This is a genomic window from Microbulbifer sp. THAF38, assembly GCF_009363535.1.
Classification (GTDB): domain Bacteria; phylum Pseudomonadota; class Gammaproteobacteria; order Pseudomonadales; family Cellvibrionaceae; genus Microbulbifer.
The window spans coordinates 1-57,671 of sequence record NZ_CP045369.1; the positions used below are offsets into that span (position 1 = coordinate 1).

At 52.9% G+C, this 57,671-nt stretch carries 48 protein-coding genes (1 of these 48 running past the window's edge); 27 read left to right on the top strand and 21 right to left on the bottom strand.

Annotated elements, in window-relative coordinates:
- The first annotated feature begins 120 nt into the window (after nt 1–120).
- From dnaA to FIU95_RS00030, 6 genes are all read left to right on the top strand, one after another.
- Nucleotides 121–1,830, top strand: a complete 1,710-nt coding sequence (gene dnaA, locus FIU95_RS00005) for a chromosomal replication initiator protein DnaA (protein ID WP_152450263.1) — start codon at nt 121–123, stop codon at nt 1,828–1,830.
- Between the two features lie 32 nt (nt 1,831–1,862).
- Nucleotides 1,863–2,969, top strand: coding sequence for a DNA polymerase III subunit beta (gene dnaN, locus FIU95_RS00010; protein ID WP_152450265.1), 1,107 nt, complete (start codon nt 1,863–1,865; stop codon nt 2,967–2,969).
- A 136-nt stretch (nt 2,970–3,105) separates the two neighbouring features.
- Nucleotides 3,106–4,212: a DNA replication/repair protein RecF gene (gene recF, locus FIU95_RS00015; protein ID WP_152450267.1), complete on the top strand. Its 1,107-nt coding sequence runs from the start codon at nt 3,106–3,108 to the stop codon at nt 4,210–4,212.
- Nucleotides 4,213–4,230: 18 nt separating this feature from the next.
- Complete coding sequence (gene gyrB, locus FIU95_RS00020) at nt 4,231–6,651, top strand: DNA topoisomerase (ATP-hydrolyzing) subunit B (protein WP_152450269.1); 2,421 nt, start codon at nt 4,231–4,233, stop codon at nt 6,649–6,651.
- Between the two features lie 341 nt (nt 6,652–6,992).
- The gene (locus FIU95_RS00025) at nt 6,993–9,551 is read left to right on the top strand and encodes an AAA family ATPase (RefSeq protein ID WP_152450271.1); all 2,559 of its coding nucleotides are present in this window, start codon (nt 6,993–6,995) and stop codon (nt 9,549–9,551) included.
- A 261-nt stretch (nt 9,552–9,812) separates the two neighbouring features.
- A complete protein-coding gene (locus tag FIU95_RS00030) occupies nt 9,813–10,817 on the top strand; it encodes a hypothetical protein (protein WP_152450273.1) in 1,005 nt (334 codons plus the stop codon).
- Nucleotides 10,818–10,898: 81 nt separating this feature from the next.
- On the opposite strand, the gene FIU95_RS00035 is transcribed toward FIU95_RS00030, so the two are convergent.
- The gene (locus tag FIU95_RS00035; RefSeq protein ID WP_152450275.1) at nt 10,899–11,579 is read right to left on the bottom strand and encodes a phosphoadenosine phosphosulfate reductase family protein; all 681 of its coding nucleotides are present in this window, start codon (nt 11,577–11,579) and stop codon (nt 10,899–10,901) included.
- Nucleotides 11,580–11,715: 136 nt separating this feature from the next.
- The gene (locus FIU95_RS00040; RefSeq protein WP_172975285.1) at nt 11,716–12,159 is read right to left on the bottom strand and encodes a GNAT family N-acetyltransferase; all 444 of its coding nucleotides are present in this window, start codon (nt 12,157–12,159) and stop codon (nt 11,716–11,718) included.
- 229 nt (nt 12,160–12,388) lie between these two features.
- Here FIU95_RS00040 and FIU95_RS00045 point away from each other — a divergent pair, with 229 nt between their 5' ends.
- The gene (locus tag FIU95_RS00045) at nt 12,389–14,569 is read left to right on the top strand and encodes a TonB-dependent receptor domain-containing protein (RefSeq protein ID WP_152450278.1); all 2,181 of its coding nucleotides are present in this window, start codon (nt 12,389–12,391) and stop codon (nt 14,567–14,569) included.
- A gap of 76 nt (nt 14,570–14,645) precedes the next feature.
- On the opposite strand, the gene FIU95_RS00050 is transcribed toward FIU95_RS00045, so the two are convergent.
- A complete protein-coding gene (locus FIU95_RS00050) occupies nt 14,646–15,833 on the bottom strand; it encodes a class I SAM-dependent rRNA methyltransferase (protein WP_152450280.1) in 1,188 nt (395 codons plus the stop codon).
- A 379-nt stretch (nt 15,834–16,212) separates the two neighbouring features.
- Here FIU95_RS00050 and FIU95_RS00055 point away from each other — a divergent pair, with 379 nt between their 5' ends.
- Nucleotides 16,213–17,199 (top strand): GlxA family transcriptional regulator, encoded by a 987-nt coding sequence (locus FIU95_RS00055; RefSeq protein ID WP_152450282.1) that lies wholly within the window; start codon nt 16,213–16,215, stop codon nt 17,197–17,199.
- Between the two features lie 331 nt (nt 17,200–17,530).
- Complete coding sequence (locus FIU95_RS00060) at nt 17,531–18,805, top strand: serine hydrolase (protein WP_152450285.1); 1,275 nt, start codon at nt 17,531–17,533, stop codon at nt 18,803–18,805.
- Between the two features lie 77 nt (nt 18,806–18,882).
- On the opposite strand, the gene FIU95_RS00065 is transcribed toward FIU95_RS00060, so the two are convergent.
- From FIU95_RS00065 to glyQ, 4 genes are all read right to left on the bottom strand, one after another.
- The gene (locus FIU95_RS00065) at nt 18,883–21,864 is read right to left on the bottom strand and encodes a S8 family serine peptidase (protein WP_152450288.1); all 2,982 of its coding nucleotides are present in this window, start codon (nt 21,862–21,864) and stop codon (nt 18,883–18,885) included.
- A 356-nt stretch (nt 21,865–22,220) separates the two neighbouring features.
- Entirely contained in the window at nt 22,221–22,772 is a 552-nt protein-coding gene (gmhB, locus tag FIU95_RS00070) for a D-glycero-beta-D-manno-heptose 1,7-bisphosphate 7-phosphatase (RefSeq protein WP_152450290.1), read from the bottom strand.
- Nucleotides 22,773–22,826: 54 nt separating this feature from the next.
- Nucleotides 22,827–24,908 carry a glycine--tRNA ligase subunit beta gene (gene glyS, locus FIU95_RS00075; protein WP_152450299.1) on the bottom strand — a complete coding sequence of 694 codons (2,082 nt, stop codon included), beginning with the start codon at nt 24,906–24,908 and terminating at the stop codon, nt 22,827–22,829.
- Complete coding sequence (gene glyQ / locus FIU95_RS00080; protein ID WP_152450306.1) at nt 24,908–25,864, bottom strand: glycine--tRNA ligase subunit alpha; 957 nt, start codon at nt 25,862–25,864, stop codon at nt 24,908–24,910. Before glyQ ends, glyS begins: the two co-directional genes overlap by 1 nt.
- A 157-nt stretch (nt 25,865–26,021) precedes the next feature.
- On the opposite strand from glyQ, the gene FIU95_RS00085 reads away from it, so the two are divergent.
- Nucleotides 26,022–26,909: a lysophospholipid acyltransferase family protein gene (locus FIU95_RS00085; RefSeq protein ID WP_152450308.1), complete on the top strand. Its 888-nt coding sequence runs from the start codon at nt 26,022–26,024 to the stop codon at nt 26,907–26,909.
- A 55-nt stretch (nt 26,910–26,964) separates the two neighbouring features.
- Here the strand turns inward: FIU95_RS00085 and FIU95_RS00090 are convergent, their stop codons facing one another.
- The 9 genes from FIU95_RS00090 to def all read right to left on the bottom strand — a co-directional run bounded on the left by FIU95_RS00090 (nt 26,965) and on the right by def (nt 37,036).
- On the bottom strand, nt 26,965–28,152 hold the full coding sequence (locus FIU95_RS00090) for an FtsX-like permease family protein (protein ID WP_152450310.1): 1,188 nt from the start codon (nt 28,150–28,152) through the stop codon (nt 26,965–26,967).
- Between the two features lie 67 nt (nt 28,153–28,219).
- Nucleotides 28,220–29,380: an ABC transporter permease gene (locus FIU95_RS00095; protein ID WP_152450312.1), complete on the bottom strand. Its 1,161-nt coding sequence runs from the start codon at nt 29,378–29,380 to the stop codon at nt 28,220–28,222.
- The gene (locus FIU95_RS00100; RefSeq protein WP_152450314.1) at nt 29,377–30,072 is read right to left on the bottom strand and encodes an ABC transporter ATP-binding protein; all 696 of its coding nucleotides are present in this window, start codon (nt 30,070–30,072) and stop codon (nt 29,377–29,379) included. The genes FIU95_RS00095 and FIU95_RS00100 overlap by 4 nt, the downstream gene beginning before the upstream one ends.
- A 48-nt stretch (nt 30,073–30,120) precedes the next feature.
- A complete protein-coding gene (locus FIU95_RS00105; RefSeq protein ID WP_152450316.1) occupies nt 30,121–31,158 on the bottom strand; it encodes an efflux RND transporter periplasmic adaptor subunit in 1,038 nt (345 codons plus the stop codon).
- 96 nt (nt 31,159–31,254) lie between these two features.
- Entirely contained in the window at nt 31,255–32,706 is a 1,452-nt protein-coding gene (locus tag FIU95_RS00110; protein ID WP_152450318.1) for a TrkH family potassium uptake protein, read from the bottom strand.
- An 85-nt stretch (nt 32,707–32,791) separates the two neighbouring features.
- Nucleotides 32,792–34,177 carry a Trk system potassium transporter TrkA gene (gene trkA, locus FIU95_RS00115; RefSeq protein ID WP_152450320.1) on the bottom strand — a complete coding sequence of 462 codons (1,386 nt, stop codon included), beginning with the start codon at nt 34,175–34,177 and terminating at the stop codon, nt 32,792–32,794.
- 30 nt (nt 34,178–34,207) lie between these two features.
- Complete coding sequence (gene rsmB / locus FIU95_RS00120) at nt 34,208–35,515, bottom strand: 16S rRNA (cytosine(967)-C(5))-methyltransferase RsmB (RefSeq protein WP_152450322.1); 1,308 nt, start codon at nt 35,513–35,515, stop codon at nt 34,208–34,210.
- Complete coding sequence (gene fmt, locus FIU95_RS00125; RefSeq protein WP_152450324.1) at nt 35,512–36,465, bottom strand: methionyl-tRNA formyltransferase; 954 nt, start codon at nt 36,463–36,465, stop codon at nt 35,512–35,514. Before fmt ends, rsmB begins: the two co-directional genes overlap by 4 nt.
- A gap of 64 nt (nt 36,466–36,529) precedes the next feature.
- Nucleotides 36,530–37,036, bottom strand: a complete 507-nt coding sequence (gene def / locus FIU95_RS00130; RefSeq protein WP_152450326.1) for a peptide deformylase — start codon at nt 37,034–37,036, stop codon at nt 36,530–36,532.
- 182 nt (nt 37,037–37,218) lie between these two features.
- On the opposite strand from def, the gene FIU95_RS00135 reads away from it, so the two are divergent.
- The 9 genes from FIU95_RS00135 (at nt 37,219) to FIU95_RS00175 (ending at nt 44,590) form a co-directional block, all read left to right on the top strand.
- The gene (locus FIU95_RS00135) at nt 37,219–38,289 is read left to right on the top strand and encodes a LysM peptidoglycan-binding domain-containing protein (RefSeq protein ID WP_152450328.1); all 1,071 of its coding nucleotides are present in this window, start codon (nt 37,219–37,221) and stop codon (nt 38,287–38,289) included.
- 93 nt (nt 38,290–38,382) lie between these two features.
- Nucleotides 38,383–39,540, top strand: coding sequence for a DNA-processing protein DprA (dprA, locus tag FIU95_RS00140; RefSeq protein WP_152450330.1), 1,158 nt, complete (start codon nt 38,383–38,385; stop codon nt 39,538–39,540).
- An 88-nt stretch (nt 39,541–39,628) separates the two neighbouring features.
- Nucleotides 39,629–41,062, top strand: coding sequence for a catalase (locus FIU95_RS00145; protein ID WP_152450332.1), 1,434 nt, complete (start codon nt 39,629–39,631; stop codon nt 41,060–41,062).
- 153 nt (nt 41,063–41,215) lie between these two features.
- A complete protein-coding gene (locus tag FIU95_RS00150) occupies nt 41,216–41,329 on the top strand; it encodes an AIR carboxylase family protein (RefSeq protein ID WP_253868767.1) in 114 nt (37 codons plus the stop codon).
- 13 nt (nt 41,330–41,342) lie between these two features.
- Nucleotides 41,343–41,909 carry an L-threonylcarbamoyladenylate synthase gene (locus tag FIU95_RS00155; RefSeq protein WP_152450334.1) on the top strand — a complete coding sequence of 189 codons (567 nt, stop codon included), beginning with the start codon at nt 41,343–41,345 and terminating at the stop codon, nt 41,907–41,909.
- A gap of 27 nt (nt 41,910–41,936) precedes the next feature.
- Complete coding sequence (gene hemF / locus FIU95_RS00160) at nt 41,937–42,842, top strand: oxygen-dependent coproporphyrinogen oxidase (RefSeq protein ID WP_152450336.1); 906 nt, start codon at nt 41,937–41,939, stop codon at nt 42,840–42,842.
- Between the two features lie 28 nt (nt 42,843–42,870).
- A complete protein-coding gene (locus FIU95_RS00165) occupies nt 42,871–43,323 on the top strand; it encodes a hypothetical protein (RefSeq protein WP_152450338.1) in 453 nt (150 codons plus the stop codon).
- Nucleotides 43,320–44,141, top strand: a complete 822-nt coding sequence (gene aroE, locus FIU95_RS00170; RefSeq protein WP_152450340.1) for a shikimate dehydrogenase — start codon at nt 43,320–43,322, stop codon at nt 44,139–44,141. Before FIU95_RS00165 ends, aroE begins: the two co-directional genes overlap by 4 nt.
- Nucleotides 44,142–44,188: 47 nt before the next feature.
- Nucleotides 44,189–44,590 carry a hypothetical protein gene (locus FIU95_RS00175; RefSeq protein WP_152450342.1) on the top strand — a complete coding sequence of 134 codons (402 nt, stop codon included), beginning with the start codon at nt 44,189–44,191 and terminating at the stop codon, nt 44,588–44,590.
- Nucleotides 44,591–44,643: 53 nt separating this feature from the next.
- On the opposite strand, the gene FIU95_RS00180 is transcribed toward FIU95_RS00175, so the two are convergent.
- The 3 genes from FIU95_RS00180 to FIU95_RS00190 form a co-directional block, all read right to left on the bottom strand.
- Nucleotides 44,644–45,162, bottom strand: a complete 519-nt coding sequence (locus FIU95_RS00180) for a hypothetical protein (protein ID WP_152450344.1) — start codon at nt 45,160–45,162, stop codon at nt 44,644–44,646.
- 86 nt (nt 45,163–45,248) lie between these two features.
- Nucleotides 45,249–46,196 carry a LysR family transcriptional regulator gene (locus tag FIU95_RS00185; protein ID WP_152450346.1) on the bottom strand — a complete coding sequence of 316 codons (948 nt, stop codon included), beginning with the start codon at nt 46,194–46,196 and terminating at the stop codon, nt 45,249–45,251.
- The gene (locus FIU95_RS00190; RefSeq protein ID WP_152450348.1) at nt 46,189–46,743 is read right to left on the bottom strand and encodes a gamma carbonic anhydrase family protein; all 555 of its coding nucleotides are present in this window, start codon (nt 46,741–46,743) and stop codon (nt 46,189–46,191) included. Before FIU95_RS00190 ends, FIU95_RS00185 begins: the two co-directional genes overlap by 8 nt.
- Before the next feature lie 65 nt (nt 46,744–46,808).
- Between FIU95_RS00190 and FIU95_RS00195 the strand changes: the two genes are divergently transcribed.
- From FIU95_RS00195 to FIU95_RS00205, 3 genes are read left to right on the top strand one after another with little or no spacing between them, the layout of a single operon-like run.
- Nucleotides 46,809–48,857, top strand: a complete 2,049-nt coding sequence (locus FIU95_RS00195; protein WP_152450350.1) for a M3 family metallopeptidase — start codon at nt 46,809–46,811, stop codon at nt 48,855–48,857.
- A gap of 35 nt (nt 48,858–48,892) precedes the next feature.
- Nucleotides 48,893–49,168, top strand: coding sequence for a YheV family putative zinc ribbon protein (locus FIU95_RS00200; RefSeq protein ID WP_152450352.1), 276 nt, complete (start codon nt 48,893–48,895; stop codon nt 49,166–49,168).
- On the top strand, nt 49,168–49,998 hold the full coding sequence (locus FIU95_RS00205; RefSeq protein ID WP_152450354.1) for a hypothetical protein: 831 nt from the start codon (nt 49,168–49,170) through the stop codon (nt 49,996–49,998). Before FIU95_RS00200 ends, FIU95_RS00205 begins: the two co-directional genes overlap by 1 nt.
- Before the next feature lie 334 nt (nt 49,999–50,332).
- Here FIU95_RS00205 and FIU95_RS00210 read toward each other — a convergent pair whose 3' ends face one another.
- Nucleotides 50,333–51,673: an MATE family efflux transporter gene (locus FIU95_RS00210; protein ID WP_253868769.1), complete on the bottom strand. Its 1,341-nt coding sequence runs from the start codon at nt 51,671–51,673 to the stop codon at nt 50,333–50,335.
- 787 nt (nt 51,674–52,460) lie between these two features.
- Between FIU95_RS00210 and coxB the strand changes: the two genes are divergently transcribed.
- From coxB to FIU95_RS00230, 4 genes are read left to right on the top strand one after another with little or no spacing between them, the layout of a single operon-like run.
- Nucleotides 52,461–53,606, top strand: coding sequence for a cytochrome c oxidase subunit II (gene coxB, locus FIU95_RS00215; RefSeq protein WP_152450356.1), 1,146 nt, complete (start codon nt 52,461–52,463; stop codon nt 53,604–53,606).
- Between the two features lie 18 nt (nt 53,607–53,624).
- Nucleotides 53,625–55,175: a cytochrome c oxidase subunit I gene (gene ctaD, locus FIU95_RS00220; protein WP_152450358.1), complete on the top strand. Its 1,551-nt coding sequence runs from the start codon at nt 53,625–53,627 to the stop codon at nt 55,173–55,175.
- Nucleotides 55,176–55,193: 18 nt separating this feature from the next.
- Nucleotides 55,194–55,766 (top strand): cytochrome c oxidase assembly protein, encoded by a 573-nt coding sequence (locus FIU95_RS00225; RefSeq protein ID WP_152450360.1) that lies wholly within the window; start codon nt 55,194–55,196, stop codon nt 55,764–55,766.
- Between the two features lie 6 nt (nt 55,767–55,772).
- A complete protein-coding gene (locus FIU95_RS00230; protein WP_152450362.1) occupies nt 55,773–56,663 on the top strand; it encodes a cytochrome c oxidase subunit 3 in 891 nt (296 codons plus the stop codon).
- 54 nt (nt 56,664–56,717) lie between these two features.
- Here FIU95_RS00230 and FIU95_RS00235 read toward each other — a convergent pair whose 3' ends face one another.
- Nucleotides 56,718–56,957 (bottom strand): DUF2909 domain-containing protein, encoded by a 240-nt coding sequence (locus FIU95_RS00235; RefSeq protein WP_371416952.1) that lies wholly within the window; start codon nt 56,955–56,957, stop codon nt 56,718–56,720.
- An 18-nt stretch (nt 56,958–56,975) separates the two neighbouring features.
- On the opposite strand from FIU95_RS00235, the gene FIU95_RS00240 reads away from it, so the two are divergent.
- Nucleotides 56,976–57,671: the 5' portion of an SURF1 family protein gene (locus tag FIU95_RS00240; RefSeq protein ID WP_152450366.1), read on the top strand. The gene runs 51 nt beyond the window's last position; the window shows 696 of its 747 coding nt (coding positions 1–696); the start codon lies at nt 56,976–56,978; the stop codon falls past the right edge of the window.

The window sequence follows — 57,671 nt, forward strand, 5'->3', positions numbered from 1 at the left end:
GTGGATAACCCATCGATGGAAAGGTATACTGCGCCGATCTTATTTGACGGCTCGGGCGTTTCAGCCTTGTCATGCCGTTGTCTCCGTGGTCTTACCATTTTGGGGTTTTTGGGGGGTTTCTTGACTGAATCCGTTTGGAAGCAGTGCGCGAGCTGTTTACAGGATGAGCTGCCATCTCAGCAGTTCAACACCTGGATCAGGCCGCTGCGTGTCAATCCCGCGTGTGCGGAGGGTGAGCTGCGCTTGGTCGCACCAAATCGCTTCGTGCTGGACTGGGTTGGCGGTAAATTCCTTCATCGTATCCGCGAGCTTGTACATCAGTTCTCTCCGGGGCAGCAGCCACTACAAGTGGGATTGGAGATCACAGCGCGACGTCCCGCGCGTTTCCAACGCAGCCGCTCTGCGATGGAGGCGGCACCAGCGCCAACATCCATGCCACCAACGGCACCGTCCTCTAATACTGTGGTGCCTTCAATGGCGCACAGCGCCTCTTCGAGCCCGGTGGATTTCCCCTCTACGCCAGCGGGAGTGGTCTCCCCTGTGGCTTCCCAAGGGTATATGAACCAGGTGGAGACACCTGCAGCTCCTGTCCCCACGCAGCCCCTAATGGGCGGTGGTTTTGGTGGTAATTCTGGTACCAATCCTGGTGCCAATCCTCATCCGGCACTGGAAGAGGAGACAAACTCCCGACAAATGAGCAAGGGTGAGCAGGCGGTATCCGATATCCGCCCGGCGGTAATGAACGACATGATGCGTTCTATCCCGGAACAGCCCGCGCGTCAGGTTGAGGTTGAGGGCGCTATTAAACACGGCAGCTCCCTCAATCGTAATTTCACCTTCAAATCCTTTGTCGAAGGTAAGTCTAACCAGCTTGGCTTGGCCGCTGCCCAGCAAATCTCCGATAATCCCGGTGGCGCCTATAACCCACTCTTTATTTACGGTGGCGTGGGCCTCGGTAAAACACACTTGATGCACGCGGTGGGCAATGCGCTATTGGAGCGCAATCCCAACGCCAAGGTGGTCTACCTGCACTCCGAGCGCTTTGTTGCGGATATGGTGAAGGCGCTACAGCTCAACGCCATCAGCGACTTTAAGCGCTATTACCGCTCAGTGGATGCACTGCTGATTGATGACATCCAGTTTTTTGCCGGCAAGGAGCGCTCCCAGGAAGAGTTTTTCCACACCTTTAATGCGCTTCTTGAGGGGGGGCAGCAGATCATCCTCACTTGTGATCGCTACCCGAAAGAGATCGATGGACTGGAAGAGCGTCTCAAGTCCCGCTTTGGCTGGGGCCTCACTGTGGCGGTGGAGCCGCCGGAACTGGAAACTCGCGTAGCCATATTAATGAAGAAAGCGGAGCAATTTGGTGTTGAGCTGCCGCACGATTCCGCTTTCTTTATCGCCCAGCGAATTCGCTCCAATGTGCGCGAGCTGGAGGGCGCTCTGCGCCGGGTGATTGCCAACGCCCAGTTTACTGGCCGCGCCATTGACGATGTGTTGGTGCGCGAGGCGCTCAAGGATCTCCTCGCTCTGCAGGACCGCCTGGTGAGCGTAGATAATATCCAGCGTGTGGTAGCCGAATACTACAAGATCAAGGTGGCCGACCTGTTGTCCAAGCGCCGCAGCCGCTCTGTGGCGCGTCCGCGCCAGGTGGCCATGTCTCTGGCCAAAGAGTTGACCAACCACAGTTTGCCGGAGATTGGCGATGCTTTTGGCGGGCGAGACCACACCACGGTTTTGCACGCCTGCCGTAAAATTCGCGAATTGCAGGAGTCTGACGCGGATATCCGCGAGGACGTAAAGTTACTGACACGGTCGTTGACCACTTAATCGAATAACTGACAAACAAGGCGAAACTACCGATGAAATTCAATGTGAGCCGGGACGCCCTGCTGAAGCCCCTACAACTGGTAGCCGGTGTCGTTGAGAAGCGCCAGACCCTACCGGTCCTGGCCAATGTATTGATGCAATTACAAGGTCAGGAGTTGTCTCTGACCGGTACAGATCTCGAAGTGGAGATTGTCGGCCGCCTGCCGGTGGACGGCGTGGAGATGGAAGGCGAAGTCACCGTCCCAGCACGCAAGTTACTGGATATCTGTCGCTCACTGCCTGATGGCGCCGAACTAAAGTTTGAGCGCGACGGTGAGCGCCTGGTATTGCGCAGCGGTCGCAGCCGTTTTCAGTTATCGACTCTACCCGCAGCGGACTTCCCCAATCAGGAGGAGGCCAGCGCCCAGACCCGTTTCGATATCTCCCAGCGCGAGATTCGACGCCTGATCGAGGCCACCAGCTTTGCCATGGCCCAGCAGGACGTGCGCTACTACCTGAATGGCCTGTTGTTGGAATGTCGCCCACAGCAGTTGCGTGCGGTTGCAACGGACGGGCACCGCCTGGCCCTGTGTGATCGCGATGCACCGGGCTTGAATGTCTCAGAGTCGATCCAGGCGATTGTACCGCGCAAGGGGGTGCTGGAATTGGGCCGCCTGCTGGAAGACACCGACGTGCAGGCGCAGGTGGTATTAGGCAACAATCATATCCGTGTAATGAGTGGCCAATTCACCTTCACCTCCAAACTGGTGGATGGAAAATTCCCGGATTACGATCGCGTTCTACCACGGGGTGCGGGTAATGTGGTTTATGCCGATCGCCAGGGCTTGCGTCAGGCTTTCTCCCGCGCGGCGATTCTCTCCAATGAGAAATACCGTGGGGTGCGCTTGCAGGTCTCCGAAGGGCTGTTGCAGATTGTGGCCAACAATCCCGAGCAGGAGGAGGCAGAAGAGCAAATGATGGTGGATTACGTGGGTGAGCCTATGGAAATTGGCTTCAACGTTTCCTATCTGCTCGACGTTACCGGTGCTATTCATAGCGACCAGATTCGCATCAGCCTGGCGGATGCCAACAGTAGTGCTTTGCTGCAGCAACCGGAGGACGGTGACGCCCTCTATGTGATTATGCCGATGCGCCTGTAAGTCTGGCTAACCAGCACTTGGCTCACAAACGGGAAGGGACCGCTTTGCATCATCAACAAGCGGTCCCTTTATTTTATCTGGTATTTTATCTGGATTTCACCGCGGGAATTTCCCCGGCTAACAAGCGGAAGGGTTCATGGCACTGAGCCGCCTTCTCATTTCCAATTTTCGCAACATCTCCCGCGCCGACCTGTTTTTGGATACGGGGGTGAACCTGTTTTGTGGCGTCAATGGCAGCGGCAAGACCTCCATCCTTGAAGCTGTCCATATGTTGGCTACCGGTCGCTCCTTTCGATCTCGCCAGCACAAATCGGTTATCCGGCATGATCATTCGGGGCTCACAGTTTTTACCCAGTTGGATACGGGCTTCAACCTTGGTGTCGAACGCCTGGCCGATGGTGGTGGTCGTGTGCGTATCAATCAGGCCGCGGCGGAGTCCAGCTCACAACTGGCAAACTGTTTACCTTTGCAACTGATTAATAGTGATAGTTTCGCCGCTCTGGATGGAGGGCCAGGGGTACGCAGGCGACTCCTGGATTGGACAGTGTTCCACGTGGAACATCTCTTTGCCCAGGAGTGGAAAAACTATCAAATCGCATTGAAGCAGCGAAATGCCCTGTTGCGACGTGGTAAAATCGACGCGGATGCGATTGGGATTTGGGAGCATCAATTGGCCCAGAGCGGCGAGAGGGTGGACACCCTGCGCCGTGGCCAATTTCAGGAGTTACAAGCAGCCGTGACTTCCTTGCTGGATGAATTACCACAGAGCCTGTTGAATCGTGTAGATATCAGTTTCCGGCGGGGTTGGCGTAAGGAAATTGCTCTGGCTGAGGCACTGAGGGAGTCCCGGGAAGGGGATCTCAATCAGGGGCATACCCGCACGGGGCCTCATAGAGCCGATCTCCGATTTACCGTAGCAGGTGAGCCAGCACACAATGTTTTGTCGCGAGGCCAGCAAAAGATGCTGGTATGCGCCGTACGCACGGCTATGGCGCAACTGGTGTGTCGCCACCGGGAGAAACCGGTGTTCCTTGTGGACGACTTGCCGGCGGAGTTGGATGATCACAATCAACAAGTTTTTGCCCAGTGGGTTGGCCGTTGTGCCAGCCAGGTACTGGTAACCGGAATAGATGAGGGCACTACGAGCCGCCCCTGGCGACAGCTCGAAGCCCCTTGGAATTGCCCAAAAGTGTTCCACGTGGAACATGGGAATATCAGCGCCGAGGCATCGGCCGCACAATAAGTTGAATGGAGCGAATAAATGTCAGAGCAGCAAAGCTATGACTCGAGCAGTATCAAGGTACTTAAAGGCCTGGATGCGGTGCGCAAGCGCCCCGGAATGTATATCGGTGATACCGACGATGGCACCGGCCTGCATCATATGGTTTTCGAGGTGGTCGACAACTCCATCGACGAAGCACTGGCTGGCCATTGCGACGAGATTCGCGTAACTATCCATCCAGATGAGTCGATCTCCGTCTCTGATAATGGTCGGGGTATTCCCACAGAAATTCACTCGGAAGAAGGCGTTTCCGCCGCAGAAGTGATTATGACCGTGCTGCATGCCGGTGGTAAGTTCGACGACAATACCTATAAGGTATCCGGTGGTCTGCACGGCGTGGGTGTGTCGGTAGTGAATGCGCTTTCCAGAGAGCTGAAGTTGACCATCCGCCGTGGAGGCAAAATCCACGAGCAAACCTACCATCACGGTGTGCCCCAGGCGCCATTGGAAGTGGTGGGTGATAGCGATACCACTGGCACCACGGTGCATTTCAAGCCCTCTGCCGATACCTTTAGCAATATCGAATTCCACTTTGATGTACTGGCTAAGCGCCTGCGCGAGTTGTCCTTCCTGAATTCTGGTGTGCGAATCGTGCTGAAAGATGAGCGTAGCGGTAAAGAGGAGATTTACGAATACGAGGGTGGTTTGAGTGCCTTTGTTGAGTTTCTCAACCAGAATAAAACTCCCATCAATAAGGCGCTGCACTTCCAAAGCCAGCGTGAAGACGGCATTGCCGTAGAAGTGGCTCTACAGTGGAATGACAGTTTCCAGGAAAGCATCTTCTGTTACACCAACAATATTCCCCAGCGCGATGGCGGCACCCACCTGGCGGGATTCCGCGCGGCGCTGACGCGCGGTCTGAATACCTATATCGAGCGTGAAGGCCTGGGCAAGAAGGATAAGGTCAACACCACAGGTGATGATGCCCGCGAAGGTCTTACCGCGATTATTTCCGTTAAAGTGCCGGACCCCAAGTTCTCCTCGCAGACCAAAGACAAGCTGGTTTCCTCCGAGGTGAAGCCCGCTGTTGAACAGGAGATGGGACAGCACTTCAGTGACTACCTACTGGAGAATCCCCAGGAAGCCAAGTCCGTCGTTACCAAGATGATCGATGCGGCAAAAGCCCGTGAGGCGGCGCGCAAGGCGCGTGAGATGACCCGCCGCAAGGGCGCCCTGGATATCGCCGGTCTGCCCGGCAAACTGGCTGACTGCCAGCAGAAAGACCCAGCACTATCTGAAATTTACCTGGTGGAGGGTGACTCCGCCGGTGGTTCTGCCAAACAGGGTCGCGACCGCCGCACCCAGGCGATCTTGCCGCTGAAGGGCAAGATCCTCAACGTGGAAAAAGCGCGCTTCGACAAGATGCTCTCCAGTGCCGAGGTGGGCACCCTGATTACCGCGCTGGGTTGTGGTATCGGCAAGAGCGAGTTCAACCCGGACAAGCTGCGCTACCACAGCATCATCATCATGACCGATGCGGATGTGGACGGTGCCCATATTCGCACACTGCTGCTGACCTTCTTCTTCCGCCAGATGCCGGAGTTGATTGAGCGCGGCCATATCTATATCGCCCAGCCGCCGCTGTACAAGATCTCCAAGGGCAAGCAGGAGCAGTACTTGAAGGATGAGGGCGCCCTGACCCAGTTCCTTACCAATGCCGCTCTGGAAGGCGCCACACTGTTTGTAAACCCGGATGCTCCTGGGCTATCTGGCGCTTCCCTGGAGAGCCTGGTAGGCGAGTACCGCAGCGTGCTGGCCACTATTGATCGCCTGTCCCGCCTCTATCCAGAAGAAGTGCTGCGCAGCATGATCTACCTGCCGAGCCTCTCTCAAGAGGATCTGCAATCCCAGGAGAAGGTGGCTGAATGGTGTGCTCAGCTACAGGAAAAGCTCGCCGATGAGGAGAGCGGTGGAACCCGTCGCCACGAAGTGACCGTGCAGGAAAATACCGAGCGCGGGCTATTCCTGCCACATATCCACATAGTGGCTCACGGCGTCGGCAGCGACTATCTGATCAACCACGAGTTCTTCGATTCCGCTGAGTACACCTCTATCTGTGCACTGGGTGAGAAAATGGTGGGCTTGTTGGAAGAGGGCGCCTTTATCCAGCGCGGTGAGAAACAACATGCCGTCGGCAGTTTCCCTGAGGTAATGGACTGGTTGATGGGCGAGAGCCGCCGTGGTTACGGTATCCAGCGCTATAAGGGCTTGGGTGAGATGAACCCCGAGCAGCTGTGGGAGACCACTATGGACCCTGAGAGCCGCCGTATGCTGCAGGTCACCGTTGAGGATGCCATTGCTGCAGACCAGATCTTTACCACCCTGATGGGCGATCAGGTAGAGCCGCGCCGCGACTTTATCGAGAGCAATGCCTTGGCAGTGGAGAATTTGGACGTTTAATCTCCTGACTCTCTGTCGGGTCTCAGAAGATTCGCCCGAAAGTCTCAGACGATTGCTCCCTCATCTCACAATTGTTGCGACGAGGGAGTAAAACCTAAAGCTTAGATATGGATGACTTATAGCTGAAAATAGGTACCTCAGTTCAAGAATCGCAAATTTCTACACTTGCAGGGAGCTGCCAAAATTTGTTGGAAATGAGATTTCAGCCCAAGGACAGAAAGCAGCCGGGGGTAGCGTGAGGCTTTTTGTTAATTCAGGCCGAAGTTTTTGCAGGTGGGCGGAGCTTGGAGTTGGAATATCTTTAGATATATAGACTTAGGAAGAGTAAAAATAAAACGTCTATGGAGACTGTACAAGAAGTAATCCGAAATTGGCTCTTAGAGCAGCAAGATTGGCTTCAGGAAGCTGCAGACAGACTTCTTAAGCAGGGGAATTTGCTTGCTTCCGACTTGCAAGTCATTTGCTCGCTGCTTAAGACCCCTGAAGGGCGCTCCGTAACTAAACATCGAGTGTTTGACAGCTTGGTTGCCGCCAATGATCACGATACTGAGCTGAGACTTCACCAAATCAGCGGCGTCTCAGGAATCGAAAACCTATCCCCAAATGTCCCTCTCAACTTTGGAGAGGGAAATCTAACCATTCTCTATGGCCACAATGGTTCCGGGAAATCCAGCTATACACGTATTCTTAAAATAATAAGCGGAAAGCCGAGCGCGACTCCCCTAAAGGCGAACGTCTTTAATGCGACTCCATTAGCGAAGCACTGTCAGGTCTCATTTTCAATGAATGGGGAGCTATCCACTATAGATTGGCTGGTAAATGGGGCACCGATAGAAAACCTTCGAGCAATCGATATATTTGATAGTGAAGTAGCTATCGGCTATCTCACCGAAGAGAGTGCCGCATCTTACATACCACCATTGGTAAAGTTGTTTGAATCATTGGCTACGGTCTGTGATCAGATAAAAGACCTACTGCAGAAAGAACAGAATCAGTTAACTCGGAAACTCCCAAATCTTCCCCCAAATTTCCTGAGAACAGGTCCTGGCAAGCAATACCAATCGCTGCACGCCCATATAAGTGATGACGCTTTAAAACTGTTACTTACCTGGTCTGAAGAACATCAAAGTCGCCTTGAATCCATCAAAGAACGATTGAAATCGGCTGATCCTAAAGCGTTAGCCAAGAGAAAGCGTGATACGAAGGCGCGGATAGAAAAAATTATCCAAGATCTCAAGCTAGGCTTGTCTGCATATAAAACAGCAAATATTGAGGATATTAGAGCCCGCCGCACCATAGCAAACGAGAAGCGAAAGATTGCAGATGAAGCAGCAAAGGTTGGTTCAGCTCAATTGGACGGTGTTGGGAGCGTCACTTGGCATGCAATGTGGGAGGCAGCTAGGACTTATTCAAAGACTGCATATCCTACGGGCGCCTTCCCTCAGACTGATGACGGAGCGAAATGTGTACTTTGCCAGCAGAACCTTTCAGCGGACGCTCAAACTAGATTGCAGGAGTTTGAAAAGTTTGTACAAGGCGAGCTGGAATCTGCAGCAAAAAAAGCTGAGGGACTTTATCAAGATGCTTTAAACCGTCTCCCGAAGGCACCTTCCCAAGAGGAAATTGAAACATTATGCATCGCAGCGGATTTAACTTCGGATAGATGGAATAAGTATCTCCAAGAATTTTGGGCGACCGCAAGTCTTGCCAAAAAACACCTTATTGACCATGAGAAACAAGGACTGGCCACTGAGGTTGCTGACGCTACGGATGCGATAGCCATGCTCGAAAAATATGGCCAGCAATTACAAGGTGAGGCAGAACAGTGTGAAAAAGATGCACAAGAGTTTGATAGAGAAAAAGCGGAAGAGCAGCTCCTCGCCCTAGAAGCTAAGAGATGGATTGCTCATCAAGAAGCTGCAGTAACTTCGGAAATTGCCAGGCTCAGGGAAGTAGAAACTTATGATAGCTGGAAAGGGTTGGTCAACCCAGGACGGATTTCAAGAAAGGCCGGAGATGTCGCGGAGCAGTTTGTCACAAAAGCTTATGAAATGCGGTTTAACGACGAGCTCAAAAAAATGGGAGCGTCACATATCCGAGTTCAACTCATAAAGTCCAGAACGAGCCGAGGTATTTCACTTCACCGATTGTGTTTGAAGGGGGCTACAAATAATAAAGCTTTGCCACATGAGGTTTTAAGCGAGGGAGAGCGCCGGATTATATCGCTCGCGGCATTTCTAGCTGATGTTGTTAATAAACCACAATCTTCAACCTTCGTGTTCGACGACCCAATTTCGTCTCTTGATCATGAGTACGAATGGCATGTGGCAAAACGACTAGCTGAGTTGGCCAAAGAGCGACAAGTAATCGTATTCACACATCGCCTTTCACTGTTTGGGGCGATGGAAGATGTTGCCAAAAAAATGGGTGATGAGTGGAAAAAACAGCACTTCCAACAAATGTGTATCGAAGCGTACTTTGGTGCAGCCGGACACCCAGCTGAGCAGGCAACATGGAATGCAAAAACCAAAAAGGCGGACAATATACTACTGGGTCGTTTAAATGCGGCAAAAAAGGCAGAAAGTGCTGAAATGTATCGCCAACTAGCTCAGGGGATATGTAGCGATTTTCGCAAGCTATTGGAAAGAACTGTCGAAGATGATTTATTGAATGAAGTTGTAAAGCGGCATCGACGTAGTGTAACAACAGATGGGAGGCTTACTAAGCTACCTAAAATCCAACAAGAAGACTGCCAACTTATAGACCGCCTCATGACCAAATATTCTTGTTTCGAACATAGTCAATCGCAGGAAGCTCCCATTCTAATCCCTGAAGAAGCAGAATTGAGGTCTGATATTGAGGAGCTTAAGACTTGGCGAGCTGAATTTTCAAAGAGGTGAAGGCTCTGAGTAAAAATGCGAGATGGATTTAATCAGTGAGCCCTGAATTAATCTCGAGTTGGAGTTTTTGCTACGAAACGACTGAACAAGTGATGGCCGCAAATGCCTCAATTGGCGTCGCAAAACTCATAACCTACCCACTCCTTTCTACACTGTAAGCACTTAAAATCACCCATTGTTCCTCTCGAATGGGCAGGTGCACCTGAAAGTACTGACGAACTACCACCAGGTTCCCAATCTGGGCTATAGGGACTTGTTTGTATGGGGGAATTGGATCAGGTCTATCTCCAGTTACACTGTAGCTTTGCAGCAACTCGTCCCGAATTCTTTCTAAAACAACTGTGTTCTGGGGTGATAGAGCCAGGTAAGGCTATCAAAAGATCTGCTGCACGACATGAGCAACGATTTCCGTTGATCCAGAAAAGAAAATTTTCTTCCCCTCTCTTGCGGCTTAGAAATTATATTGCTTATGCTGAAAAAAAGGGACTGATAAGTCCTGAGCTGATGTCAGCACTGTCGCTTGCCGAGGCGAAGGAGAAAAATTATTCTTCAGCCCGCGAGATACTTGGAAATATAGAAGATAAATATCAGGCTGAAACCTGGTATCTGGAAGCCACTGCAATGGTTGCGCTTCATGAGGCGCTTGATCAAGAAAAAGAAATCAACGTCCCAGAATTTAAAAAGATCCGCGATAGTTATGTTGAGCTGGTTAATGCTGAGGGTGACGTGCCGGCCTATTGGCATGAACTGGCAATTACGATGCAGGTATTAGGTTATCCACGACCCAAGTATGTAAACATGTTGGAGCAGGCCTACCTGCGTGCTCCGAGGGATATCAATATTGCCTGGTGGTATGCTCATGAACTCTATCTAAATCGAGACGTTGAAAGATTCTCCCGCGTCTCCCAGCCCCTTTTGATGCAAATTACACGCTCAGAGTCCCGGGAACATTTCGAATCAATGATAAGGGACCTTAACCGGGAGACATTACCTTTTACAGACAGTGCTTTCACAGACAATAGCGAAGAGGTGAGCGGCCTAGGGCAACTCATGAAGGATTACCAGTTCTTGTCGGAAAATAAAGCGCTGGCAATGGCTCTGGATTATCGAGGGGCCTTTGTGGTGGGGTATATCGATAATGTTGCCAGTCAAACAGAAGCAAACCAGCTAGCCCTACAGGCCTGTGAAGAACAGAGAGCGCAACTACGGGTGAAAGATCGCTGCGAACTCTATGCAGAAGGGGAAACAATCATTCGTTCCCCCTAATGAGCATCAGACCGGCCAATTAGCGATCATAGCTAATAGCAGGTAGCACGTGTGGAAAGGTTATCGCTGGGCATCAGTTCATTACTTTTCCAGCAATAACCCACACTCACGGTGTTCCTCGCCCTTGGTCGGGTCGAAATACACATCATTATCGGGCAGTTCGTTTTCGTAAACGTACTCCTCTACATCGATCTCCTTCAGGTGGAACATTGGCGCTACTCGAATGGTGCCGTGATTCCCCTGGGTAAAAATATCCAGGTTTTTGCGATGGGCATTCTGATCGTGGCGAATGCCGTTGAGCCATACATCTGGCTTCAGTTCCTGCATGGCGCGGTTAAACGGCTCCAGTTTCACTGTACGCGAGAAAAAGTCGTGCTCGGGAGTATCCAGGGGCGGAATACCACCGTGGACGGCGTTGTAGTGGGCCGCAGACATCTTTGGAGAATAGGTGCGCAGATTGAGGTTAAGCCGTTCCACCACATTTTCTATGTGGCGGTAGGTCTCCGGGGTGTTGTAGCCGTGATCCACCCAGATAACCGGAATATCCGGCTTGGCCCTGGTCACCAAGTGAAGGAAAGCCACAGCGAGGGGGCGGAAATTGGTAAAGACCACCGGGTTCTGGGCTTTGTCCATGGTGAACTGCATGATTTCGCTGGGTTTAGCCGCAGCGAAAGTCTGATTCATAGATGCCAAGTCAGCATCGTGATGAAAGAAGCGGTCGCTCGTGGACTGCAGGGTATGACTGGAAGCGTTCTGTCCCATAAAAATCAGCGCGTAGGAAAACTAGGATGAAAGGCATGCTACCCGGATAGTTTGTCGCGTAGAAACAATAAAAAGGAGTGAATCAATAAGTTTCGGTTATAAGTAGTGGTTTTCCCCCCTGTGAGTAAGATATGGCTCAAGGCGGGGTCCCTTTGCAAGACATTAAAATCTGATGTTGTCCGTACTCAGCGTTGTAACCGCGACGGGTTTCTACAAAACCATGCTTTTGCAGGAAATACCGCGTGCGCAGATTTTCACGATATACCTGAGCCTGGAGCTGCTTGCGTCCGACGGCCACAGCCTTAAGCAAGCTAGCGCCAATTCCACAACCGGTAAAAAGGGGACTAACACACAAGTGGGCGATCTTGTCAGTGTCCACCAGGGTAATAAAAGCCTCGGCGACAGCGCTGTGGCGGCCGGTAAACACCAGGCATTGGTTGGATCGGTGGCAGTCTCTGCGGAACTCACCACGGCGCTGTAACCAGAACTGACGAGGCAGTGATGGGTGTGAATGTGTCACCGCATGTAGCCAGAGCTGTTCCAGCCTATCCAACTCTTTGAGCTCTGCCTTTCGAATCATGGGCATTCCCAAAGTAGATAGATGAGCCCAATGCTAGTCAGCCCGTAGAGTAGATCCTAGGAAACATCCTGCTCTTAGGATAGAAACCAATATTTAAGAGGTTTATTCCTAGTAAAGGCGCCAAAAAACAAAAAAATGTTCTGTGATGTCCCCCAGTCGCGAGTAGTAAAATAGAATCATTCTTATTAATAAAAACAATTACAAATTACATAGATTCATTGGAGGGTTCATGAAGAGATTTTTCCTGTCGCCAATGGCTATTGCCCTGGCGGCTGCCACGGCAGTTCCTAGTCACGCTGAGGAGCGTTTGGAAAGCGTATCCGTTATTGGTAATTCCGACTCCATCTCCAAGCTGCCGGGCTCCGCGCATCTGGTCGATGCCGAAGAACTGGCAGAATTCGAGTTTGTGGATATCAACCGCATGATGCGCTCGGTTCCGGGGGTCTACATCCTGGAAGAGGATGGCTACGGCCTGCGCCCGAATATTGGTATCCGCGGTGCCCAGGGTGGGCGTTCCGCCAAAATTTCCCTGATGGAAGATGGTGTATTGGTGGCTCCGGCCCCTTACTCGGCGCCGGAAGCGTATTATTTCCCGAGTGCCGGCCGCATGGATGCCATTGAAGTACTAAAAGGCCCAGCTGCCTTGCAATACGGCCCGTTTACTGTGGGTGGTGCGGTAAATATGTTGAGCACACCTATTCCCACTTCCAGCCAAGGGATGGTGCAGCTGGAGGCCGGTGAATACGGTGAGACCCGCCTGCACGCTCACTACGGCACCAGTACAGAAACTACCGGCTGGCTGCTGGAGACCCAGCAACAGTATGCTGACGGTTTTCGCGAAATTGATCGCGCTGGCAGCGCGGATATCGCTAAAGAAGACTACCTGCTGAAAGGTCGCCTACAGTCCGATGCGGATGCGACCTATCGCCAGCAGTTGGATATCAAGCTGCAGTACTCCGAAGAGGAGTCTGGCATGAGTTATCTGGGCCTGACGGATGCCGACTTTAAGAGAGATCCGAACCGCCGCTACGGAATCAGTGCCCTGGATGAAATGCAAAATCGCCACAGCACTATCCAGCTGAACCACAGCATCGAACTGAGTGGCAGCTTTACCCTGCATACCCAGGCTTACTACAACAAGTTTAAGCGCGACTGGTTCAAGGTCAGCGAGGGTGACTTGATAGATGCTGTTAATAACGGTGGCAGTGTTGACGGAGTTCTAGACCCACAGGCGGTATTGGATGGCACCGAGGATTACGCCTTTGGCGTTAAGCACAACAACCGTGAGTACGAGGCTAAGGGTTTGCAGATTAGTGCCGATTGGCGCTTTAACACCGCTTCCGTTAGCCATGAGCTGACCTTTGGAGTACGCCAGCACCAAGACGAAGTGGATAGGTTCCAGCCTGTGGAAAACTATGAACAGGTGGATGGCAAATTGGTGTATCTGAGCACAGATATTCCCGATACCGCCAAAGAAAGCAGCAATAACCGAATTGAAGAAGCTGAGGCAACTTCGTTCTTTATCTACGACGATATCCAGCTGAACGATAAGCTAACTCTCACTGCTGTTCTTCGCTATGAGGATATAGAGACCGAACAGCAGCGCTATAACGACGCCGAGCGTAACGAGAAGGGCAGTTACCGCTCCAATCAGGTGGATGAGTGGCTGCCCGGTTTGGGGCTTGTTTACCAGGCTAGCGAACAGTGGAGCCTGCTGGCAGGTGTGCACCGTGGCTTCGCCCCTCCCGGTGCCGGTGCAGCCGATGGCCAGGGTCCGGAGTTATCCACAAACTATGAATGGGGCGCTCGCTTCGATAACGGCAGCCTGAATGCGGAATTGATCGCCTTCTACAGTGACTATGAGAATGCTTTGCAAAACTGCTCGGTGGCGGTGAAATGCCCCAATGGTGCCGAGAGTGGTACCTACCAGTTGGGTGAAGCAGAGATCAAAGGGCTGGAAGCGACCTTTGGAAGTGAGTGGGCACTCGCAAACGGTTGGGTATTACCGGTGCGTGCTACCTACACCTTTACTGACGCAGAAATCAGTGAAGACAGTGACGGTGAGGATCTGCTTGCCGGCGATAATCTCGAATACCTGCCGGAAAATGTTTTTGCCGTATCTGCCGGCCTCGACAGCGGTGCCGCCTGGCGTTTAAACCTGACCGCGGCTTACCAGGATGAGATGTGTGTGCACACCGGTTGTAATCAGGGGAATACCGATAAATTTGATTACACAGAGTCTTTGTGGGTTGTGGATGCCGCTGCGCACTACGATTTCAGCGCAGACCTGACCGGCTACCTGAAAGTGGATAACCTGTTTGATGAGCAGGTGATAATCAGCCGTAGTCCCGATGGTGCTCGCGCCAACCGGCCGCGCACCGCCACACTGGGTATGAAATACGTTTTCTAATCCCACTGGGTGATAGAGCAGCCAATTAGAAACCCCGGCCTTCGCCGGGGTTTCTTTTAGAGCGAATAAATGCCCGCTACCAGCGGCTGCCGCCCAGATGGGCAAAGTGGGCCTTGAGGTAGTTGGTCTCAGGAATTGCCGGATGAATGGGGTGGTCAGCGCCCTGGCCACCGCTGGCGAGTATTGAAGCTCTACGGCCCAATTTGTGTGCCGCACCGCGTACACAGTCGAGCAGTTCATCCGATTGTAAATGCATAGAGCAGGAAGCACTTACTAACAAGCCATCCTGCGACAGTAAACGCATAGCCAGTTCGTTAATGTGGCGGTAAGCGGCGAGGCCGGCCTTGTGATCTTTGCGCCTTTTGATAAATGCGGGGGGGTCGAGCACTATGACATCGAACTTCTCGCCCTCGGCCACCATGGCCTTCAGAACCTCTAGCGCCTTACCTTGCACGGTATCCAGCCTGTCGGCAAAACCGTTGTGCTGTGCATTCAATTGGCACCAGTCCAGGGCCTGCTGCGAGGCATCTACGCACACCGCGTGGGAGGCACCGTTGGCCAGAGTCTGGATTCCCCAGCCGCCGGCATAGGAGAAGAGGTCCAACACACGCTTCCCTCGTACCCAGCGGTTTAACAGGCGACGATTTTCGCGGTGATCGTAAAACCAACCGGTTTTTTGCCCTTGGTGGACCGGCGCCAAAAGCGGAACGCCATTTTCTTCAAAGGGCACTAGTTCGGGCACTTCTCCGTAAACAATCTGGTTAACGAGTGGCATATCCTCAACCGCGCGGCCCTGGTGATCATTGCGCAGCAGAATTCCCTTGGGTTGAGTCAGCTCGATTAACTTATCCACAACCACCTGTTGGTAGTGATCCATGCCCCAGTTGCTGACCTGTACCACCAGGTGATCGTTAAAGCGATCAACGACCAGCCCCGGTAGGGCATCGGAGTCTCCGTAAACCATACGGTAGCTGGGGTGGTCGAAGTAGCGTTGCCGCTGTAGCAATGCAGTTTGCAAGCGCTCACTAATATCGTCTTCGGAAAAATTGTCCTTGCGGCTCACTAGGCGGGCGCAGATCAATTGGCTGGGGTTAACCCAGGCAGTGCCCAGAAGTTTGCCCTGACTATCGAGAACCTGGCACTGGCTCCCCGCTTCCAAGCCTTTCAGCGGGGAGCGCTTGGTATCCACCTCATTGCTGTATATCCACAGGTGGCCGCGCTTTAAGCGGCGCTCTGCGCCGCGATTCAATATTAATTCCGCCAATTGGGGTCTCCGTAAGCTGGGGGGATTCGCGGAGGCAATTGTGCGCGGCTCGATGGATAGGTCAAGGATTTCGAGCCTGTGTGGATAAACTTGCTCGATATTAAGTGATCAAAGGGCAAAGTGCGGTAAAAGTGTGAATAACTAGCTTAAAGATCACTCTGTGGATAAACACCGGGAGCGCAGACATCCGGTTAAGCTGGGCAGAACGAAAGATACGTGAGTGCTCACAAACAGGGTGTGGCCTCGTTAATGAATCTAGTCACAACCTCTGCAGGACTAAGGGTATTTAGCAGAAATGGTTGGTAAAGTGCGAATTAATCGGCAGAATTTACCGCCAAGATCAAATTTTGCCTCGTTGGCGTTGTGGAAAACTCTATCAATGAAATTGACCCAGGACCAGTCTATTCAAATTGCCATGTTTATCTATCCGGGCGCTTCCAGCTTGGATGTGACTGGGCCACTGGAGGTTTTTGCACTGGCTAATCATCTTCTCCGCGAGGAGGGGCGCTATCCTTCTGACTTTTACAGTATCCAGTTGTTGGCTGAAGAATCCGGGCCGGTACAGATGGGCACTGGTGTAAAGCTGTATGCGGATTGTGGATATCGTGAGGCGAAAGATATCCACACCCTATTGGTGAGTGGTGGGCCGCCTGGAAGTTATAAGAACCTCTACTCCGAACCAGACATCCTCGGCTGGCTGTGCGATCAAAAACAGCTGGTTAAGCGAATGGGCTCTATATGTAACGGTGCTCTGATTTTGGCTAAAGCAGGGGTGCTGGCAGGTCATAAAGCAACTACCCATTGGGCAAATGTGGATGAGCTACGGCAGTTTGCCGGTATTGAGGTAGACCCTGATGCTATTTATGTGTGCGATGATCATATTTATACCTCGGCCGGTATTACCGCGGGCATTGATCTCGCTCTGGCGTTAGTCGAGGAGGATCACGGGCGTAGTTTGGCACTGGCAATCGCCAAACTAATGGTGCTCTACCTCAAGCGGGATGGCGGACAGCGGCAATACAGCAGTCACTTGATGAATCAGCAACAGAGTGATCGCTTTGCCAGACTTGTGGAGTGGATTTACCAAAACTTGGATCAGTCTCTCACAGTAGAAAAATTGGCTCAGGAATCTGCGATGAGTCCACGCAATTTTTCCCGCTGTTTTCTCAAGGAGCTGGGAGTGACTCCGGCGCGCTTTGTTGAAAATATCCGTGTGGAAAAAGCCTGCCAATTGTTGTCTGAGCAAACCTTGTCTCAGGAAAAAATAGCCTGCCTATGTGGCTTTCAATCCCAGGAGCAATTGAGACGCACGTTTCGTAGACATAAAGGTATACTCCCCAGTGAATTTCGCCGGCGTTTTCATTAAAAAATTGAAAAAATCAAACTCATAATCCATCGGGAAAATACTATTGCGGGTTCGACTTCGTTCAACTGTGAATTCAATAATTTATTGGCCTTTTAATAATTTTTGAAAGATTTCTTTTTCAACGAAAAAAGATGAAAAGTTACAGTATTTGAAAGGCATTTTTAGATTGCTTTAGCAGTGCAATGTCAGAATTCGTCGTAAGTGTGTCTCTTTTTCCAAAAGCTGCAGCGTAATAATCCTAGGTCCAAAATTTTTGGGTACGTGATAACGGTTAACTCGTGTAGACATGGCTTAGAGTCTTAGGGAACTAGGAACTTAAGAGATAGATTAAATGAAAAATAAAAAATTTGTGCTGGGTATCTTTGCCCTGCTGTCTTGTATTGGCTATTTATTGTGGCCGGTTTATCAATTTTATGCCTGGTCTCTGGATGCGTTACCACTCAGCCCATTTGGTTGGCAGGCGCTGGCCACCGAGGCACCATCGACACACAAGATCTACCGACATGATCTAAAAGAGGCAGCAGATCAATCACTTAAAGTCATTGAGACGCATCGCCAGGAGATTGGTTCTCCAGCAATCTCTGCGGCAGTTTCGGCTTGTGGCAAGCTTGTCTGGGCTGGCGCATCTGGATGGGCAGACCTGGAAAAGCAAATACCTGTTACCACTGAAACACGTTTTCGTATTGGTAGTACTTCCAAGGCTCTGACTGGAACAGCTCTCGCGCGTTTGGTACAGAAGGGGAGTATTGATCTTGATAAATCAATAACTCACTATTTGGAAGCATTACCCAATCAAGAGTGGGCAGAGATCACCCCACGCCAGCTGGCCTCACATATGTCGGGCTTACCACATTATAAGAAGAATTCTGATTGGCTGGGGTTGTATAAAACACTGGCCCTGGACCGTCATTACGACAGTATGTATCAGGCTCTGGAAATTTTTGACAGTAGTGAATTGTTGTTCCAGCCAGGCTCAAATTTTTATTACAGCACCTTGGGAACCGTTCTTCTAGGGGCGGTTTTGGCTGGTGCAGAGCAAAAAAGTTATTTGGACGTGATGGAAGACGAGGTCTTTATTCCTGCCGGAATGAAAAATACTGGGATCTCTCCATTAAATGGCAATATGGAAAGAAATATTGCCCGTTTCTATAAGAGTAATGGGTTAAGCGGCGACGAACTTCGCCTACGTGAATGGCGACCGGTGGATTTAAGTCATCGTCTACCGGGTGGTGGTTTTATTTCCACACCTACGGATCTGGTAAAGCTGGGTGCACACTATCTCGACGACAATTTTTTAGCTGCTGAAACCCGAGAAGCTTTTTGGACACCGCAAAAGCTTGCCAATGGAGAAGTGAACGAGCAGCACTATGCGTTGGGTTGGCGGTACCGTGAACAAGAAATTCCGTCTTTGGGAATTGTGCGCCATGCTAATCATGGTGGCGTCAGCCGCGGCAGTCAAAGTTGGTTGATGGTAATACCGGATCACAACTTGTCAGTGGCCCTAAATATCAATCGTAAAACAAAAATCTTTTGGGACTTTGGTCGTATCTCTATGGATATTGCTGAAGCTTTTATTCGACAGCAGGATAAATTAGGTTGTAAATAAAAAACCGGCCGAGACATTAGTCTCGGCCGGTTCCTAAAAACTCCCCCCGTCTGCCAATCGGTGGAGGGAATGGCTCTCTACTGGGTATTCACCATAATCTCGGTTTCGCTAAATACAGCCTCACCATTACCGTGGCTGAGAATCCCCAGGGCACGAGTACCGGGAGTGAGACCTATCCACTCCAGGTCGATAGTGCCACTGCTGTTTATATGCGCCTGAGACGGAGCGGTGAGCTGAGTATTGCCGCTGTTCCCGCTCAGGTTGAAGTTAAACAGAGTGAATGGGGTGGGGCCCTCTGCAGAGGCGTAATCCACCACATACACAGCGTATTGGCCGGCAGTGGGATTGAGCAGATCAACAGACTCGGCAGAGGTTGGTGAGCCGCTGGTGCCCACTTCTGGAAAGTCGGGGCCGGGGCCATAGACTTGTAAGTCCAGGTCGTCGCTGCCACTACCATCGCCCACATCCGCATCGAACAGGGCTACCCGGGCCAATTCGGTACCCTCTGGAATATCGAAGAAAATCAGCTGATTTTCTCCATCCTCAACGCTACCGGGGAAAGGTGCGCCTTCCGCCAGGCCGTTGATATCCACCTGATAGTTGCCGTTATAACCAAACTGCACGGGCAAGCTTACGGTGCCATCGCTGCCATCCGCGCTGACCTTCTGAACCGTGGATAGCGGAACCGGGCGCACGGCGATGGGACTGCGTACTTCCTGGCGTAAACCAACGGATTTCCAGCTCAGCTCGCCAAATACCCACTCGTTCATGGCCGCTTCCTCGGTCACCGTAAAGGTGACCTCAAACTCGGCGCTATCTCCCTCTCTAAGGCGCAGGGTTCTGGGGTTAACACTGACCTCGACCCCTTCGGGTGCCTCTATAGAAGCCCAATACCATCTCTGGCCGCGGCCGACGCTGGTGACTCGGCGCTTGATGGTTTGCGTGCCCACCAATTCCCCGATGCCGATTGATGGCAGGTTGAGATCGCTGGAATCCAGGGAATAGCCAGCGGAAACCAGTCCCTCACAGGTGGAAGTTTCCAGAATCTGAGGCTGATTTTCCGCACCACAGAGGAAGGCCAGATAGTCGTTGAGACCGGCGTCATAGACCAGACCGGGATCGAAAGCGGCAGCGGGTACTATGGCGCCTGCGCCAATATCGAAGGGGTCAGCGGCTTCGGGTCCGAAGGATTTTTGCAGGTCGGTGCGCGCCGTACTCATCAGCGCAGATTTGGCCATTGCCGGGCTCCAGTCCGGATGGGCCTGTTTTAACAGAGCCATAATACCGGCGACATGGGGGCTCGCCATGGAGGTGCCATTTTTGGCGGCGAACAGGCTGCCACCACTCAGTACTGGCGAGGTACCGGCGAGAATACCTACGCCCGGTGCCGCCACATCCGGCTTGATAATATCCGGCGCGCCCACGTTGTGGCCGCGGGAGGAGAAGCTGGCGATGCGGTCTTCACGGGATATCTTCAGCTCTGGATCGAGAGTACCCGTGACCTCGGCACTTTCAACCAGCATGGCACCATCGGCATGGCGAATCATCACACCGGGGATGGTGGTGTTGGGCGCCGACATAACGATCGGGTCCATACGGTCCACGGCGGTGCCGTCGTTGTATACAACAATGGCCACTGCGCCTGCATCTGCGGCATTGTTGTATTTAGTGCTGAAGGAGCAACCACCACGCTTCACCAGGGCGATTTTGCCTGCAATGGCCTCTGAATTGGTGAGTGCGGAGCAGGCCTCCAGGGGGGCACCCGCAACAACAGGTACCGATAACAGACCCGCATCTTCCATCGTTACCGGGCCGTTGCCTTCACGGGCATCGTAGGTGCCCACAACTGCCTCAGGGGCATCCACCTGCAGGGCCGTGCCGAAGCTCTGGTCGTCCTCGGCAGCCGCCACCGCGGTAATCCAGGGGACACCGGAAGGCGTGCCCATCGTTTGTGGGCCTGGGCCATTGTTGCCGGCGGAGGTGGCAACAAAAACACCGGCATCGGCGGCAAACAGGAAGGCGATCTCATCGGCACCGGTGAAAACGGTACTGGAGCCACCCACCGAGAAGTTGATGACATCCACACCGTCGGCCACGGCTTCATCAATGGCCGCCATGGAGTCCGCTGAGGAGCAGCCGCTATCGTCCGGGTCTGGGGCATCCCAGCACACCTTATAGGCCGCGATACGGGCGCGCGGCGCCATACCGGTCAGGGTTTTCCCGTCGGGGGTCACTACACCGTAGTTGCCTGCGGCAGTGGTGGCGGTGTGGGTGCCGTGCCCGTCCGCATCCCGTGCGGACAGAAACTCGTAATCCGCCAGAGTCTTGTTGGAGAGGAAGGCGTCAGAGAAAGACTTGGCCTTGATCAGCTTGTTGTTACAGGTAAAGGCGGCGTCACCGGGGTTAAAGTCGGTGTTGCCGAACTCACAGCCCTCACCGATAAAGGATTCAGGCACCGGACCGTAGGAAATGTTGGCTCCACGATTACCCTGACGCGGCGTTGGTATGTCCATCAGGCTCGGGTGTTCCGGGTGGATACCCGAGTCGATGACACCCACCACCACATCCTCCCCGGTGATACCCCAGAGCCAGGGACTGGGTGTATTCGTCAGGCCGAGGAAATCTGCAGTGGAATCGGTGTGCATCTTCAGCAGGCGGTCTTCCCAGACACCTTTCACATCTTTATGGCTGCGCAGTGCTTCGGCTTCCTTTTCACTCATAACCGCGGCAAAGCCATTAAAGGCCGCCTTGTATTCGTGCACTTTGCGTGCGCCGGGCACGGCAGAGAGCACCTGCTGGCGACGTGTTTTGAGGAAATCGGAGTAGTGGCGATAGCTGCTGCTGCGGGGGTCAGCTTTGCGGCGTACGTTGGATTTAGCGCTGGAGAGGCCCGCGACTGTGCCGCTGTAGACGGAAAGTGGTTCGCCATCGAGCTGTACGATATAGACCTTTTTATTCTTTTGGATTTCGGGGGTGAGAGTGTCTGCCACCGTGGCTGCGAAACTACTGCTCGAGCACAGCAGGCCCGCAATAAGCGAGGCAATTATTTTTCGTTTCATTGAATTGTCCCATTTTTTTATTTTTACAGGCGGGTAGAAGTGGGAGAGAAAGTGCGCTGTTTATCCATTGTCACTGACACCCAACACGCCATCCTTGGTTTGGCAGAACACGCTTTCACTGGGATAAAGCCGTCCGACCTGTCACTCGCTTTTAAAGTAATGTGTCGCAGGACTCAATGAACTGGCGCCATAGTCATTGTTTTGTACTATTTTTGCTAACTGGCGAGAAAGAAAAAAACGTAAGTCACAAATGCGCGGTGGTGCTGTAGCGGAGAGGGTTCCTGATGATGTTTTTCACAGGCCCTTGGAAAAAACCCGTTAAATCTAGAAGGCTGGAAAGGGGAGGATCAGTGGGCTCAGTGGCCCACTAGAAATTGGCTGAAACCAGCTAAGTCTTCAAACACAGCGGTTTCCGCCAGACGCGGATCGGGGCTCTCGACCAGCTGCTGCAGAGTTTCTGCGCCTGCACCGGTTTTAACCAGTACCGGCTTGCACCCTTTCACCAACGCTAGCTGTAGATCGGCCAGTTTATCGCCAAGCAGATAACAGCCGTGCAGGCTGGTGTCGAATTCCGCCTCGATGGCATCGAGCAGGCCGGCCTGGGGCTTGCGGCAGCGGCAGTTGTCCTCGGGCCCATGGGGGCAATAGAAAATCGCAGCAATTTCTCCGCCCGCATCCTCTACCAGGGAACGCATCTTGGCGTGTATCGCCTCCAAGTCATCCAGGTCAAACTGGCCCAGGGCCAGGCCGCTCTGGTTGGTGGCTATCACCAGTTGGTGGCCGGCCTGACTGAGCGCAGCCAGTGCCTCAATACTGCCGGGCAGGGGCTGCCACTCCTCTGCGGATTTCACGAACTGGTCGGGGTTTTGGTTGATGACCCCATCGCGGCCGAGAAGAATTATTGCCATGTGGATTCGCCTGTGTCGCTGAACCGGGGCGCAGAGCCCCGGTTCAAGTAGCCATTACTTGGCGGGAACCAACAGGGAGATGTCGGCAACTTCGAGGAACAGTGCGCGCAGCTGGGCCAGTAGGGCCAGGCGGTTGTTGCGCAGTTGCTCGTCGTCGCTCATCACCATCACATGGTCGAAGAAGTTATCCACGGTTTCGCGCAGTCCCGCCAGACCGGCGAGGCCTTCGGCGAAGAGCGCATCGCTATACAGCGGTTCCACTTCTGTGCGGGCAACCTGAACAGCGGCGAACAGTGCTTTCTCCGCTTCTTCCTGCAGAAGCGCTTCATCGACACTGTTGGGCACCGCGCCATCGAGCTTGGCGAGGATATTGGAAACGCGCTTATTCGCTGCTGCCAAGGCACCGGACTCCGGCAGCTGGCTAAAGGCGTTCACCGCGTGTACGCGATTATCGATATCCAGCGGGCGCGATAGCTTGCGCGCGGCAACCGACATAAATACCTCGGTGGCGATACCCTGGTCCTCATAGCGGGCGCGGAAGCGGTCCAGTACGTATTGCAGAGTTTGCTCTACCACCTTGTCGTATTCGCCCAGGGCGGTGCGCGGGTAGTTGTCGCGGGCCAGTTCCAGCAATTCGCGCAGGTCCAGGTCGAGACGCTTCTCTACCAGAATGCGGATGATGCCCAGGCTGGCACGGCGCAGGGCGAAAGGATCGCGGGAGCCGCTGGGGGGCTGGCCGATACCGAAGATGCCCACCAAAGTATCCAGGCGGTCTGCCAGGGCGATAGCGGTACCCGTGTCGCTGGCGGGCAGTTCGTCACCGGCAAACTTGGGCATGTACTGCTCGTACATGGCCTTGGCCACATCCAACGGCTCGCCGTCGTTTTCGGCGTAGTAGTAACCGGCGATGCCCTGCATATCGGCAAACTCGAACACCATTTCGGTAACCAGGTCCGACTTGCACAGGCGGCCGGCGCGCTCGGCCCAGTCGCCGTTACTTCCGGTTTTCTCGGCGATGGTGCGCGCCAGGGCAGCTACCCGCTCGGTCTTGTCGTAGACGCTGCCCAGGTGTTGCTGGAAAACGATTTGGCGCAATTTTTCACGGCGCGATTCCAGGCTGGTCTTCTTGTCGGTCTCAAAGAAGAAGGCGGCATCCGCCAGGCGTGGACGGATTACCCGCTCATTGCCGTGGATAACCTGGGCGGCATCCTGGCTCTCGATATTGGACACGGTGATAAAGAAAGGCAGTAACTGGCCATCTTCATCTACCACATGGAAATATTTCTGGTGCTCCTTCATGGAGGAGATCAGGGCCTCAGCGGGCACTTCCAGGAAGCGCTCTTCGAAGCGGCCGGTGAGGGCGACAGGCCACTCCACCAGTGCAGTCACTTCGTCGAGCAGGTCGTCGTCGATGACCGCTTCACCATTGACGTTATTGGATTCAGCAATAACTTGAGCGCGAATGGCTTCGCGACGTTCGGCGAAATCTGCCATTACATAGCCGGGTTCGCGCAGAACCTGTGCATAGTCGTGGGCGGAGTGGATTTCCAGTTCGCGATTGCAGTGGAAGCGGTGACCACGGCTGGTTTTACCGGCTTTTAAGCCGAGTACTTCGCCATCCACCACCTTGTTGCCGAACAGCATGACCAGCCAATGCACTGGGCGCACGAATTCTTCACGGCGCGCCCCCCAGCGCATGCGCTTGGGGATAGGTAGCTGAGCCAGGGCTTTCTCGACGATGTCTGCCAACAGGGATTCGGTTTCAGCGCCTTTTTGTTCGCTGATAAAAGCCAGGCGCTCGCCTTTGTCAGTTTCCTTGCGTCCCAATTCTTCAACGGTTACACCGTTGCTGCGGGCGAAACCTTCCGCGGCTTTACTGGGCTTGCCCTCTTTGTCGAAGGCGGCTTTAACGGCCGGGCCCAGCTTTTCAATTTGTTTGTCCTGCTGCTTGTCGGCCAAGCCGAACACAGCGACTGCCAGGCGGCGTGGGGCGGCGTAGGATTTCACTTCGCCAAAAGATAACTCAGCGCCCTTGAGGCCTTGGGTAATGCCATCGGCGAAGGCGTTCATTAATTTGTGCAACGCCTTGGGTGGCAGCTCTTCGGTACCCAGCTCTACCAGAAAATCCTGAGCCATTACTGCTTCTCCTCTTGCTCGATGTTTTCCGCCAGAATATCCGCTCGCAGTGCCTCGTCTGCCAGGGGGAAACCTAAGGCGCGGCGCGCATCGTAGTAGGCCTGTGCCACGGCACGGGCCAGGGTACGCACACGCAGGATATAGCGCTGGCGCTCAGTAACCGAGATGGCGTGGCGCGCGTCTAACAGGTTGAAAGCGTGGGAGGCTTTCATGACCTGCTCGTAAGCGGGTAGCGGTAGGCCCAGTTCGATCAGGCGCGTGCTCTCGCGCTCGCAGTGATCGAAGGTGGCAAACAGGAATTCGACATCGGCGTGTTCAAAGTTGTAGTGGGACATTTCCACTTCGTTCTGGTGGAAAACGTCGCCGTAGGTAACGGGGCTGCCGTCCGGGTTGCGGGTCCACACCAGGTCGTAGATGGACTCAACCCCTTGCAGGTACATCGCGATACGCTCGAGACCATAGGTGATCTCGCCGGTAACCGGGTAGCACTCGAGGCCGCCCACCTGCTGGAAGTAGGTGAACTGGGTAACTTCCATACCGTTCAGCCAAACTTCCCAGCCGAGGCCCCAGGCGCCCAGGGTTGGGGATTCCCAGTTGTCTTCCACGAAGCGGATATCGTGGATGGCCGGGTCTACGCCCATGGCGCGCAGGCTGTCGAGGTACAATTCCTGGATATTGTCCGGGGACGGCTTCATCACTACCTGGTATTGGTAGTAGTGCTGCAGGCGGTTGGGGTTTTCGCCGTAGCGGCCATCGGTGGGGCGGCGGCAGGGCTGCACATAGGCCGCGTTCCAGTTTTCCGGGCCTATGGCGCGCAGGAAGGTGGCTGGATGAAAGGTGCCGGCGCCCACTTCCATATCCAGAGGCTGTAGAATGACGCACCCTTGGCGCGCCCAATAATCCTGCAGGGCAAAAATAAGTCCCTGGAAGGTACTGAGATCGTATTGCTTGGACACCGCTATCTCCGGATCAGTATCTGCTGTGGGCAAAGGGACGCAATTATAGCGGCAGCGGCTCCTGTGCTTAAAGCGCTATAGCCGCGTCAAGAGGTTTCAATGGCCATACTTGGGCAACACGGCCACTTTCGAGTGGCTTTTGTATAGGAAGTAGTGAGTGGATATTAAGGGGCGCCTTGCTGTTGGGGCACTGAAAATGATCGGTAAATTGCCGCTGCACTGGTCGCGGCGAGTGGGTTGGTTTGCCGGCAAAATGGCAGTGTGGACGCGTTCCGAGGGCCTGCGTCTGAGCCGAATCAATCTCAATCTTTGCTATCCGGCGATGGACCCCAAGCAGCGCGAAAAGCTAGCGAGAGAGAGTGTGATCAACACGGCCATGGCCGGTTTTGAGATGGCCTCACTGTGGAATACGCCCTGGGCCAAAAATGAAAATGCCATTGTCCGGGTGCGCAACCAGCAGTTGCTCAATGCCGCCGAGGCGGAAGGTCGCGGCACCATCGTGTTGATGCCACATACCGGCAACTGGGAAATATTTGGACTGTACGTGGGCACTCTTGCTCCCTGTGCTGTGCTTTACCAGCCACCCAAAATCGAAGCCCTGGACCCGGTGATTCGCAGCGGACGAGAAGTGACCGGCGGCAAGATGGTGCCCACCAATGTGCACGGCGTGCGGTCGCTGCTCAAATCTCTGAAGGCCGGTAATTTAGCCCTGATTCTGCCCGACCAGGAACCGGATATGGGCGGTGACTTCGCCCCGTTTTTTGGACGCCCGGCACTGACTATGACCCTGGTGCACAACCTGATACAGCGCACCAACTGCCATGTGGTTTTTGGATTTGGCAAGCGTGTAGAGGGCGGCTTTGAGCTGGTATTTGTCCCCGCGGAAAAAGCGATTTACAGCGAGGAGCAAAAAGTATCCCTGGCGGCGATGAACCGCGGTGTGGAGGCCTGTATTGCCCAGGCGCCGGAACAGTATCAATGGGAGTACAAGCGCTTCCGCCGCCAGCCGGAGGGCAAGAGTAAAATCTACCGCAAAAAAAAATAGGGGCCTGAAGGGCCCCTTTCTCTATCGGTAACAAGAATAGGCAGCGAGACGAGCTTTATGCCGCGTGGCGAAATGCCACGATTACCGGCATGCGCGCGGCGCGCCAGGCGGGGAAAAAGCCACTGACAAAGCCGATCACCAGCGCCAATATGGCGCCCTGCAGGAAAAGGTCCGGGGACATCTCAAAACTAAATACCACCTGGGTAAAACTACCGCCCAGTGTCGAAGTATTCAGGCCGTCGAAGAACAGGTAGGCAGCCAGGGAACCCAAAAGGCCACCGGCCACAGCCAGCACCATGGCCTCGGCGATAGTGCCGCAGAAGGCGGAGAAATTGCTAAAGCCGAGGGCGCGCAGGGTGGCAATTTCCTTGGCGCGGTCCGCCACTGAGGTGTACATGGTATTGAGCGCACCGGCCAGGGCACCGAGGGCCATCACCGCACTGATGATCCAGCCAAAGGTGGCGATATATTGCAGTTGTTTGCCCTGGCTGGCGAAATACTCCCGCTCGGTCTGGGCGTCGAGATTCAGGCGCGGTTCCCGCGCAATGGTTTCCTTAACCGATGCCAGACCGCCGTCATTGTCCAGTTGCAGGCGAATCGACTGGTAACTGCTGCCGCGATTGTAATGGCTCTGGATGGTTTTGATATCTGCCCACAGCTCACTCTCGAAAATATTGCCCCCTGTGGAAAAAACCCCGACCACTTTCCACAGGTTTTTGCCAAAGCGCACCTCGCTGCCAATATCAAAGCCACTGAACTCTCGCAGAACCCCCTCACCGACAATCATTTCATTAGTTCCAGGGACAAACATACGGCCTTCCGTTAAGCGCATATTCGTGCGCATGGCCATGCCGGTTTCGTTGAGGCCGCGCAGGGGGATATTGGCCTCGGTGCCGCTGGACCTTTTGATGCCATCCACAATGACATACAGTTCCGGCGAAACCAGTGGACCATTGGCATCGCGGGCGACTCCCGCGGACTCGCTAACCAGGTTGACCTGGTCCTGCAGGATCACTGAGTTGAGTTCGGTGGAGGAGCCCTCGCGCATCAGGATGGCTATCTGGCTGGAGCCGGCACCGCGCATGGTTTCCTCGAAGCCTTTGGCCATGGCGAGAAAAGCCAGCAGAATCGCCACCACCACCGCCGAGGCCAGTACCATCGCCAGAGACATCCACAGACGCCGGCGCAGGCTGCCCAGGTTCATTAAGGTCACTGAAATTATTTGTGCAATTAGAGAGCCCATTGGCTTTCCTCCGGTTGGGCTTTATCAATCGGGCGCTTTCTGTAGTGAGAGGCTCGATACAATGTATTTAAGGCTGACGATTAAATGCCGAGACAATATTCAGTCGCAGCGCGTTAAAGGCCGGTAGCAGACCGGTAATAATTCCCAGCAACAACATAAAAAACAGTGCCTGCAGGGCGATGTCGCCATCGAGAATCAAGTTGGGCAGGAAACGGGCGAGAAAGGTTTTGACCCCTTCAACTAAAAGCCAGGCCGCGGCGAGTCCAGAGAGACCGCCGATAAAGGAGATCAACAGGGATTCCGAAAGCACCATGCGAAAAATACGCGCGCTGGAAAATCCTAACGTTTTGAGCACCGCGATCTCGCCGGTACGCTCGCGAATCGCCAGGGCCATGGTGTTGCCGACCACAATCAGAATGGTGAAAAACGCAGTAAAAACGACCGAGAAAATAATCAGGCCGATATTACCGATTTGCTCGATAAAGGCTTTATTAAAGGATTTTTCCGTGCTGGTATCCGTTTCACTTTGTGAATTGGCAAAACTGTCATCGATAGTTTTTGCCACTTTTTCATTGAGAGAGGGATCGTCCGTAGTGAGTGCCATCCAGCCGATCCAGTCATTGCCGAATGTCTGGGTTTCCATAAAGTATTTATAATGGAATAACATCTGGCGGGTATCGTACTGCTCGGTATCCCCTTTAAAAATACCGGAAACGACAAATTCCCAGGTGTAACCACCGTCTTTGTGAGTAAAAATATTTGAGGAAATGGGAATTCTATCCCCCACTTTCCATCCATAAATCTGCGCGAGTTTTTCACCCACCAGCGCGCCTTGGCGATTGTTAAACCAAGCCTGTTTTTGCTCTTCCGGAATCACTATTTCTTCGTAAACGCGCAGATAGGATTCTGGATCCACCGCTAGCGATACAATTTGCCGGCTCTGCTCTTGGAAATAACCCCCAAACCAATTCAGGTGGGTGACGTCTTTTACCCCTTCCACCGCAGCGACTTTTTGGAAATATGAGATGGGCAGCGATTGGGTGAAATTGATTCGGTTAAAAACCACCAAACGGTTATCAGCAGATAATTCCACACTAGAATTGAGCGCGGTTTTTAAACTGGTAACAGCTCCAAAAATTAAAAAGGCGATAAAAATAGCAAAACAAGTGAGGAATAACCGCAGAGGTTTCCTCGTCATGTTTTTATAAATTAAATAGAGATCGTTCATGCCACAATTTCCCTCTGCACAAATTGCCCCTTATCGAGATGCAGGGTGCGCTTGGCGTATTTGGCCGCGGCCGGATCATGGGTGACCATGACGATGGTCTTGCCGTGATCGCGGTTGAGTAGTTGCAGCATCTCCAGGATTTCATCGGCGGTGGCGCGGTCCAGGTCGCCGGTGGGCTCGTCACACAGAATGAGTTTTGGATCGGAGACAATCGCGCGGGCGATGGCCACCCGCTGCTGCTGACCGCCGGACATTTCACTGGACATATGTTTGGCGCGATCGCTCAGGCCCACCAGGGCGAGGGCGGTTTCCACATTTTTTCGGCGCTGCGTCTTGGAGAGTTTGGTTAGCAGTAGCGGAAGTTCCACATTGCGCTGTGCGTTGAGCATCGGCATCAGATTGTAGAACTGAAAAATAAATCCAATATTCTGCGCGCGCCAGCGGGTCAGAGCGCTCTCACTGAGGGAATCTATACGGGTGCCATCAAACCAAATTTCCCCGCTGGTGGGCTGATCGACCCCACCGAGCATGTTCAACAGGGTGGTTTTACCGGAGCCGGATGGTCCCATAATGGCGACAAAATCTCCGCGCTCAATACTCATATTGAGGTCGTCAAAAATAGAGATTTTCTCTTTACCTTTGACAAAACTTTTACCGACACTATTTAACTGAAACAACACATCTTCAGACATCTGCAATTTCCTTTTTTAAATGAATAATTAGAGCCGTAGTCTGTGCCGTTAAAGCGCCACTTCCTCCGCGGCAAGAAAGCCAACCTTCACCCCCATATCCGGCAGGATGCGGGAGTCCTTTTGATCGATGCCGATACGTACGCGCACTGTCGCCTTGGCGCGATCGGCGGTCGGAATAATCGCCACTACCGTGGCGGGAATATCCCACTCGGGATAGGCGTCTAAGTTCGCATTGACCTTTTGTCCGGTTGAGATGCGGCCGATAAAGGCCTCGTTAACATCCACCTCAATCTCCAGGGAGTCCATGTCTACGATGGTACAGATACCGGTGCGAGTGAAACCGCCACCGGCGGAGCTGGGGGCGACAATTTCACCGGGCTGGGCATTTTTTTGTGTGACGATCCCGCCAAAGGGGGCGCGTATGGTGTGATCCTCCAGGCGCTCACGCTGTCGCTCGGCTTCCAGCTTAGCCACCTCGATATTTGCCCGGGCGCTGTTTAAGTCCGCCTTCAAACCTTCGACTGTGGCCTCACTCTGGGTCAATTGGGCCTTGCTGGAATAATTTTTTTCGCGCAATCCGGCGAAACGCCGATATTGGCGCTCGGCCTCTTTTAATTTGGCGACAATGCTGGCTTCCTGGGCCTGCAGTACCTGAATCTGCGCGCGGGCAAATGCCAGGCTGACGCGCGCCTTGACGTCGTCGAGACGAGCTAGCACCTGGCCTTCCTGTACCTGCATACCCTCCTCGACATCCACGCTGCTGATCAGCCCCATCACTTCCGCAGACACCGTGGCCATGCGTCGTGCGGTGATATATCCAGAGGCATTCAATACCGTTTCCAGGCGCGCGCTGCTGGTAGGTACAGATGCTTTAGTGTGTGTGCTGGTAGAGGCTGGGATTGGGCTGGGGCTTGCGGGTGGATCTTCGGCCAAGAGAGAGGCGCCAAAAAAACCAACCAGCAGGCCGGCGACTGCGCCGCTGGAAGCCGCCAACAGGGTTTTTCGGGACGATGAAGGTAAATCATCGGGCGCTGTATCCCGGTCAATTTTCAGTTGACCAAGCAGCTCACTGGTGTTTCTACTCATACAACCCTGTTCTTATTCATTACTTCCTGTAAAGAACAACTGTGGCAGAAACTAAAAAATATTGCTATTCGATCTCGCCCGCCTTCTGGCGCTTAATTAATGGCGCCAGAAGGCGGGGGTTAACAGCACCAGCAGGGTGAAAATTTCCAGGCGTCCCATCAGCATGGCGAGGATCAGAAACCACTTGGCGACCTCGTTGACTGAACCATAGTGGGATGACGCCTCACCGAGGGCGGGGCCGATATTACTCAGGCAGGAGGCGACTGTTGTGACAGAAGTGACGAAGTCTTCGCCAGTGGCAATCACGATAATGGCGAGAATGAAAAATGACAGAACATAAACTGCAAAAAAGCCCCACACGGCATCGGTGACCCGGTCCGGTACAATCTTGCGATTGAGTTTGATGGGAATCACCGCATTGGCATGCACCAGGCGATTCAATTCGCGCATACCGGATTTCATAATCAGCATACCGCGCACCGCCTTGATGCCCCCCGAAGTGGAGCCGGCGCAGGCGCCGAGAATTCCCAGCAGCAATAGGGCATAGGGTAAAAATACCGGCCAGGCGGAAAAATTCTCCGAGGCGAAGCCGGCGGTGGTGCTGATGGAAACTACCTGGAAGAAGCCGTGCAACAAGCTGTTGCCCGGAGAGAAAATATTCAGAATCCACAGGTAACAGCTGATCAGTAGACCGGCGCCCAATATCAGCATGACATAGAAGCGAAATTCGGAGTCGCGCCAGTAGTGTTTGAGGGTTTTGTTGCGGAAAGCATAAAAGTGCAAACCGAAGTTAATCGCCGCGGTGAACATGAAAATGATGCAGATCACCATAATGGCCCGGTTGTGGGCGTAGAAACCCATACTGGCATCATGGGTGGAAAAGCCGCCGTTGGCGACGGTGGAGAAGGCGTGGCCCACGGCATCAAATACAGTCATGCCCGCCCACCAGTAACCGATGCCGCACAAAATCGTCAGGATCACATAAATCACGATCAACGCCCGCGCCGTCTCCGCGATACGCGGCGTCAGCTTGGTATCTTTCACCGGGCCGGGTATTTCCGCCTTGTACAGCTGCATACCGCCGATGCCGAGCATGGGCAGGATCGCCAGCGCGATCACAATTACGCCGATACCGCCAAACCACTGCAATTGCTGGCGGTAATAGAGAATCGCCGGGGGCAGGGAGTCGAGGCCGGTGATCACGGTGGCACCGGTGGTCGTTAGCCCGGAAATAGACTCAAAAATGGAATCGGTAATACTCAGATCGGGCTGTGGGCTGATAATAAACGGCAGTGAGCCGAAGCTGCCGAGGATCAACCAGAAGAGTGAGGTCACCACAAATCCGTCGCGAGTGCGCAAATCCTGGCGCAGGTCGTGTACCGGCAACCACATAAACAGGCCAGTCACCAGGGTAATGACAAAGGCGATAATAAAGGCGTTGTGGGTATGGTCTTCATACCACAGGGACACGACGATGGGTGGCAGCAGGGTTAAGCTGAACACCGTAAGGAGAATTCCGAAAACTCGCGCAATTACCGCAATTCGCATTGGCGCCTGTCAGCCTGTTATCTGTTGTTACTTTATATGGACGGCGGAGCTTGTGATCGCCGGACTTCTCAATAAAAAAAGCGGGCTAGAAAAAGCCGAAACCAACCTGGAACAACTGTTCCACATGGCGCGTCTGGCGGCGATCCACCAGGAATACAATCACGTGATCGTCACTCTGTACAATCACATCATCGTGCGCCATCAACACTTCGCTGCCGTTGACGGTTTCGCGCACTATGGCGCCGATGGAGGCACCCTCGGGTAAATCGATATCCTCGATTTTCTTTCCCACCACCTTAGAGGTGCGTTCATCACCGTGGGCGACTACCTCGATTGCCTCGGCAGCGCCGCGGCGCAGGGAGTGCACGTTGACCATATCACCGCGGCGCACGTGGGTAAGCAGGCTGCCGATGGTATTTTGCTGGGGTGAAATGGCAATATCGATTTCACCGCCCTGCACCAGGTCCACGTAGGCGCGGTTGTTAATCAGGGTCATCACCTTGCGCGCGCCCAGGCGCTTGGCCAGCAGCGATGACATGATGTTAGCTTCGTCATCGTTGGTGAGGGCGAGGAAAACATCGGTGTCCTCGATATTTTCCTCCAGCAACAGCTCCTGATCTGAGGCGCTGCCGTGCAGGATAATGGTGTGGGACAGCTCCTCGGATAAAAACACACAGCGCTCGTGGCTGCGCTCAATAATCTTGACCGAGTAGCGGTTCTCTAATTTAGTGGCGAGGCGCAGGCCGATATTGCCGCCTCCGGCAATGACTACACGTTTATAACCGTGTTCCAGACGGCGCAGCTCGCTCATAACCGCGCGGATATCGGCGCGTGCGGCGATAAAAAATACTTCGTCGCCGGCCTCAATCACCGTATCCCCCTGGGGAATAATTGGCCGATTGCGCCGGTAAATGGCCGCCACGCGGGTATCCACCTTGGGCATGTGTTCGCGCAGATAACGCAGCTGGTGTCCCACCAAAGGGCCGCCCTGAACGGCCAGTACCGTCACCAACTGCACGCGGCCACTGGCGAAATCCAATACCTGCAACGCACCGGGATGCTCCATCAGGCGTGCAATATATTCGGAGACCAACTGCTCGGGGCTGATCAGCACGTCGATGGGAATGGCTTGGTTGTCGAATAACTGGGGATACTGCAGATAGGAGGAGGCGCGCACACGCGCGATCTTGGTGGGCACACGGAACAATGAGTGGGCAATCTGGCAGGCCGCCATATTGGTTTCATCATTGTTGGTCACCGCCACCAGAATATCGGCATCCTCGATGCCGGCATCCATCAGCACATCGGGGTGAGAGGCGTGGCCGTTGACCACGCCGATATCGATGCGGTCGCGCAATTCCCGCAGGGTTTTTTCGTCGCTGTCCACCAGCACAATATCATTGCGCTCCGAGGCCAGGGCCTCCGCCAGTGAGCCGCCCACCTGGCCGGCGCCGAGAATGACAATTTTCATATCGGAAGAGACCCGCGGCTAGCGCTGCTGTTATTCGGCTTTGCTGAGCAGAGCGTAGTAGAAACCGTCGCCGCCACCGTTTTGGGGTAACAGTTGCATTCCCGCAACCTGCTTTTCACCCCAGGACTTACCGTGCAGCAGTTCCGGAGTATTGTCGCTCGCATCCTCAGTCTCCGCAATGAAGGCGGCGACAACTTCGCTATTTTCGGCCGGCAGTACCGAGCAGGTGGCGTAAAGCAGACTGCCGCCGGTCTTGAGCAGTGCCCAGGTGGCGCGCAGAATTTCTGCCTGCAGCTTGGCCAGCTCGGCGATATCCTCCGCGCGGCGCAACAGTTTGATATCCGGGTTGCGGCGGATGACTCCAGTGGCGGAGCAGGGCGCGTCGAGCAGGATACGGTCGTATTGTTGTCCGTCCCACCAGGAATCTGCCGCGGCCGCATCGGCGCAGATTAATTGTGCGGACAGGCCGCAGCGCTCGAGGTTTTCCTGTACCCGGTCGAGGCGCTCCTCCTCGATATCGAGGGCACTCAATTCAATCGCGGGCTGCTGTTCCAGCAGATGGCAACTCTTACCGCCAGGCGCGGCGCAGGCATCCAGCACCCGCTCGCTTTCACTGGGTGCCAGCAGCTGTGCCGCCAGCTGGGCGGATTCATCCTGCACGCTCACCAGGCCCTCGGCAAAACCGGGCAGAATCCCCACTGGCACCGCTTCGAGCAGGGTGATACCCACGGGTGAGAGGGCACAGGCCTCGGCGGACAGCCCAGTTTCGTCGAGCTGCTGCAGGTAATCTTCGCGGGAGATACGCGCGCTATTGACCCTCAGGGTCATGGGCGGGTTGGTATTGTTGGCGCGGAAAATTTCAGATGCCTGGGTTGGCCAGGCGGCTTTGATCGCCTGTTGTAGCCAGGCCGGGTGTACCGAGCTGAACTGTGGGTTGCCGGACAATTTTCTCTGCAGACGCTCGCGATCGCGCAGGGCATTGCGCAGCACGCCATTGATCAGGCCGGTGGCGCGATCCAGCTTGAGACTGCGGGCGGCATTGACTGTGGCAGAGATGGCTGCGTGATCGGGGATGCGGGTATATTCCAGCTGATAGAGCCCCAGCAGGATCAGTGCGCTCACCAGGCTATCGCTGGGTGTTTTGCGCAGCAACTTGGCTGCGATCAATTGCAGGCGCGGTGCGGTGCGGGCACAGCCGTAACAGAGTTCGCGCAGCAGGGCGCGGTCGCGCTCCTCAACCTTGTCCTCGGCTTTAGGTAACAGGCGTGCCAGTGAACCTTGCGATTCCAGCAGCGCGGCCACTACTCGGGCTGCTTCGGCGCGTACATCTCTACTCATAATGATCCCAATTGTGTGCCAGGGGCAAAGAGCGCCCGGTGGCCTTTCAAAATTTCCGCGGCCGGCAGCGCTTTTTTACCGGGCAACTGTAGTACTTGCAGGCGCAGGGCTTCGCGACCACAGGCCACCAGGATGCCTTCATCGTCGCAGGCCAAAATGGTGCCGGGTGTATCGCTGTGGCAGCCTCGCTCCAGGCTGGCGCTGTAAATGCGCAGGCGCTGCTCGCCTTTGCTGTCGTTAAAGGTGGTCCAGCATACCGGGAAGGGATTGAAGGCGCGGATCTGGCGCTGAAGTTCCTGCGCCGGGCGCTGCCAGTCGATGCGCGCTTCCTCTTTAGTGATTTTATTGGCGTAGTTGGCCTTTGTATCATCCTGGGCTTCTGGCTTGGCAGTGCCTGAGGCCAGCTGCGACAGTGCTTCGGTCAGGGCCGGCCCACCGAGTTCGGCGAGCTTGTCGTGCAGGCTGCCGCCGGTATCTTTCGCAGTGATATCGCAGCGGCGCTCCACCAGCACCGGGCCCGTATCCAGTCCGGCTTCCATTTGCATAATCGCCACACCGCTCTGGCTGTCACCCGCTTCGACGGCGCGCTGAATGGGAGCGGCACCGCGCCAGCGCGGCAGCAGGGAGGCGTGTACGTTGACGCAACCCAGTCGCGGGGTGTCCAGTACCGCCTGCGGCAGGATCAGGCCGTAGGCCACCACCACCATAATGTCGGCGCCAAGTGCCGCCAGCTCTTCCTGGGCAGCCTGGTCGCGCAGGCTCTGAGGCTGGTATACGGGGATACCGTGGGAGAGCGCCAGCTGCTTGACCGGGCTGGCCAGCAGTTTTTTGCCACGCCCCGCCGGCCTGTCCGGTTGGGTGTAAACGGCGATGACATTGTGGTTGCTGTCGAGCAGCGCCTGCAGGTGCACGGCGGCAAAGTCCGGCGTGCCGGCAAAGATGATGTTCACTGGCGGATTCTCAGATCGAGGGGTGGAGATGGCGCCGGGCCAGCCGGCGGCCAGTTCTTATATATCAGGCGCGTCGGCGCTGGGACTTTTCCAGCTTGGAGCGAATGCGGTTGCGCTTGAGTGGGGAGATGTAATCCACGAACAGCTTGCCATCCAGGTGATCGACTTCATGCTGGATGCACACTGCCAGCAGCCCCTCAGCCTCTATGGCAAAAGGTTCGCCGTTGCGGTCCAGCGCCTTGACGCGCACCCTGCGCGGGCGCTCCACCGTCTCGTAGAAACCGGGTACCGACAGGCAGCCCTCATCGTACTGATGGATCTCTTCTTCTAACACCTCGATTTCCGGGTTGATAAAGGCCAGCGGCTCGCTGCTGTCCTCAGAGATATCCACCACCACGATACGCTCATGGACATTGACCTGAGTCGCAGCGAGGCCTATGCCAGGTGCCGCGTACATGGTTTCGAACATGTCTTCTAGCAGCTGGCGGTGCTCGTCGGTGACTTTTGCGACGGGTTTGGCGATCTCACGCAGGCGCGGATCGGGAAATTCCAGTATCTCGAGTTTAGCCATAACACCTGTGACAAACTTCTAGTATTCGTTGAACGTGCGCTGATAACATTATGATCGCGCTCAATATTTACCGAGTGGACCCCGATTTTCGCTGGCGCTGCGCGCCCGGGGCCGGCCACATTTCCTGTGAAGGGTGGCCCGGCGCTGAGAATTATAGCGATAAAGAGCATAGGAATGCTTCCATGAAAAAAATAATCCTGGCCGCCGTCTCGATGTTGGCGGTCGCCCTTGGCACCCAAGCGCAGGATCAGGTGCGCCTGAACCCCAGCCACCCGGATGCCTATGTCGTGCAAAAGGGCGATACCCTCTGGGATATCTCCAGTGAATTTCTGGTACAGCCCTGGTACTGGCCGGAGATCTGGCAAGTAAACCCGCAGGTTGAGAACCCCCATTTGATCTTCCCCGGCGACAGCCTGCGCCTGGTATATGTCGATGGCCAGCCGCAACTGCAGCTACAGCGCGGACCGCGCGCCTATCAACTATCTCCGGGTGCAAATGGCAACCGCCTGACCCCGCAGATCCGCCGCGAGGCGGTAGAGGATGCGATCCCGGCGATTCCCCTGGATGCCATCAATGCCTTCCTGTCGCGCACCCGTATCGTCGAGCCAGATGCCTTTGAGGGCACGCCTTATATCGTTTCCGGTTCCGATAACCACATTCTTATGGGCGCGGGCGATACCATTTATGCGCGCGGTGATTTCGAAGTGCCCCTGGCTTCCTACGGTCTTTACCGTCCGGGGCCTGTTTACGTAGACCCCGTCAGCAATGAGACTCTGGGTCGCCAAGCGTTGGGCATTGGTGAAGTGGATTTGCTACAGCTGGACCCGGATAACCGCCCTGGATTCTCCGTCGCTACTCTGGGCGTAGCCAGCACCGCCCGCGAGATCCGCCTTGAGGACCATTTGATGCCGGTGGAAGAGCGATCCATCGATGCACTCTTTCACCCCAGCGCTCCCGCCGTGACGGTGAATGGCTTGATTGTGGGTGTCGATGAGGGCGTGACCCAGATCGGCAAGTTTGACGTAGTCATCCTCAACCTGGGTGAGCGAGATGGCATAGTGCCTGGCAATGTGATGGCGGTGTATAAGCGCGGATCTATGGTTCGTGATCGTATTGCCGGAGACAGCGTAAAGCTTCCGGATGAGCGCGCTGGCGAGATGATGGTTTTCCGCACCTTTGAGAAGATGAGCCTGGCGCTGATACTCGAAGCGGACCGCCCCCTGGCGGTAATGGACTCGGTGCGCAATCCATAACCAGTCCATAGAGAGTGCGGTGACTCTTGCTGTTTGGAGTGCCGCACCACCGAATAACCACTTTCCTGCAAAACAGACAATACGGTGAGCTGCATGGATGCGTTGACCGCCAGTATGGCTTTACTGCGCCTTGAGGGATTGGGCCCTGCACGTTACTGGCAGCTGCTAGAGCATTTCGGTAGCCCCGATCGGGCGCTACTAGAATTTCCCCCAACCCTATTGAGTAAACTGCCGCCACGGGCGCAAACCCAATGGCGTGAGTGTTGCCGTCTTGGCGGCCCGAGCGAATTGTTGGAGTGGGTGGCAGCCGAGCGAGCCCGCTGTGCGCAAACCGGGGTGCATCTGGTGCACCACGGTGATACGGATTACCCGGCTTTGCTCGCGGAAATCTCCCGACCCCCACCATTACTGTATTTGCGCGGTGCCCGCGCCGCTCTCTCTTTACCCCAGATCGCTATTGTCGGTGCGCGCCGTGCCACCACCGCCGGGCTGGATAATGCCCGCAGCTTTGCCATGGAGCTGGCCGGCTCCGGTTTTGCTATCACCTCAGGGCTGGCACTGGGAGTGGATGCGGCAGCGCACCAGGGCGCATTGCGAGGAGAGGGGGTCACGATTGCGGTGCTGGGCAGTGGCGTCGACTCCGTCTATCCCCGCCAAAACCGCGCCCTGGCCGAAGAAATCCTTGTCGCTGGCGGCGCCATTGTCAGTGAGTTGCCGCTCGGCAGCGGTGCCGAGGCGAAAAACTTCCCACGTCGCAATCGGATAATCAGCGGGCTCTCTATGGGTGTACTGCTGGTAGAGGCCGCTGTGCGATCCGGTTCCCTGATTACCGCGCGCCTGGCGTTGGAGCAAAATCGCGAGGTCTTTGCCATACCCGGCTCTATTCACAACCCGATGGCCAGAGGCTGCCATCACTTGATTAGGGAAGGGGCGACACTGGTGGAGACAAGCGCAGACATCGCAGGGCAGCTGGGTGGCCTGTTGTCTGCGCCAGTAAAGAATGAAATCGCAACCGAAGTAGAGCTAGAAGTAGCGCTGGACGATCACCAGCTGCAATTGCTGTTAGCCCTGCAGGGCGGTCCCCGCAGTATTGAACAGCTTGCAGTGGATACCGGGGAGTCCGCCGGTGAATTGATGGCGCTGTTGCTGCAAATGGAATTGGAGGGATTGTTGGAGCAGTTGCCAGGTGGTTACCAGCTGACAGCTCGGGGCGCAGGTTGCTGTCGTCAGAGAGAGGGCGTAACCACCTAAATCATCCTTGAGGCTGCAGCCGCCGGATGGTTCGCGAACTGTTAGCCCAGCGTTAATACTCAGTGGATTCTAAAACAGGAGGCAGGTCATGGCGGATAAACCCAAACTCACCACCGATGCCGGCGCACCCGTTCCGGACAATCAAAATAGTCTGACCGCGGGTCCGCGCGGGCCGCTATTAATTCAGGATTACCAGCTGCTTGAAAAGCTCGGCCATCAGAATCGCGAGCGGATTCCCGAACGCACTGTACATGCCAAGGGTTGGGGGGCTTACGGCACACTGCGTATCACCGGGGATATCGGCAAGTACACCTGTGCCAAGGTGCTGCAGAAAGGCGCAGAAACACCCATGATTGGCCGTTTCTCTACGGTGGCCGGGGAGTTGGGAGCGGCGGATGCGGAGCGCGATGTGCGTGGCTTTGCCCTGAAATTCTATACCGAGGAGGGCAACTGGGACCTGGTGGGTAACAACACCCCGGTCTTTTTCGTACGCGACCCCTACAAGTTTCCCGACTTTATCCACACGCAAAAACGTCACCCCCGCAGCCACCTGCGCTCCCCCACCGCCATGTGGGATTTCTGGTCGCTGTCTCCGGAAAGTCTGCACCAGGTTACGATCCTCTTCTCCGACCGCGGCCTGCCGATTTCACCCATGCATATGAACGGTTACGGTTCCCATACCTACTCTCTGTGGAACAGTGCCGGCGAACGTTTCTGGGTGAAGTTTCATTTCAAGACCCGCCAGGGGCACAAGTTTCATACCGATGCCGAAGCGGAGGAGGTGGTTGGTCGCACCCGTGAGAGCTATCAGGAAGCTTTGTTTGGCGCGATTGAGAAGGGTGACTACCCCAAGTGGAGCCTGCAGGTACAAATCATGCCGGAGGCCGAAGCGGCCAAGACACCTTACAACCCCTTCGATCTGACTAAAGTGTGGCCCCACGGGGATTACCCGATGATCGAAGTTGGCGAGATGGAGTTAAATCGCAATCCCGATGATTACTTTGCCGAGTTGGAGCAGGCCGCTTTCTCCCCCTCAAACATTGTGCCGGGCATTAGTTTCTCCCCGGACAAAATGCTGCAGGCGCGAATTTTTTCCTATGCCGATGCCCACCGCCATCGCCTCGGCACCCACTATGAGAATCTACCGGTCAATGCACCCCAGTGCCCGGTACATAACTACTATCGCGATGGCGAGATGAATGCCACGGGAATTCGCAGCGGCAATCCCGACGCCTATTACGAACCCAACAGTTTCAATGGTCCCCAGGAAGACTCCAGCGCCAAGGAACCACCACTGGCACTTTCTGGCACCGCTGATCGCTACGATCACCGCGAGGGTAACGATGACTACAGCCAGGTCCGCGCCCTCTTCAATCTTTTCGATGACGGCGAAAAGCAGCGCCTCTTTGGCAATATTGCCAGAGCCATGGCCGGGGTTCCGGATGAGATAGTGCAGCGGCAGTTGGCTGAGTTTCACAAGGTGGACCCGGATTACGCTGCAGGCGTTAAGGCCGCATTGTGAGTCTAACTAAAGTTTCAGCGCTGGTGACTTGATACAGGGGGGCCGTGGATAAGCGACTGCTCCGGGGGAGACGTTCGGCAACACCTTGTGCGCGGTTGCGCAATCCGCTAGATTTTGGCGCTTGTCCCCACTTTGACAGTTGAGAGAGTTGAAATGAGCAAGCCTTTTGTAGCGATCCTGATGGGGTCCGGTTTCGATTTGCCAGTGGTGGAAACCACCTTCGCTGTGCTGGATAAATGCCATATTCAACATTGCAACGCCAACTAGCAGCGATACTGTCATGAGGTACTCTCCCCTTGCTGTACAAAAGGCTGCCCGCGCCCTTGCGGCGGGTGGTGTTATCGCGCACCCCACCGAGTCTGTGTGGGGCCTCGCCTGCGATCCAAATAACTTGCAGGCCGTTAGGCGCCTATTGCGCCTGAAAAACCGCCCACTGGAGAAAGGTTTGATCCTGGTTTCCGGTGAGGAGGAAAGTTTTAGCCCGTTGCTCGACTCTCTCAGCGCCGAACAGCGCCAGCAGATGCGGGAAACCTGGCCCGGCCCCGTGACCTGGCTGGTACCCCATAAAGGCCGCGTACCCTACTGGGTCTGTGGCGCTCATCCCGCGGTGGCTCTGCGCCACACCGACCACTCTTTTACCGCTGCGTTAACACGGGCTTTTGGCGGTGCTATCGTATCCACCTCTGCCAATCCGGCGGGGTGCCAACCCGCAAGGCATAAGTACCAGGTACTCCGCTATTTTGGCGATGCCCTCGACTATGTGGGTGGCGGTGCAACTGGTGGCCGAAACTCCCCCAGTGAGATTCGCGACCTACTCAGCGGAGAGCTGTTGCGCGCGGGTGGTTGATTTCTATAAATGAGTTAGTGATTCCCCATGAGTGATATTGATACCAAGGAAGTAAAGGGCTACCTGCTGGATCTACAAGATCGTATTTGCAGCGCGCTGGGTAGTGAGGACGGCCGGGAGTTTCACGAGGACGACTGGGAGAGGCCCGGTGGCGGTGGTGGTCGAACCCGTGTGCTGGAAGAGGGGAACCTGATTGAGAAAGGCGGGGTTAATTTCTCTCACGTCTATGGTGACGGCCTGCCACCCTCTGCCACCGCCAGTCGCCCCGAGTTGGCCGGCTGCTCCTTTGAGGCGATGGGCGTCTCTCTAGTGATCCACCCGCGCAATCCCTATGTGCCCACCAGCCATGCCAACGTGCGTCTGTTCGTAGCCAAAAAGCCTGGCGCGGAGCCGATTTGGTGGTTTGGAGGGGGCTACGACCTCACTCCTTACTACGGTTTCGAAGAGGATGTGGTGCATTGGCACAGTACCGCCAAAAATGCCTGTGACCCTTTTGGTGAAGAGGTATACCCACGCTTCAAACAGTGGTGTGACAAGTATTTTTACCTCAAGCACCGCGATGAGGCCCGCGGAGTGGGTGGTCTTTTCTTTGATGACTTTAATGAGGGCGGTTTCGAGAATGCCTTCGCCCTCATTCGCGCCGTGGGCGACAGTTATCTGGAGGCTTACCTGCCCATTATTCAAAAGCGCAAGGATACGCCTTACGGTGAACGCGAGCGGGATTTCCAGCTGTACCGCCGCGGCCGTTATGTGGAGTTCAACCTGGTGTTCGATCGCGGCACTTTATTTGGTCTGCAGAGCGGTGGGCGTACCGAATCTATCCTTATGTCATTGCCCTCGCTAGTGAGTTGGAAGTACGACTGGCAGCCGGAACCGGGTTCCGCTGAAGAAAAGCTCTACACGGATTTTCTGCCGCATAGGGACTGGGTATAACCCGGATAAGGCACTACGGAGGTTTGCTGTGCAACAAACGCGATTGGAAGCTATCAACTCACTATTCCTGGATTACAGGCGCCACTTCGAAACGGGTGATGCGCAGCAGATAGCCGATTATTACCGCTTCCCTCTGCATTATTACCGCGAAGATGGCAACAAACTGACGGTGGATCGCGGCGCATTCGTGCAGCAGGTCGAAAAGTTGCTCAACGCCTACAGGCGCCTTGAGGTGTGCCAGATTCTCGGTACGGTGACCGAGATTATCGAATTGAACGATTACAGTAGCCTCGCCAGTGTGCGTTGGACCCTGCTACATCGCTGCAAGGAAAGCGACAAGGCAGTCGAGCTTTACAGCTCCCACACCCGTTACCTGCTGACGGATACTGAACAGGGCCTTAGAGTCGACGCTTTGGTGATCGTCGATGAAAGTGCCAAGATTCGCGAAGCGGTCAGGGCGCGCAAGAGGGCCCAGTCGTGAGCGACCGCTACGGAGTGGTAGGCAATCCCATCGACCACTCCCTCTCCCCACAAATCCACACCGCCTTTGCCGCTCAGACCGGGGAAGATCTGGTGTACGAAAAACTGCTCGCCCCTCTCGAGGGTTTTGCCGACACCGTGCAGGCCTTTTTTACTGAGGGTGGTCGCGGTCTCAATGTAACGGTGCCGTTTAAGCTTGAAGCTTGCGAGCTGGCGGATGAACTTACCGAGCGCGCGGCCGCCGCCGGTGCGGTGAATACCCTGGTGTCCGACGAGAATGGAAACCTGCTGGGTGACAATACCGATGGCGCCGGCTTGGTGGCGGATATCCGCGACAACCTGGGCTGGTTAATTGAGGACAAGCGGGTATTACTCCTGGGCGCCGGTGGCGCCGCTCGTGGAGTTTTACTGCCACTGCTGGCTGAGCGCCCCGCACAGCTGCATATTGCCAACCGCACTGCCGCTAAGGCCAGTCAGCTGGCAGATGAGTTTTCCCACTATGGCGCTATGACGACAAGCGGGTTGGAAGAGCTTTGCGGGGGGTTCGACCTGGTAATCAATGCCAGTTCGGCGAGCCTCGATAATCGACTGCCGCCCCTGCCTGAACACCTTTTCACAGGTACTGGCCGGGCTTATGACATGGTCTACGGTGCAAGGCCGACGCCTTTTGTACACTGGGCCCGTGAACAGGGGGCTGAGGCTGCCGATGGTCTCGGTATGTTGGTGGGACAGGCGGCGGAGGCCTTTTATTTATGGCGCGGGGTGAAGCCCCGTGTAGAGCCGGTGTTGGCGCAGTTGCGGCGAACACTAGCAGCCTGATTTATCTGGCTGAAGTCATAACAACAAAAATTAACGGGGTACTGGCTGTGCGCGAGTGGTTGCGTAATCTTTCTATGTGTTTTGCGGTGGGTTGTTTCGGCGGCCTCTGTTATGCCTTGGGCCTGTGGGCTATGGGCAGCTACGGGTTTACCCGCTGGTTGGGGGTCGATTTGGCACCGCACCTCAGTAACGCTTATCTCTACCAGCGTATCGTTTGGGGCGGGCTCTGTGGTCTGTTGTTCTTACTCCCCTGGCGCAATGCCTGGCTGTTGCGCGGTGCCCTATTGTCACTGTTACCGGCCGCTTTCCTGCTGTTCTACCTTTTGCCCCAGCGTGGCTACGACTATGGCGCTTTTGTGTTGGGAACCTTGACTCCGCTAGTGATTGTGCTCGCTTGCGCTATCGGCGGTATCGCCGCATCGGCACTGCTGCGGCTACAGGGCAAGTAAAGTACACCAAGGTAAATAAATACCGCCGCGAGTGATTGCGGCGGTACCTCCAATCAGGCCTCAAATTCAATTTCGATAAGGCTGCAGCTCTGGGTGTGGCCCATGGCTCTCTTGATGGTGGGATATACAGAGGCGGTAGCGACACTGACGCCCAGCTCGATACGCTGTTTTTTATCCAGCTGCTCAGAGATACGCTGGTCCAACTGTGGATCTATATTTTTGTAACTGGCCAGTGCGGTGGCAAAGTCAAAAATATCCTTGAGGTGTTCCGGTAAATTACTGCCGCCCTGAATACAGGCCTTCACCAGTTGCGCTGCGACATCGGCCTCCAGTGCCATTCGCACATTGAGTTGCAGGCATGCACCGCAGTCCGCTACTTGCATGGCGGCCAGCTTGCTCACCCAAAAGACCTCCAAAGATAAGAACTCCCGGTGCATTGATAGGGGCTGGAACTGTGCGAATTTCTCAAAGCCCTCGGGAGATGAGCGTAAAAACTCTTTCAGATACTCCATGTCGTAGCGATATTTCTTGGAGAAAGCATCCATTTCTTTTAGCTGCTGTTGTTCTGTCATCTCGGTGGCTCCTGTAGCCGGTGATAGAAATTCGGACCTCATCGGTCCAGCTGCCAAGTTTTATCGGGAAATTTGTTAGATAAAAATTAGATGCTATCGGTTTGACCGATAGGTGGGCTGTAATAGTTGCCATACAGGCGCCGAGCTTCCCGAGCAAACCAAAGGCCGGCTTTTCCCTGGGCAGTTTTGGCTGACCAGAGCAGGTCGACATCCAGGCTCCAGGCACTCAGTGCGCTGGTGAGTTTCAACTCCACCAGTTTGCCACTCTTCAGGAAAGGGCGAGCCAGCTCATAGGGCGCGTTGACCCAACCGATGCCTTTGCAAGCCAGATCCAGGGCCTGCAGCAGGGAATCGCAGGTCCATACCTGTGCTGAAAGCTGCCAGCGCTGCTGGTCCTCCGCCATGGCCGTGATGATTTGCCGGTGGCGTGCGGCCTCATGGAGGGAGGTGGGTTGCAGGCGTGCCAATGGATGGTCTGGTGTGGCGAGGCAGAGAATTTGTTGGCGTCCGAGCGTGTTGAATTCCAGTGCGCCGGGATAGCTGCCCCCGCTTGCCACAAACGCAAAATCGGCCTCTCCGTTGTTGATGCTTTGCACCGCTTGTTGATGACTGGCACTGCGCAACTGGAGTTGGGTGTGGGGGAAACGCTGGCTGAAGCTTGCCAACACATCGTTGAGGCGGTCGGGCATCACCAACTCTTCAAACAGGATACGCAGTAGGGCTTCTTCGCCGCTTTGATAGGAATCCGCGGCCTGCTGAAAACGCTGCAGCTGCCCCAAGGCCTGGCGGGCCAGCGGCAATAGGGCCGTAGCTGCGGCCGTGGGCCGCGGAAATTTTCCGCTGCGATCGAAAAGGTCGAGCCCCAGGTCCAACTCAAGATTTTGGATACAGGTACTCACCGAGGACTGGGCGCGCCCCTGTTCCCGGGCAACAGCGGAGAAAGAGTCCAGCTCGCAGGCGCGCACAAAGGTATGCAGTTGATCGGTATTCAGGTTGAGCATGGAGGTCGAATCGCCCGGTGATGAGTTATTCACTATCTTGACGCAGATATTGATCCTTCAGGTTCACATAGTTTTGCGCAGAATAATTGAAAAACGCCTTCTCCTTGTCAGATAGCGGGCGTGCCTTGCGGCAGGGAGAGCCCACATAGAGGTAGCCGCTCTCCAGGGTTTTGCCTGGAGGTACCAGCGCGCCTGCGGCCAACACCACTTCGTCTTCTATCACTGCACCATCCAGTACAATGGCGCCTATGCCGATCAAAATCCGGTTGCCGATGGTGCAGCCATGCAGGCAGGCCTTGTGACCGATCGTGACGTCTTCACCGATCGTCAGCGGCCAACCCTCCGGGTTAAACGGGCCGGCATGGGTGATATGCAATACCGCTCCATCCTGGACACTGGTGCGTGCACCAACCTGAATACGATGCATGTCCCCGCGAACCACCGCCATGGGCCATATGGAGCAATCATCACCCAGAGTGACATCACCGATCACAACCGACTGTGGGTCAACAAAAACGCGTTGGCCGAGTTGCGGGGTTTTCTCGCTCACAGAATCGTTGTGGCTGCGCAGTGGGGACATAAAGAAGCTCCTGTACAATGAATCCTCTATCATAGCTGTATCCTTTTTCCAGCACAGGGTCCCGTATGTCCAATCCACTGTTGAATATCCCTCTTCTCCCGCCGTTCAACCAGCTGCAGCCCGAACAGGTGGAGCCCGCCATTGCAAAGCTCATTGAGGACTGTCACAAGCAGTTGCAGAGTGGCTTAGAGAACCCCGATTGGGAGAGTACCCTGAAGCCACTAGAGCAGGTTCAGGATCAGCTCAATCGTGCTTTTTCACCGATCAGCCACCTCAACAGTGTGTTGAGTGGTGAGTGGCGAGCGCCCTATGAGGCGGCGCTGGCTCAGGTTACTGCCTATTGGACTGAGCAGGGGCAAAACCGCGAGCTGTATGAGGTATATCAACAACTAGCGGCATCGCCTGAATTTGCGAATTGGCCACAGCCGCGAAAGAAATCTATTGAGCTCGGCTTGCGGGATTTCGAATTGAGTGGGGTTGGCCTGGAGGGGAAGGCGCGGGAGCAATTTGCCGCGAACAGCAAGCGCCTGTCGGAGCTCACCAGCCAGTTCGCCAATAATGTATTGGATGCTACCAATGCCTGGAGCTGGCATACCGAGGATGAGGCAGACTTAAGTGGTTTGCCGGAAACGGCTCTAGCGGCTGCGCAAGGTGCGGCAAAGGCCAAAGGCAAAAACGGCTGGGTGATCACCTTGGAGGGACCGAGCTATCTGGCGGTAATGACTCATGCGGAGAACCGAGAGTTACGTCAGCTGGTGCATACCGCATTTGTCAGCCGTGCCTCTGAGGTTGGACCCAATGCTGGTGAGTTCGACAACTCAGAAGTGATGGAGTCCATTCTGGCTCTGCGCGCAGAGCAGGCCTGGCTGCTGGGAATGACCAATTACGCTGAGTTATCGCTAGCCAGTAAAATGGCCCCAAGTTGCGAACGCGTATTGGAATTCCTCAATGACTTGGCGAAGAAAGCTAAACCTGCCGCCGAACGCGAAATGGCAGAGTTGCGCAAATTTGCCAGCGAGGAATATCAACTCGAAGAACTTCAGCCCTGGGATATCGCCTGGGTTGCGGAAAAACTCAAGCAGCAGCGTTACGCGATTAGTCAGGAGGAGCTGCGTCCATACTTCCCTTACGCCAAGGTTGTCGAAGGTCTATTTACGGTAGTGGAAAAACTCTTTGGAGTTACCGTGCAGGAAGATACTACCGTGGAAACCTGGCATAAAGATGTTCAGTTCTTCTGGCTGTATAGGGGAGGTGAGCGCATTGCGGGTTTCTACCTGGATGCTTTTGCGCGGGAGAAGAAGCGCGGTGGAGCCTGGATGGATACCGTTACCACACGCCGTCAAAGCGAAGACGGCTTGCAGCTGCCCGTCGCCTATCTGGTGTGTAATTTTAGCCCCGCAGCGGGGGACATGCCTTCACTGCTGACGCATTATGAAGTCACCACATTGTTCCATGAGTTTGGCCATGGCCTGCATCATATGTTGACCCAAATTGATGTAGCGGCGGTTTCTGGCATCAATGGTGTGGCCTGGGATGCGGTGGAAATGCCCAGTCAATTCCTGGAAAATTGGTGCTGGGAGCCGCAGGCGATCGCCATGATATCCGCACACTTCCAAACTGGAGAAGCGTTGCCGGCAGAATTATTGGAAAAAATGCTCGCGGCCAAGAATTTCCAGTCAGCCATGTTCACTGTACGGCAGCTGGAATTTGCGATATTTGATTTCCGCTTACACAGCAGTGAAGAAGCAATGGATGCGAAGAAAATCCAGCAGCTGATGAAGGAGGTGCGCTCTGAAGTAGCGGTAGTTCCTGTAGCAGAGGAAAATCGTTTCCAACATGGTTTCAGCCATATTTTTGCTGGTGGCTATGCGGCGGGATATTACAGCTACAAATGGGCAGAAGTACTCTCGGCTGACGCCTTTTCCCTATTTGAAGAAAAGGGAATATTCGATAGTGTCACCGGGGAAAGCTTTATGCACTCCATTCTTGAACAGGGCGGCAGCCGAGATGCTCTTGAGCTGTTTGTGGAATTCCGCGGTAGAGAACCCGATATTGATGCGTTGTTGCGTCATTCTGGTATTGAACAGCTAGAGTTAAATATTAGCCCGGCCTAAAAAGGCCAATAAGTCATGCATATTGAGCAGTAATCATGGTCGATCAGGAAAATTCTGACGGGCAGCAGAAAAAGCCCAAAAAACGTTTTATTGCTGGCGCGGTTTGTCCGCGCTGCAGTGAGATGGATCGAATAATCAATTATCAGGAAGATGGAAAAAATTACCGCGAGTGTGTTTCTTGCGGATTTAAAGATGAAATTCGCCTGCAATCCTCGCCCTCTGAACTTTTAACCCGAGTGAGTACCGGGCAGAGAAAGGAGGCCAGTGAAGAGCCGGTGAAATTTATTCAACCAATAAAAAAAAATAAATAGTGAAAAAGGTACTTGCAGCTATAGCCGTGCTCGCCATCACAATTGTTGTTGGCTTGTACGGCTTGAATAACTATCGAAAAACTCAAAAACAACAGCTGGAGATGACCTCACACCTTCTGGCTAGCTGTGTTAACCAGGGAATTCTCAGTCTCTTTCAACTACAGGCAAATGACTGGAGGAAAAATCCAGAATTTTATTTACAACAACAGCGTGCACTGAATGAGGCTGTTGAGGCATTGCCACAGAAAATCTTAGATGGAAAACCCTTCAAAGAGTGGAAGTATGCTGTTGATATTTGTGACAAGTTGACAAGAAATAGCAATTTACAACATATCACAATATTCAGGCCTCTTACTGATCTCGCTTCATTTGAGATGTCAGATGCCGCAACTTTTAAAAACCGTAAATCACTTAGAAAACGTAAGAAAACTATTGGCGCTTTAAGAGAGTCTGCACAGGCTGCAGATAGATACTTGAAAGATTTACGTAGCGATATCAATACTCAGGTGCAAACTTATGGTTTCTCTGCTGAGGAAAAAGCGTTCATTCAAAAGCAAATAAATACAGAAATTCTGGACTATTATCAACAGGGTAATTTTTCCCTAAATTCTGTGAATGTTTACCTGGAAAGGCTCTCCACCTTTTATAAGTTAATGGCTGAAAATCCTAAGGCCTACACGGTTCGTAGTGGAAGCTTATATTTTTATAATCCTGAATTGAGGGGTAAGGTTGAAGGGTTGAATCGAGTGATTTTGCAGGGAGAAAATGCTTTTTTTGCCAACTATACACAGATTTTAGTTAGGAAGCAGATATCAAGTCCGGGGCTCTGAAAAATGGTGAGCGGGTATTAATACATTGTTATGCCCGCTCAGTATCAACCATCCTGAGATTATTATTTTTATCTTTCGGAATTTATCATTTTGATTTATTGAGAACACGTTAAAAACTCTTTTAGCAATAATTGACCCTAAAGTTAGATAATAGTGATTTTATCTGGGTTTTCGTTTATTTATAAAAAGTATTTCCCCTATAGTAGGCCAAGCTGGATATCTTTTAATAAGTCTTAGTACAGCAATGAAGTCTCTGGATACTATCTTTTATAGGCTTACAGGTATGGGTACAATTTTTGGTGCTCCCTAAGTTTCTTGCACAGTGAGCGATAAATCATTTGGTTATCCAGAAATCGTTTATAGTGTAGTAGCGATAATAAAAAATAAGTCCCAAGGATCGTGCAATAATCCACAAAAATAGGCTGAACCATATGCCATGGTTACCCCAGTCTTGGGTCAACCACCAACTGGGAAAAAATATCAGTATCGTGGCAATAAACATAGTATCGCGCATTTGGCGGCTTTTCCCTGCCCCAATGAATACACCATCGAGTTGGTAGCTCCATACAGCCAATAGTGGCAGGGCGCATAACCACCAGTAGATTTTATTGATCTCTAAGATAACCTTAGGAAGATCAGTAAACAGTTTGATAATGATAGGCTTGCCTGTTATCAACAATAAGGTAAGAAGAGCTGCGCTCCCCAATGCCCAGATTCCGGCTGCATAAACTGTTTCTTGAAATAGTTTGTTAGATTTTTTCCCTATAGATTCACCCACTAATGCTTCGGTGGCATGGGCAAAGCCATCCAATGCATAAGAGGTCATCATCAGCAGTTGCAATAATATGGCATTTGCGGCCAGCACAGAGTCCCCTTGTGCGGCCCCCTGGGCAGTAAAGAACGTTAGGGTCAATAGCAGTAAGCAAGTGCGAATAAATAAATCGGTATTGATATGAAGCAACTCGAGCCATGGCTTCCAATCCACCCATGGCTGAAAATGTGGGGCGCGTATGTGAGTGACAATGTCCTGCCAAATCGTGTTATTCACGCGAGTTAGTAGGAATAAACCCATCACGAGTGCAAAGAAATCTGCACAGACCGTGGCTATCGCTGCGCCTTTCGCTCCAAGTCCAAAACCTAGAATAAAGAGAAAATCCAAACCAATATTTAACAGGTTGGCTACAAGCAAAATATATAAGGGAGCTCGACTATCCTGCCGGCCAATAAAAAAGCCAAGTAAGGCAAAATTCACCAAAGCTACTGGAGCACTGATTAGGCGAATTTGTAAATAAGCCGTTGCATGAGGGCTGGCATCGCTACTGGCATTCATCCAGTTGACAATGTGACCTATAAAGGGATAGGCCATCAGTTGGAGCAGGACTCCTAGGGCTAATGCCAATGTCAAAGCACGTAATAACCATTCAATACCACCATCCTGACTGCGGGCCACAATTCCCGTAGTGCCCATACGTAGAAAGCCAAAGGCCCAGAGGAGCATCGACATTACACTTGCGCCAATGGCGACTCCAGAGAGATATTCTGCTGAAGAGAGATGACCGAGAATGGCGGTATCAACAGCCCCCAATAATGGCACTGAAATATTGCTGAGGATCATAGGCCAAGCAAGATTCCAGACTCTTCCCAGATTTTTTTGCTCGACATGTAGGTAATTCATAGGGTTACTTAATAGGTTTAATCGCGAAGAGACTTCAAGTGGGGTTGAGGTATATTGCTTTTTCTGTTGCCAGGTAAAGTAAAAAGCCATACATCGAGTGACGAACCCGATTGTTAAATCCGATAAGCTAATAGGTTATGCATCTTTTGGCGCAAACTTCATTTGTCACTAAGCTGTCGATTATACCTTATTGTTCAATTACCTGATTGATGAAGAGGCTGATGCGCTAGTTGGGTTCGATTGGATCCAATTAGGGTAAGAAAATTTTCAGGGGTGAAAAACCTCATTGAGACACTGCACTATTAATCTCCTTTACATAATTTAATCGTATCGCTACAAAAAACCTGACGTAACACCAGGCTAGGAGAAACATCATTCAATATTGGTTAAATATATTTGAAATTTCCTATGAACTAAGCCTAGCTGAGCATAATTTATCGCTATATAGCATGATTGACTTTTTATCGTCAGTATGTTCCTGTTGTACCTGCAGTAGTTGCGACAAATAAAGAAACACAGGTTGTTGGTTGTACCTTCCGGGCGTCGACATCTGAAGTAAAAATTTTTTTACTAAAAATAACGAGTTGCACTGACGGCAGTATTGCGGGGAAACCTCCTCGCCCAGTGTATGTAGTCTTGTGATACTACAGTATGTCCACAAATTTCGAGTGGAATTCACCCTGAAACAGTAAGCACACAGGGCAATTTCAGTTATCCGTGAAGGCCGGCGGCCAAAATAAAATTCGGGGTTCCCATGGAAACCCGCAACCACGGAGATCTGTAGGCGATGTTGAGAGGCTTTGATCGGCTGTTCGCCTTGCTAGCCGCTTCGCTATCCGTCCAGTCCGTACTGGCGGAAGAGCAGGCTGTTGAGCGCTGGGGGGTCAATATGCCCAAAGGGGTGACGGAAGTTGCCCAAACCACCTATGAATTGCACATGCTGATTTTTTGGATCTGTGTAGCTATTGGTGTCCTTGTATTTGGTGTCATGTTTTACAGTATGTGGCGCCATCGTAAAAGCAAGGGCTACAAAGCTGCCCAGTTTCATGAAAGCACAGCTGTGGAATTAGTGTGGACAATAATTCCCACCGTTATCTTGATCCTCATGGCTATTCCTGCAAGTAAAACCCTTTATGATATTTACGATACTGATAAAGCAGATCTGGATATCATGATTACTGGGTATCAGTGGAAGTGGAAATATGACTATATCGGATCTGATGTTACTTTTTTTTCAAACCTCTCCACCCCGCGTTCACAAATAAATAACGAACAACCCAAAAATCCTAACTACCTATTGGAAGTGGATGAGCCCTTGGTTGTTCCTATCAAGAAAAAAATCCGTTTTTTAATTACCGCAAATGATGTTATTCATGCATGGTGGGTGCCTGATCTCGCAGTAAAAAAAGATGCCATCCCAGGTTTTATTAATGAATCCTGGACCCGCATTGAGGAGCCGGGAATCTATCGGGGGCAGTGTGCTGAACTCTGTGGTAAGGATCACGGCTTTATGCCGATTGTGGTAAAGGCAGTTCCTCAAGAGGAGTACAATGCATGGCTCGATGGACGTGTGGCCACAGCTATAAAAATGCGTGAGCTCACAGGAAAGACTTTTACTTTCGATGAACTTTTTGCTCAGGGCGAAAAAGTTTATAACAGCATGTGTGCGGCTTGCCACCAACCAAATGGGAAGGGTGTCCCTGGTGTGTTTCCGGCAATTGCTGGCTCAAAAATTGCGACAGGCCCACTGAATAGCCATCTCGACATAGTCATTGATGGATCTCAGGTAAATCCCGCCATGCAGGCATTCGGTGAACAGTTATCTGAGGTGGATATTGCTGCGGTGATCACTTATCAACGCAATGCCTTCGGTAATGAAATGGGCGATACGGTTCAGCCCGTTGATATCCTTAACTTCAAGAATAAGCAGTAACTGCTAGGGGATTTTAACATGGCACACGGACCTCAATCTGGCCTAAAACGCTGGCTGTATACAACAAATCACAAGGACATCGGTACCCTATACCTGTGGTTTAGTTTTGCAATGTTCTTCCTGGGCGGATGCATGGCACTCATTATTCGTGCCGAACTCTTTGAACCAGGATTACAGATAGTACAGCCAGAATTCTTTAATCAAATGACGACCATGCATGGGTTAATCATGGTCTTTGGCGCAGTAATGCCAGCATTCGTGGGGCTGGCCAACTGGATGATACCGATGATGATCGGTGCACCAGATATGGCACTACCCAGAATGAATAACTGGAGTTTTTGGATATTACCTTTTGGCTTTGCGATGTTGGCATCGACTCTCTTTATGGAAGGTGGAGCTCCAAACTTTGGTTGGACATTTTACGCCCCATTGTCGACTGAATATGCCCCTCCGAGTGTTACTTTTTTTATATTTTCCATTCACATCCTGGGAGCATCCTCAATTATGGGAGCGATTAATATCATCGCCACCATTCTGAACATGCGCGCTCCAGGCATGACATTAATGAAGATGCCACTCTTTGTCTGGACCTGGTTGATAACAGCCTACCTTCTGATTGCAGTGATGCCAGTACTAGCCGGCGTGGTAACAATGATGTTAATGGATATTCATTTTGGTACCAGCTTTTTTAGTGCTGCGGGCGGCGGTGACCCAGTATTGTTCCAGCATGTTTTCTGGTTCTTTGGGCATCCTGAGGTTTACATCATGATTCTGCCGGCATTTGGTATTATTTCAGCAATTATTCCCACCTTTGCACGCAAGCCATTATTTGGTTATAGCTCTATGGTCTATGCAACGGCCGCTATTGCGTTCCTAAGCCTGATCGTGTGGGCCCACCATATGTTTACCGTGGGAATGCCGATTGCCGGTGAGCTTTTCTTTATGTATGCCACCATGCTGATTTCTGTACCTACCGGCGTAAAAATATTCAATTGGGTTTCCACAATGTTTCGTGGCTCAATGACATTTGAAACTCCCATGCTGTTCGCAATAGCTTTTATCATTCTCTTCGCCATTGGCGGCTTCTCAGGTTTGATGTTGGCCATTGCTCCGGCGGATTTCCAATATCATGATACCTACTTTGTGGTTGCGCATTTCCATTATGTGTTGGTTCCTGGGGCAATTTTCTCCATTACTGCGGCAGTTTATTACTGGTTACCCAAATGGACCGGGAATATGTACAACGAAACCATGGGGAAAGTGCACTTCTGGCTGGCTTTTATCGGTCTGAATTTAACTTTCTTCCCCATGCATTTTGTTGGACTGGCTGGCATGCCGAGAAGAATTCCTGATTACGCTTTGCAGTTTGCCGACTTCAATCAGATGGCAAGCATGGGGGCGTTTTTGTTCGGCGCCGCCCAAGTGGTATTCCTCTTCAATGTGGTACGCACGGTGATGGGGGGCAGGAAGGCAACTGAGCAGGTATGGGATAATCCACAGGGATTGGAGTGGACAGTGCCATCACCGGCTCCATACCACACCTTTAGTACGCCTCCGGTTGTTCGTTAATTTCTGGTTGAAACACTGATGAAATTAAGCGAAAACACAAAAGTTTCTGCAAAATTGCTGGCGCTCGCCGCCAGCATGTTGGTATTCGCTATATTTGTAATGCCACCACTCTACGATGCTTTTTGTGAAATTACCGGTCTCAACGGTAAAACTGGTGGGCGTTATGAAGCTGTCCCCGCAGCTATTGATACCAGCAGATCGATCACTGTTCAGTTTGTTGCGAGTAATAACGACAATATGCCCTGGAGGTTCTCTCCCAGTGTAATGTCAGTTGAAGTCCATCCTGGTGAGGTCATGGATACCGTATTTCTTGCATTTAATCCTACAGCAAGAGATATGGTTGGCCAGGCGATTCCAAGTTTGGTTCCCTTCAAGGCTGCTGAATATTTTCATAAAACAGAGTGTTTTTGCTTCAATCAACAAATCTTAAAAGCGGGAGAAGAGGCAGAGTTGCCATTGCGATTTATTGTTGATCCAGAGATACCAAGCAGTGTAAATACCATAACCCTTTCCTACACGCTGTTCGATGTTACGGAAAGAATTTCTAAAAATACCGATAAGAATAAAGCCGTATCTGCGCGAGAGGGATAAAAAATTATGGCTAGTGAAAGCAGTTATTATGTTCCAGAGCAATCTAAGCTGCCGATATTTGCCACCATCGGTTTGTTTTTAATTGCCTTTGGGGCGGCAAATTGGATTAATGGCGGAAGTTCCTATATTTTCTTTACCGGTGCTCTAGCCTTGGCAGCCGTTTTATGGTTTTGGTTTGCTGCGGTGATTAGGGAAAATATGGCAGGACTAAATAGTGAACAATTGAAGCGTTCATATGTCTGGGGAATGGGGTGGTTTATTTTCTCAGAAGTTATGTTTTTTGCCGCATTTTTTGGAGCCCTCTATTACATAAGGAATTTCTCCGTGCCTTGGTTGGCAGGCGAAGGTGAAAGGGGAATATCCAATATGCTATGGGAGGGATTCGAGAATACTTGGCCTCTCTATGTAACACCAGATGCGGCAGCACATGGGGATACGGCCAAATTTATTGGCCCCAAAGATGTTATTGATCCATGGCACTTGCCCCTGTGGAATACGATAATTTTATTATCTTCCAGCGTTACCGTGCATTTTGCCCATGTTTATCTGAAAAAAGGTGAACGTGGAAAATTCAATCTTTGGCTGGGAGGAACCGTTCTTCTAGGTTTCATATTCCTATACCTCCAGGCGCAAGAATACTATGAAGCCTATCAGCACCTTGGTCTCACCTTAGAGTCAGGTATTTATGGTACAACATTTTTTATGTTGACTGGTTTTCATGGGGCGCATGTAACTCTTGGAACGATAATGCTACTCATTATGTTGCTACGTTCTGTGATCGCACATCATTTTAAGCCAAACGATCATTTTGGTTTCGAGGCTGCAAGTTGGTACTGGCACTTCGTAGATGTTGTCTGGGTTGGGTTATTTATTTTTGTATATGTCTTAGGCGCCTAATCTGTAACCAGATCAAAAACGCCCCAAGATGCAGTCACTTTGGGGCGTATGTAACTAATATTTATCCGTCCATGGAGCGCTGTTGACCAAAATACCACTTTCAAATCCGTACCAAATTGCTAGTAAAAGAAGTGCTGCAAGTGAAATCCTAATACCTAGCGCATAGAGGGTACGTTTTGACTGAGGAGCGCCCATATCTCGCAATAGAAAAAATAAAGCACTGGAAAGGCTTATCAGTACCGCGAGAAATAGGATCACTATAACAATTTTGAGCCACATATAATTATTTTCCATTATTTTACGTAGTAGCGCATGACAGTAGAGATACCATCAGTTTCTGCAGAAAATACCAGTGTATCACTGATTCGTAACTGGCCTATAACCTTGTTTTCAATAGGGCTAATGCCAGTTTTTGTGTTACTGGGTGCTTGGCAGCTTAATCGTGCTGAAACTAAGCAAATGATAAGCTTAGAAATAGATGCGAGAATGTCAGCTCAGCCAGTAAATCCAAAAAACGGAATTGAATTAAAGCGTTTCCTGCCGGTTAAATTAACTGGAAAATATTCCAGCAATTATTTCTTATTGGATAATCGCACCCGCCGAGGACAGGTAGGCTACGAGGTTCTGCAAATATTTATCTCTGGTAATCAACGCTGGTTGGTAAATCGAGGTTGGATACCTCTCCCAGAAAGTAGGGCTATCACTCCAGAAGTTAGCTATCCCGATGATGCAACAACAATTCTAGGATTTATATATCCAGTTGAATATTCAGAAAGTCTGTCTTCAAATGAAAAACTATTTCATCAAAGAATACAGGCTGTAAATAGGAAATTTACGGATAGTTTGGATTTAAGTTACAAAGCCTGGACTCTACGGCTCAGCGCAGATTCAGAATCATCTTTAGTAACTGATTGGAAGTTAATTAATAGTAATTCCGATCGACACATAGCCTATGCAGTGCAATGGTTTGCTATGGCAGTAGCGTTATTTATTCTTTGGTTACTTACT

What these genes read in the sequence shown, in the direction of transcription:
- FIU95_RS00225 (WP_152450360.1), top strand. Translation starts at nt 55,194, where the DNA reads ATGAAATTAAGCGAAAACACAAAAGTTTCTGCAAAATTGCTGGCGCTC.
- FIU95_RS00190 (WP_152450348.1), bottom strand. Translation starts at nt 46,743, where the DNA reads ATGTCCCCACTGCGCAGCCACAACGATTCTGTGAGCGAGAAAACCCCG.
- FIU95_RS00235 (WP_371416952.1), bottom strand. Translation starts at nt 56,957, where the DNA reads ATGGAAAATAATTATATGTGGCTCAAAATTGTTATAGTGATCCTATTT.
- FIU95_RS00055 (WP_152450282.1), top strand. Translation starts at nt 16,213, where the DNA reads ATGAAATTGACCCAGGACCAGTCTATTCAAATTGCCATGTTTATCTAT.
- FIU95_RS00195 (WP_152450350.1), top strand. Translation starts at nt 46,809, where the DNA reads ATGTCCAATCCACTGTTGAATATCCCTCTTCTCCCGCCGTTCAACCAG.
- dprA (WP_152450330.1), top strand. Translation starts at nt 38,383, where the DNA reads ATGGATGCGTTGACCGCCAGTATGGCTTTACTGCGCCTTGAGGGATTG.
- FIU95_RS00025 (WP_152450271.1), top strand. Translation starts at nt 6,993, where the DNA reads ATGGAGACTGTACAAGAAGTAATCCGAAATTGGCTCTTAGAGCAGCAA.
- rsmB (WP_152450322.1), bottom strand. Translation starts at nt 35,515, where the DNA reads ATGAGTAGAGATGTACGCGCCGAAGCAGCCCGAGTAGTGGCCGCGCTG.
- FIU95_RS00060 (WP_152450285.1), top strand. Translation starts at nt 17,531, where the DNA reads ATGAAAAATAAAAAATTTGTGCTGGGTATCTTTGCCCTGCTGTCTTGT.
- FIU95_RS00065 (WP_152450288.1), bottom strand. Translation starts at nt 21,864, where the DNA reads ATGAAACGAAAAATAATTGCCTCGCTTATTGCGGGCCTGCTGTGCTCG.
- FIU95_RS00105 (WP_152450316.1), bottom strand. Translation starts at nt 31,158, where the DNA reads ATGAGTAGAAACACCAGTGAGCTGCTTGGTCAACTGAAAATTGACCGG.
- FIU95_RS00145 (WP_152450332.1), top strand. Translation starts at nt 39,629, where the DNA reads ATGGCGGATAAACCCAAACTCACCACCGATGCCGGCGCACCCGTTCCG.
- dnaN (WP_152450265.1), top strand. Translation starts at nt 1,863, where the DNA reads ATGAAATTCAATGTGAGCCGGGACGCCCTGCTGAAGCCCCTACAACTG.
- hemF (WP_152450336.1), top strand. Translation starts at nt 41,937, where the DNA reads ATGAGTGATATTGATACCAAGGAAGTAAAGGGCTACCTGCTGGATCTA.
- recF (WP_152450267.1), top strand. Translation starts at nt 3,106, where the DNA reads ATGGCACTGAGCCGCCTTCTCATTTCCAATTTTCGCAACATCTCCCGC.
- trkA (WP_152450320.1), bottom strand. Translation starts at nt 34,177, where the DNA reads ATGAAAATTGTCATTCTCGGCGCCGGCCAGGTGGGCGGCTCACTGGCG.
- FIU95_RS00210 (WP_253868769.1), bottom strand. Translation starts at nt 51,673, where the DNA reads ATGAATTACCTACATGTCGAGCAAAAAAATCTGGGAAGAGTCTGGAAT.
- FIU95_RS00035 (WP_152450275.1), bottom strand. Translation starts at nt 11,579, where the DNA reads ATGGGACAGAACGCTTCCAGTCATACCCTGCAGTCCACGAGCGACCGC.
- FIU95_RS00030 (WP_152450273.1), top strand. Translation starts at nt 9,813, where the DNA reads ATGGGGGAATTGGATCAGGTCTATCTCCAGTTACACTGTAGCTTTGCA.
- FIU95_RS00110 (WP_152450318.1), bottom strand. Translation starts at nt 32,706, where the DNA reads ATGCGAATTGCGGTAATTGCGCGAGTTTTCGGAATTCTCCTTACGGTG.
- FIU95_RS00045 (WP_152450278.1), top strand. Translation starts at nt 12,389, where the DNA reads ATGAAGAGATTTTTCCTGTCGCCAATGGCTATTGCCCTGGCGGCTGCC.
- FIU95_RS00150 (WP_253868767.1), top strand. Translation starts at nt 41,216, where the DNA reads ATGAGCAAGCCTTTTGTAGCGATCCTGATGGGGTCCGGTTTCGATTTG.
- FIU95_RS00200 (WP_152450352.1), top strand. Translation starts at nt 48,893, where the DNA reads ATGGTCGATCAGGAAAATTCTGACGGGCAGCAGAAAAAGCCCAAAAAA.
- gmhB (WP_152450290.1), bottom strand. Translation starts at nt 22,772, where the DNA reads ATGGCAATAATTCTTCTCGGCCGCGATGGGGTCATCAACCAAAACCCC.
- glyS (WP_152450299.1), bottom strand. Translation starts at nt 24,908, where the DNA reads ATGGCTCAGGATTTTCTGGTAGAGCTGGGTACCGAAGAGCTGCCACCC.
- gyrB (WP_152450269.1), top strand. Translation starts at nt 4,231, where the DNA reads ATGTCAGAGCAGCAAAGCTATGACTCGAGCAGTATCAAGGTACTTAAA.
- FIU95_RS00135 (WP_152450328.1), top strand. Translation starts at nt 37,219, where the DNA reads ATGAAAAAAATAATCCTGGCCGCCGTCTCGATGTTGGCGGTCGCCCTT.
- FIU95_RS00155 (WP_152450334.1), top strand. Translation starts at nt 41,343, where the DNA reads ATGAGGTACTCTCCCCTTGCTGTACAAAAGGCTGCCCGCGCCCTTGCG.
- coxB (WP_152450356.1), top strand. Translation starts at nt 52,461, where the DNA reads ATGTTGAGAGGCTTTGATCGGCTGTTCGCCTTGCTAGCCGCTTCGCTA.
- FIU95_RS00090 (WP_152450310.1), bottom strand. Translation starts at nt 28,152, where the DNA reads ATGGGCTCTCTAATTGCACAAATAATTTCAGTGACCTTAATGAACCTG.
- ctaD (WP_152450358.1), top strand. Translation starts at nt 53,625, where the DNA reads ATGGCACACGGACCTCAATCTGGCCTAAAACGCTGGCTGTATACAACA.
- FIU95_RS00180 (WP_152450344.1), bottom strand. Translation starts at nt 45,162, where the DNA reads ATGACAGAACAACAGCAGCTAAAAGAAATGGATGCTTTCTCCAAGAAA.
- FIU95_RS00095 (WP_152450312.1), bottom strand. Translation starts at nt 29,380, where the DNA reads ATGAACGATCTCTATTTAATTTATAAAAACATGACGAGGAAACCTCTG.
- FIU95_RS00230 (WP_152450362.1), top strand. Translation starts at nt 55,773, where the DNA reads ATGGCTAGTGAAAGCAGTTATTATGTTCCAGAGCAATCTAAGCTGCCG.
- FIU95_RS00040 (WP_172975285.1), bottom strand. Translation starts at nt 12,159, where the DNA reads ATGATTCGAAAGGCAGAGCTCAAAGAGTTGGATAGGCTGGAACAGCTC.
- FIU95_RS00100 (WP_152450314.1), bottom strand. Translation starts at nt 30,072, where the DNA reads ATGTCTGAAGATGTGTTGTTTCAGTTAAATAGTGTCGGTAAAAGTTTT.
- def (WP_152450326.1), bottom strand. Translation starts at nt 37,036, where the DNA reads ATGGCTAAACTCGAGATACTGGAATTTCCCGATCCGCGCCTGCGTGAG.